The sequence below is a fragment of the Nocardia sp. NPDC058480 genome, from assembly GCF_042720495.1.
In the GTDB taxonomy this organism is placed as follows: Bacteria; Actinomycetota; Actinomycetes; order Mycobacteriales; family Mycobacteriaceae; genus Nocardia.
In genome coordinates, this window is the sequence record NZ_JBHXMN010000001.1 from 880,041 (window position 1) to 935,219 (window position 55,179).

The window sequence follows — 55,179 nt, forward strand, 5'->3', positions numbered from 1 at the left end:
CCGCAGCGCCCGCTGATTCGGGTGCTTGTCGTGCACGGCCAACTGCAGCATCAGACCGTCGATCGGCACGGTGCCCGCGTGATTGGCGACCAGCAGCGCGCCACCGACGGCGGGAATGTTCTCGATGCCGGCGACCTCGACGCGGAACCAGTAGTCCGACAGCGGCCGCAGCGCGGGCAGGATGACCGATTCCAGCAGGTGCCGGTCGTAGCCGAACTCGTCGACCTGGTAGTCCCCGGTGAGCCTGCGGCGCGCGAATTCCGCGGTCCGTTCGATCTGCTCGCCGACGGCGTCGCGCACGATGTCGGTCAGCGACTTCGGTGGCCGCGCGGGCATTCCCGGCCGACGCTCGCTGAGGGAGGTGACCGGCATCGCCTGCATCGGCTGATCCGGCCATCGCCGGGTCTGCGGTCGCTGTCGGGCCTCGACATTCACGTCGAGACGAATGACTTTCGCTCCCTCGTTCATGTATGCGCTCCTGAACCGGCCCCGATGAGGCCGAGCAGTTTGTGTTCCGCGGCGTCGATCCAAGCCGGATCGAAGACAGGCCGCAACGCTGCGCCCGCGATGAAGTCATCGAACGCCTGGACCGTGGTCCAGCGTGGGGTGAAACCGAGTTCGGTACGCATACGGGTGGTGTCGAGCCCGCAGCCGAAGTAGAAATATTCGGGTTGTTCGCCACTGAATCCGCGCATGATCGGGCCCATCAGCGAGCGACCGACTGTGCGGAAGACAAAAAAGGGAACCGGCGCGACGATGCGCCCGGCCCGGCGGATCGCCTGCGACATGGCCAGCGCACCGTCACCGGCGATATTGACCGTGCCACCGTGCGCACGCTGCGCCGCGTGCACGAGCACCGCGACCGCGTCTTCCTCGTGCAGCAATTGCAGTCGGGCTTCGCGACCGAGAACAGTCGGGGTGATCGGCGAACGCAGATATTGCACGCCCCGATCGGCCAGACGGGGACCGACGATCGGCGCGAAACGCAGAATCGACGCGGAGATATCGGGCCTGCGCCGCGCCATTCCACGCACCAGCGACTCGATATCGATCATGTCGCGCGCGAACCACCCCGCCGGCGGAGTGCGCGCATCCATTTCCTCGGTGAATTTCGCCGGATCCTTGGCGCTGCAGCCGTACACCGCCGACGACGACCGCACCACCACGCGCCGCACCGACGGCGCTTTTTGACACACGGCGAGCAATTGCATCGTGCCGAGGACATTGAGATCCTTCATCACCGCGCGACCGCCACCGGCGGGCGGACGGGTGAGGACGGCCGCGTGCACGACAGTGTCGACGTCGTTGCCCTCGACGACCTTGCGGATCAGCGGATTCCTGATATCGGCGCGCACGAACTCGGCACTACCCATTTTTCGGCGAAGCTCACGGCTGGGGGTGACCGTGTCCACCGCGATGACACGTTCGACGCCGGGTTCGGCAGCTAGCCGTGCCGCGACGTTGCCACCGAAGAAGCGGCTGGCTCCAGTCACCAGCACAACTTTCGGTGCGTGTCGTTCCCGTGTATCGGAACTCGTACCTGACCCCACTCAAAGCCCCCTGCTCATCGTGTTTCGCGTACCAGAGTAGCCGCATTCGCGCCACTCGCTGTCACGATCTACAAGCATTTAACGAGGATGATTCGTCCTCGCACAGTGAGATTCACAAACCCGGGCTTTTCACAGCGAGAGCCCGCCACCTTCGAAGGTGACGGGCTCGTCGCAGGCACGCTGGCTTACTTGCCGAGTTTGCGCCGCTGAACACGCGTGCGGCGAAGCAGCTTGCGGTGCTTCTTCTTCGACATACGCTTGCGGCGCTTCTTGATCACAGAACCCATAGGGTTTCCTCGCGTTCTCTCTACTCGGCATACACACGCGGTGTTCACGTGCGTCGTTTGGCGTCCGCGCCGCCGGGGCAACCGGACACCACGAACGGTGCCACCGGCAGGCGGACACGAACCAGTTGTCCATGCTACCGGGGCACCCGAGCAGCAACGAAACCGCAGTACCTCTGGCGGCTGGCGCCGCGGGTTTCGGCCCTGAACCCTGACTCTTCCCTCCCTACGGGCACTCCTTCGTCGCACCCTCCGGTCAGTCCATCGCCAGGGACGGGCCGAAACCACTCAGCTCATCCGGCGTCGAAGTACGACGTCTCCAGGTAGTCGTGCACCGCCTTCGCGTGCACTCGAAACGAGCGTCCGACACGCACCGCGGGCAGTTCACCCGAGTGCACGAGCCGGTACACCGTCATTTTCGACACCCGCATGAGTTCGGCGACCTCGGCGACGGTGAGAAACTGCGTGCCACCGCCGATCACCGTTTGCGGGGTGGCGCCGACCCGCGGGGCGGGCGAACCCGAACCACCGCCCGACGCCGATGGATTACTTGACATTCTGTTCGCAGACATCATGGCACCATTGACCTCCGGCACGCCCGCGCCGCCGGCTTCCCCACCAGCGGAACAGACACGCACGTGCTTCTACGAGCTTAGCGGGACCAGTGGGATTACTGCGACGGGTGTGAGAAATCGGTTTTCAAACCGAGTACCCGTTTGTCACTCGTTCGTTGCACCCTGTTCGGCAGAGCGCCGCTTCGCCGCGTGCAGGGCTTCGGTGAATGTCGAGCGCAGCGCACCACGCTCGAGTTCGCGCAGTGCCGCGGCGGTGGTGCCGCCGGGTGAGGTGACCGCGGCCCGCAGATCGGCCGGGCTCTGGCCGGTTTCGTCGAGCATGGCCGCCGATCCGATCATCGTCTGCACGACCAGTTCCCCCGCTACCTCCCGAGGGAGGCCGAGACCGACAGCGGCATCGGTCATCGCCTCGACGACGAGGAAGAAATACGCGGGCCCCGAACCCGACACCGCGGTGACCGCGTCCATCTGCGATTCGGACACCGTCACCACCTTGCCGACGGCTTCGAGCATCTCACCGACCTGCTCCAGCTGCTCGGCCTTGGCGTAGCGGCCGGGCGATTGCACGCACATACCCTGCCCGACCAGCATCGGAGTGTTCGACATGACGCGTACGACAGCGAATCCCGCGGGTAGCTTCGACTCGAGCCGCGCGGTGGAAACACCCGCGGCCAGCGAGACGAGTACCTGGTCGCTACCGCTGTCCAGGTCGGCCTTGGACAGATCGGTGAGCACCGAGTCGACCACACCGGGCTTGACCGCGATGACCACGATGTCGGCACCGACCACCGCGTCGCTGACGGATCCGCTCACCCGCACCTTGAAACGCTCGGCCAGCTGCGCGGCACGCGGGGCGAGCGGCTCGACGATGACCAGATCCTTTGTCGCCCGACCGGATTCCAACAATCCGGCCACCAGCGCCTCACCGATCCGACCGCCACCGACCACCGCAATTCTCGTCATGCGGACAAGGTTAGTTGGCCCGGTGGCCTCAGCGTGCAGCCGGGATCAGGGCCAGCTGGCGACTCTGGGCGACGACGGCACCGGTGGAGTCGATCACCAGGTGGTCCTCGTCGAACATCCGCTCACCGACCTCACGGGCGGTCGCGACGACGCGCAGCCAACCGGGCGCGGGGATACGGCGCAGGTAGGTGGTCATCTGGACCGTCGGCGACCAGCCGAAGTGGCCGAGGTTCATCGGGACGGGCGGGCTGATGTCGGCGGCCATCATCGCGAAGGCGGCGCGCGCCCGCGGATCGGATTCGTCGCCGTCGAACGGGCGGATCCACAGCCGTAACCGGGGCGGGCCGGTCTCGCCGCGCAGGAATTCACCCCAGCTGGGGTCGATCAGCAAGTGCGCGCCCTGGCTGACGTGCACGATCTTGCCCATCGGCGAATCGGCGGTGTAGCCGATGGCCTCGGCGCTCGGTTCCGCGGCCATGTCCGTGTCGGGGCCGGTCCACCGGGTTTCCGCGGAGTCGAGGTGGCCGAAGGTGAACGCGGTCCGGACGAGGGTGCGCCCGTTCTGGATCAGGTCGACATCGGCCAGGCAGATCTGGCGGCCCTTCTTGCGGATGTGCACCGCGTATTCGACCTCGCCGGGGTCGGGGGCGCCGAGGAAGTCGGTGCTGGCCGCGATGGGCGCCATCTGGGCGAGTGCTTCGTCGGCCTCGGTGAGCCAGCGGGTCGCCGCCGCGGCGGTGGCCGCGACCATGGTGCCGCCGTGCACCTTGGGACCGATGGTCCAGGTGGGCGCGATGACGCCGGCGTAGCGGCCGGTCCCGGCATCGGTGGTGGTGAGCTCGGTCAGGTCGAGAACCTGGCTGAACGGCGCGTCGGTCGCGAGTTCTCGCGTCATCGTCACTCCTGGTCGAGGGGCACAGCAATTCGTACAGCGTACAAGGTGGTTTTTTTGGAGCGCTGGCGCGCTCGAGCGGGCCCCTCGGGGGCCGTGCCGGTCATGGCAGGTCGGCGTGGTGCGGCTTCGGATCGGGGGTCGCGCCGGTGAGGTGACGGCGCGCGAATTCGAGGGTGCGCGCCAGTTGCGCCGAGCGTTCGGCGGTGGTTCGCGCGTTCTGGGTGTTGATCTCGGCGACCGCGTGGCCGCGGAAACCGGTGTGGATCAGGTGTTCACACAGTTGCGCGCACGGCTGGGTGCCGTCGCCGGGCACCAGGTGCTCGTCGTGCGCGGCGCCGCGCCCGTCGGCCAGGTGCAGGTGGACCAGGCCCTCGCCCATCCGCCGCGCCAGCTCGAGCGCGTCGGCGCCGGCGGTCGCGGTGTGCGAGAGGTCGAGGGTGTAGTGGTCGAAGCCGATATCGGTGGGATCGTAGGAGGGGCTGAACGCGCTCACCGCGCGTCCGGGGCCCGAGCGACGTTCCAGCCTGCGCACGGCACCGTCGCGGAACAGGGTGTCGGCCCGCATCGGGAACATGTTCTCCACGGCCACCTTGACCGGGTGATGCGTCTCGAGCTCACCGACCTGATCGGCGAATCCCCTGGCATAGCGGCGTTGCCAGCGAAACGGCGGGTGTACCACCACGGTGTCGGCGCCGAGCGCTTCCGCGGTGCGCACGCTGCGTTCCAGCTTGGCCACCGGGTCGGCACCCCACACTCGTTGGGAGATCAGCAGACACGGTGCGTGCACGGCCAGCACCGGAACGCCGTAGCGCTTCGCGTAGGACTGCACGGTCGCGATGTCCTGGCTGGCCGGTTCGGCCCAGACCATCAATTCCACACCGTCGTAACCCAATTCGGCGGCATAACGGAACGCCGCCTGCGTGTTCTCCGGATACACCGAGGCCGTCGAAAGCCCGATCGCGATGTCCGCCCGTGCGTTCCCCACAGCCCACTCCCTGTATTCAGCTGGTACTGAGGAGAAAGGCTAGCGGTCCCAGCGTCACGAAGACGCCTACGACGACGGCGATCACAGTGCTGAAGATGTCGTCGGTGCGGCGCAGGATGCGAACCAGGGCCACCAGACCGAGGATCACCACCATCGCCAGGGCCAGCGCCACCCACGGCAGCGTTTCCCACATCGTCTCGAAGCCCTTGAACAGCAACATGCCCGCGACCGCCGCACCCGCACTCTGCGCGCCCAGGATCATCCACTGGCGGCGGTTGTCGTTTTCGCCGCCGCCGCGCGCCATGCTCGAAACACGGGCGGCGCGGCTCGCTACCGACCCGCCCGCGCGATTGCCCGACAGCCGGCTCTCGGCCCGCGACTCGGCGCGGCCCGTGGTCTTCGCCTTGCCTCGGCCTGCCATCTTCGACTTGGCCCGGTCGGCCATCTTCGACTTGGCCCGGTCGGCCATCTTCGTCGCGGCCGCTTTGGTCGCGGCGCGCCTGCTCGCCCTGGTCGGCTTCGGTTCGTAGTCGTCGTCGTCGTCGTAGTCGTCGTCATCGTCGAAAGCCGCGTCGTCGTCGTAATCGGATTCGGCGTAGTCAGCGTCGGAGTAGTCGTTGTCGGCGTAGTCGCGGTCGACGTAATCGGACTCGGCGTAGTCGTCGGTGTCCTCGTCATCGGCCTGGTCCGCGCCGACGCGATAGACAATCTCGGTGTGCGCGTCGGCGTCGGGGCCACGATCGGCCCGCTGCCGCAGCAGATCGCCTGCCACCGACTGCCCGGACACCAGCGGCTGCTCCTGGCTGACCGGCGACCACGCGGCCGTCGGGAAACCACCGCTCTCCGGTGCGGGCGCGGTCTTGTCCGGGCGATGCCTGCGCGCCGACCACGACGGCAATCCACCGGACTTCGGCTCCCCCCGCCTGCGATCCAGCGACGGGCGTTGATCCGCTGCCGGTGGGGCATCGGCGCCCGGCGCCAGGTTGTAGGCCTGCGTGGCATCGGCATTCGGCGGATACCCGTTGAACCCCGGTGCCGGTGGCTGCCCGTTGAAACCGGGCGTCGACTCGGGGAGCCCGTTACGGCCCGACCCGTTGAAACCGCGCGCGGGCTCGGCTCCCGGCCGCCCGTTGGCGTCCGGCGCGGGCCTGCCGTCGAACGACTCGCCCGGTCGGCCGTTGAAACCCGGCGCGGGTCGACTGTCGAAGGCGCCCTGGCGCTCGTCGTAGCCCGATCCGGAGCGGCTGTCGAAACCCGGGCCGATATCGGGAAGATCGGCCAATCCGCGAGACGACTGCCCCGGACGACCCATGAATGCCTGTGGCGCGTCGATACCCGCCTCGTACAGCGGCGCGTCGAACGACGGACGGCCCGGTGCCGGGCTGGCCTCGATGGCCTCTTCCGCAGCTTCGGCGGCCCGCCTGCGCGCCGCCCGTCCACCGGTGACCGGCGGCGGCGGCTTCGGCGGCTCTGGATACGGGGCGACCTCGGGCTCTTCCGGCCGATGCCGTCGGCCGCCACCGACCGCGGGCAGCGCACCGGAGCCGAACATCTCGGCGATACCGGGATCGACCGGCTGCGCGGGGCCGCCCGGCACACCGAGCCGACCCGGACCGCGTCCCGCACGGGAGCTGGTATCGCGGGCCTCGGCCCGGAACGGCCCGAACGGATCGGCGGCCGGTCGCTGACCGAGTGGATCGGGCGCGGAGTACCCCGCGTCGGGGTCGAATCGGGTGATCGGGCCCGACATCGGCGAGAACGCCGGTTCAGCCGGACCGGGCGGCGGGTAGGGCGCGGGCTGGTAACTCGCGGGCGGTTCGTAACTCGGCGCCGGCTCCGGCTCGTAGGTCGGCGCGGGCAGATAGGCGGGCGATGGCTCCGGCGCGGGCGGGGCGGGCGCGGCATGCGAGTTCGGCTTCACCGCCGCGTTCTCACCGGTCAGATCGTTGACCGAGACCCCGCGCCCACTGCGTCGCCGTCGTCCGCCGCCGCCGGAGGCAGCGGGTGCGGCCCCCTGCGCGGCATTGCGAGCAAGCAGCTCGGCGACCGATAGCTGCTTCGAATCCTCACTGCTCATGCCGACTCCACTTCCGCGACGGGCGTGACCGGCGGTACCGCGGCCGGTCCACCTCCGTTGGGCTCGGAGTCCAGTTTGCGCAAAATAAGGCCTTCGCGCAGCGCCCATGGGCAGATTTCGATGCTGTCGAGCGATAACGCCCGCATACTCGCCTCCGCGACCAATGCTCCGGCCACCAATTGCTGGGACCGGTCCGAACTCACGCCTTCCAGTTCCGCGCGGTCGGAGGCGGTCATCCGGGAGATGAACGCGATCAGCTGGCGCAGACCGGAGCTGGTGAGTGTACGTCGCACCCGTGGGCCCGCGGCCGAGGGTGCCGCGCCGGTCAGCCGGGCCAGTGAACGGAATGTCTTCGAGGTGCCGACAGCCAGGTCGGGTTTTCCGGGCTCGATGAGGGTCTTGGACGGGACAACCAGCTCGGCGTCGAGCCAGTCGCGCAGGACCGCGATCTTGCGCTTGCCCGGCGGGTCGTCGCGCAGCCACTCCCTGGTGAGCCTGCCCGCACCGAGTTGCAGCGACAGCGCCACATCGGGCTCCTCGTCGCCGCCGTTGGACAGCTCCAGCGAGCCGCCGCCGATATCGAGATTCATGATCCGCCCCGCGCTCCAGCCGAACCAGCGGCGCACCGCGAGGAACGTCAGACGGGCCTCGTCCTCGCCGGTGAGCACCTGTAGATCGACCCCGGTCATGGACCGGACGCGAACGAGCACTTCCTCGGAATTGGTCGCCTCACGCAGCGCTGAGGTGGCAAACGGCATCAGCTCGACGCACCTGGAATTGCGTGCCAGATCAGCGAATTCGAGGATGGTCGCGATCAGTCGCGCCTCGCCCTCCTCGGTGATCCGGCCCATCGAGTCCATGCTCTCCGACAGGCGCAACGTCGACTTCGACGAGCTCATCGGCATCGGGTGGCCACCACGATGGGCGTCCACCACGAGCAGGTGGACGGTATTGCTTCCGACATCGAGAACACCAAGCCGCACACGAATACGGTACTTGGTGATCCGGTACAGCAGGCCAGGCGACTGAACTGTTAGCGTCAAGAGTTGTGACCGAAGGCGCAGCTGGCACCCCGGAGACCGGGCTCCGACCTGGGCGAAAGATCGATCCGACCCCGGAAGTCGAGCTCGATTTCCCACGGGAGTGGATCGAGTTCACCGACCCAGCAAACGACGAGCACCAGATCGTCGCCGATCTGACGTGGCTGCTGTCGCGCTGGACGTGTGTGTTCGGCACGCCCGCCTGCCAGGGCATCATCGCCGAACGCCCCGACGACGGCTGTTGCTCGCACGGCGCGTTCCTCGCCGACAAGGACGATCGCAAGCGCCTCAACGGTGCTGTGAAGATGCTCACACCCGATGACTGGCAGCTGATGGGCGAGGCCACCGAGAACGGCAAGGTCGTCAAGAAGGGTTACCTCGAACTCGACGAACTCGAGGACGAACCCGCCCTGCGCACCCGCCGCTTCGACGGTGCCTGCATCTTCCTCAACCGCCCCGGTTTCGCCGCGGGCCCCGGTTGCGCGCTGCACATCATGGCGGTGCGCAAGGGCATCGAACCCCTCGAGGTGAAGCCGGACGTGTGCTGGCAGCTGCCGATCCGGCGAACCCAGGATTGGGTGGATCGCCCCGATGGCGTGCAGATCCTGCGCACCGTGGTCACCGAATACGACCGGCGCGGCTGGGGCCCCGGCGGCCTGGATCTGGATTGGTACTGCACCGGCTCCCCCGACGCCCACGTGGGCGCGAAGCCGGTCTGGCAGTCCTACGGCCCGGAACTGCGTGAGCTGCTCGGTGCACCCGCCTACGACGAACTCGCCCGGCACTGCCGCCGGCGCGAGGGTCTCGGCCTGGTCGCGGTGCATCCGGCGACGGTCGAAGCCGAGCGGATGAACCCCGAATCTCACAGTCCGAATCACCCGGAGTGAAAGCCTCGTAACCTTTCGGTTCATCTGTAGGTCGTGCATCCGTCACCGAACTCGGGTTGGATAGCTGCTCATGTCCAAGAAAGCGATCTACGCCGCGACCCTCGCGATCGGCGCGACCCTCTCCATGACCGGCCTGGCCAATGCCGAACCGAACGGCGATCCGGCGAAGTACGCGGACTTCACGGCCGAATTCGTGACCTACACCGACCCCGCGGCGATCGACGCGGCCAAGAACGGCAAGTACATCATCGTCTCCACGATGGGCACCTCCTCCACCATCGCCTGCCGCGGCACCGGCACCGACGTGCCGATCTACGACTGCATGCAGGAAGACGCCTACGGCTGGGTCTCCCTCAAGAAGATCGAAACCCCCCTGGGCACCGCCTGGAGCGCAATTTAAGGACCCCCGCCCATGAACGAAAGGGTCCCGTCGGAATTCCGACGGGACCCTTTCGTTGGGAGAGGTAATCAGGCTTCGAGCTTGTAGCCGAGGCCTCGAACGGTGACCAGGTGTTCCGGCTTGGCTGGGTCGGCTTCGATCTTCGAGCGCAGGCGCTTGACGTGGACGTCGAGGGTTTTGGTGTCGCCTACGTAGTCGGCGCCCCACACCCGGTCGATCAGCTGTCCACGGGTGAGTACGCGGCCGGAGTTGCGCAGCAGGTACTCGAGCAGGTCGAACTCCTTGAGCGGCAGGGTGACCTGCCCGCCGTTGACGTGCACGGTGTGGCGGTCCACATCCATCCGCACCGGGCCGGCCTCCAGCACGCCGTTCTCGCTGCCGGAGTCCAGCTCGTCACCGGCGCCGCGGCGCAGCACGGCCCGGATCCGCGCGATCAGCTCGCGGGCCGAGTACGGCTTGGTGACGTAGTCGTCGGCGCCCAGTTCCAGCCCCACGACCTTGTCGATCTCGCTGTCGCGCGCGGTCACCATGATCACCGGCACACCGCTGCGCGTGCGCAGCTGCTTGCACACGTCGGTGCCGCTCATGCCGGGCAGCATCAGGTCGAGTAGCACGATATCGGCGCCCGAGCGGTCGAATTCGGCCAGCGCGGACGGGCCGTCGCCGACGACGGTGACGTCGAAGCCTTCCTTGCGAAGCAGGAACGCCAGCGGCTCGGCCAGCGAATCCTCGTCTTCGACGATCAACACACTCGTCATCTGCGTGCCTCCACACCGTTCGTTCGTCCCGCGAGAGTGCGCGGGACGGTGGTTTCTCTCGTGGTGGGCTCCGGCGTCTGTTCCGCGTCCTCGTCCCCATCGGTTTCCAGATGGGCGGGGATGCGCAGCGTGAACGTCGAGCCGGTGCCCAGTTTGCTCCACAGGGTGATTTCACCGTTGTGATTGGCCGCCACGTGTTTCACGATGGCCAGGCCGAGCCCGGTGCCGCCGGTCGATCGGGAGCGGGCCTTGTCGGAGCGGAAGAACCGCTCGAACACCCGTTCCTGGTCTTCCTTGGCGATCCCGATGCCACGATCGGTGACCGCCATCGCGACATGATCGCCGCGCAGCGACCGGCTCACCGACACATGCGAACCCTGTGGTGAATACGCGATCGCATTCTCCACCAGATTCGACAGCGCGGTAACCAGCAACGTTTCGTCGCCGAGCACTTCCAGCCCACTGGGCCGGTCGGTGCTGACGGTGATGCCCGCGGCCTCGGCGGCGGTGCGCGAGCGGTCGACCGCCTGCTGCACCACCGTGTCGACGTCGACCACGGCCAGATCGGGCAGTTTCTCGGCGCCCTGCAAGCGCGACAGCGCGATCAGCTCGGTCACCATCTTGCCGAGGCGCCGCGATTCGCCCAGCACGCGCGAGCCGAAGTGGCGCACGGCCTCGGGATCGTCGGCCGATTCCAGCATGGCCTCGGCCAGCAGGCTCATCGCGCCGACGGGGGTCTTGAGCTCATGGCTGACATTGGCGACGAAATCGCGCCGCGTCGCTTCCATGCGGGCCTGCTCGGAATCGTCGTCGGCGAACAGCACGACGAAGCTGGTTTCCTCGCGGGACAGTTTGCGGGCCACGCCACGCACAGCGATCCGGCCGCGACCGGGTAGCGGGTTCTTGGCGGTGAGGTCGTATTCGGTGGATTCGCCGGTCGCGAGGACCTTCTCCACGGCCGCCCACGCGCGTTCGTCGAGCAACCGGTTGCGGACCAGGCCGAGTTCCTCGGCGCGCGGATTCACGAGCACCACATCGCGGTATTCGTCGACCACGGCGATGCCGGACTCGGACGCGAGCACGATCAGGTCGAGCACCTGCGACATGGTCAGCCCGGTGTCTTCCTGGGTACGGGCGGCCTGCCTGGCATTGACGAACGGGATCAGCAGGCCCCCGACTGCCAGCCCGACGACAGCCGCGAGGACTGCCAACAGCACTGCCTGCGGAACACTCACAAGATTGATCGTACGAGTGCGGGCGGACATAACGTCGGCGGGTCGACGAAGTTTCGCGCAGGTCACAGGCACTTGGTATGGCGTTCTTTTGCCGTTCACCCGGCAGGCACCTGAACCTCCGCCGGGCGTGTCAGTCCGGCGGTTCGCCGTACATCGCGATGGTCACCGCGGGTCCGTGCCGGTGGACCCATGCGCCGAGCGCATAAATCGGAACGAGCAGATCGCGGCCCGCTTCGGTGAGTTCCTATTCGACTCGCGGCGGCGATTCGGGGTACCGGCGCCTGCGTACGAGCGCCATCCGCGCCATCCGCCGCAGCGTCTGCGTCAGCATCTTCTGGCTGATCCCGCCCGCACCCGCGAGAAGTTCGCTGTGACGTAGCGGACCATCGCGGGAGCAGGTACACCAGCACCGAATGGCGCTGCCGCTCTTGCGGCAGCGCCAGGGAAACCGACTACGCCGCGATCCCGAGTCCCAGCGCCACCGCGACCGGCACCAGGTACAGCACCGGGAACGCCACCGTCTTGTACGACCGCGCCCGCAGCACCGTCAGCACCGCACCGGCGAAGTACAGAATCAGCCCGATCGCGGCGATCACCCCGAGCACCGGCACGAACAATCCCACCAGCAGTCCCACCGACCCGAGGGCCTTGGCGATCCCCAGCGGCGTCCACCAGTTCTGCGGGACGCCGTATTCCACCAGCGGCTCCACCACGAACGGCGCGCGGCGCAGCAGCGAGAACGCCGAGAAGCCCACCCACAGTGCGGCGACGACAGTGACGATGACGTAGGCGGTGAACATGTGCGTAACTCCTTCGGCAGCCGCGCGTTTCGCGGTATCTACCGAGGTGACGACACAGCCGCCGCGAGTGTGACATCACCCGGACAGCACAGCGGCCCCACACCGTCGGACGGTGTGGGGCCGTGGGAAATCAGTTACTTGCCGCCCTGGCTGGCGACCGCGGCGGCACCGGCGGCAGCGGCAGCCGGGTCCAGGTATTCAGCGGCCTTCACCGGACGCAGGTTCTCGTCCAGCTCGTAGACCAGCGGAATGCCGGTGGGGATGTTCAGGCTGGAGATGTCGGAGTCGGAGATCCCGTCGAGGTGCTTGACCAGCGCGCGCAGCGAGTTGCCGTGCGCAGCGACCAGGACGGTCTTGCCGGTGAGCAGTTCCTTGGAGATGGTGTCTTCCCAGTACGGGACCATCCGCTTGACGACATCGAGCAGGCACTCGGTCTCGGGGACCTCGATGCCCGCGTAGCGCGGGTCGCCTTCCTGGCTGTACGGGTTCTCGGGCTGGATCGGCGGCGGCGGGGTGTCGTAGCTGCGACGCCACAGCATGAACTGCTCCTGGCCGTACTGCTCGCGGACCTGCTCCTTGTTCTTGCCCTGCAGGTCGCCGTAGTGGCGCTCGTTGAGGCGCCAGTCGCGCACGACCGGGATCCAGTGCCGGTCGGCGGTGCCGAGGGCGTTGTCGGCGGTGCTGATCGCGCGGCGCAGCAGCGAGGTGTAGACGATATCGGGCAGGATGCCCGCCTCTTTGAGCAGCTCTCCGGCCCGTTTACCCTCGGCGATGCCCTTGTCGGTGAGTTGCACGTCCACCCAGCCGGTGAACAGGTTGAGGGCGTTCCATTCGCTCTCGCCGTGGCGCAGCAGCACGAGGGTGTAGGTCATAGGGGCCATTCTGACATTTCGCCGATGTCAGGCCCACTCCACCTCGTCGAAGCCGATGACGATCTCGTACGGCCCGCCTTTGACCAGCGCGTCGACCTGTAATCGCGACGCCACCGAGTCGACTTCGCGCACTACGGCGCACACTCCTTGGAACGGACCCTCCGGAATATGGACGACATCGCCCGGCACGTAGTCGGCAGCCACCTCATCGAGGCTACGCCCGCCCACCGCAACCTTCCCTGAACGCGCCCGAGGACCCTTGAAGTCTCCGCTCTGGTTGCGGGCCGTCCCGCTTCTGGACTGAGTGGAGGGTGCGACGAAGGAGTGCCCGGAGGGAGGGAAGAAGTGGGACCAGGGGCCCGCAACCCGCGGCGCCAGCCGCAAATCTATTCAGCCGCGAGCACCGCCGCCCCGACCAGCGTGGCGCCCTCGCTCAGCGTCGACGGTTCCACCGCAAGATCCCGGACGAACTCGAGCCGCGCATGCCTGGCGACGGCCGCGCGCAACGGCCCCCACAGCGGCTCCCCCGAATGCGCGAACCCACCGCTGATCACCACCCGATCCACATCCAGCAGCGCGGCGGCCGACGAGATCGCCTGCCCCAAGGCGGTTCCCGCACGAGCCATGGCGGCGAGCGCGATCGGGTCGCCACGGTGCGCGGCCTCGGCGAGCTCCACCCCGCTCTCGCCCACCCAGCCACGCGCACGCGCCCACCGCACCGACGACATCCCGCTCGCTACCGCCTCCACGCACCCGACTCCCCCACAGGGACACGCGGTGTCGTCACCGGGCACCACGATGTGCCCGATGTGACCGGCATTTCCCGTGCGCCCCATCACAACTCGCCCATCGGCGACGATCCCCCCACCGACCCCCGACGACACCGTCATGGCCAGCCCGTTGTCCACCCCACGCAGCCCGCCGACCCGATGCTCGGCCAGCGCCAGACACGCACCGTCGATCGCCAACCGCACCACCGCGGCCGGGAACAGTGCCCGCACCTGTTCGACGATCGCGAACCCGTCACGCCACGCCGCCAGATTCAACGGCCTGATCACCCCCGCGGGCACATCGACCGGACCCGCCGATCCGATCCCGACCGCACTCACCTCGTTGTCACTTGCCACAGCGACCAGCAGGCCCCGGCACACCGCCCATGGATCGTCCGAAGCCGCGGCCGCCCGGCGCACCGCGTGCAACCCGTAGTGCGGGTCCACAAGTCCCGCGGCGAATTTCGTCGCCCCGATATCGAGCGCAAGTACCGCCATCACCACTCCCTACCTGCCGCGCCGGGCTACACCCGGTCCCCCTGCTGTGAATCATCACAGCATGTGGCACGCGACACTTTGACTACCGATCGGTACAAATCACAGGCTTTCGTTAGATACTTCGACACGGGTCGGGTCGTTCTCGTTGGGCAGCACTACTGTTGATGAAGGAAAGCTGTGTCGAAAATCGCTGTACTGGTGTTGAGTCTGCTATCGGTGGGCTTGTTCGCCGCACCCGCGGGCGCGAACCCGCTGTATCCGACGCCTGATCCGGATCCGTTCTTCCACGCACCGGCTGACATCGCCGCGCTGGCACCCGGCGACGTCGTGCGAACCCGCCACATCGACACCTGGATGTACCCGGGCACCGAAGGCCACCAGGTCGCGTTCCGCTCCACCAACTCGACCGGCAACGCGATCATGGGCGTCACCACGGTGCTGCTGCCGATCGGCGTGAAGAATCCGCCGCTGGTGTCCTACCAGGCGCTGATCAACTCCATCGGCACCCGCTGCAACCCCTCGCAGTCGCTGTTCAACGGCGAGCTGCAGGACGCGCCCGGCGCCATGCTGCCGTTGGCGCGTGGCTGGGCGATCTCGGTGCCCGATTACCTTGGCCCGACGGTGGCCTACGGTGCGGCCAAGCTCAGCGGCATGGTCACCCTCGACAGCGTGCGTGCCGTGCAGAAGGTCGCCGAGCTCGGTGTCGGCAACTCGCCGGTCGCGATCGCCGGCTACTCCGGCGGCGGCATGGCCACCGCATGGGCAGGCGCGCTGCAGCCCACCTACGCACCGGAGCTGAAGCTCGCGGCCGTGGTGTCCGGCGGTATCCCCGCTGACCTCGAATTGATGGCCGACGCACTCGGCTTCGCGCCGCACCCCGGTTTCGGCCTTGCCTTCGCCGCCGCGATGGGCATCGAGCGCGAGTACCCCAACAAGGTGCCGGTGTCGGATCAGCTCAATGAAAACGGCCTGTGGTTCCGTGAATTCACCAAGGACGCCTGCCGTCGCTTCCTGCTGTTCCACGGCATCACCCGCAACGCCGAACAGATGGCGGCGTCCAAGGAACTGATGAACAGCGAGGTCGCCCGTGGCGTCCTGCGCGAGAACAGCCTCGTGCACTTCCAGGGCGCGCCGACCGCACCCACCTATATCTGGCAGGGCAAGTACGACATCCTCACCCCGTACGCGCCGGTCGCCGAGACCATCGCCCGCTGGTGCGGTCAGGGTGCGCCGGTGCAGCTGAACACGGTCGAGATCTCCGAGCACATGACCGCCGCCGTGGCGGGCTTCCCCGATGCCTGGAACTACGTCGAGGCCCGCTTCCGCAACGAACCGGTACCGACCAACTGCTGAGCTGAAAAATGATGCCGGGCAGGAACTCTCCTGCCCGGCATCGTTGTTCTCAGACCTTGTCGGCGTCGTCGATGATGTGCTCGAAGGCGCGCAGGTTCTGCAGCGACTCACCGCGCGAGACCCGCCACTTCCATTCCTTGCGAATGGATTCGGCGAACCCGAGCTCGAGCAGGATGTTGAAGTCGGCGTCGACCGCTTCGAGGGTCTGGCCGAAGATCCGGTCGAGTTCGTCGGCGGTGACCGACTCGGTGGACATGCGGCCGACCAGGTAGATGTCGCCGACATTGTCGAGGGTGTAGGCCACCCCGTAGAGGCGGCGGTTGCGGCGCAGCAGGTATTTGTAGACGCCTTCGAAGTTCTCGTCGGGCTTGCGGCACACGAACGACTCGATGCGAACCCCGTGCTTGCCCACGGTCAGCATCACCGAGGTCTTCAGCTTGCGCTCACCCGGCAGCACCACGATGAACGTGTCGTCACCGTGGCGGGTGTATTCGATCTCGCGATCGCGCAGTGTGTCGTCGATAACCTGTGAAACGGCGCTCACCTGCGCACTCCCGTCCGGCGCCGCATCAGCGCCCGCGATCTGGCCTGCCTGGTCTCGCCCGCGTGCAGGGCGATCGGACCGCGTTCGGCGCGGAATCCGGCCATCGCGGCAGCGTAGCTGTCGAGCAGGCCGTCGGCGGTGTGCGCCCAGGAGAACCGGCTCGCGTGCTCGACGGCGGTGGTGCCCATGCGGGTCAGCCGGTCGGGGTCGTCGAGCAGGGCGGCCAGCGCGTCGGCCCAGTCGGGTGTGCGATGCCCCGGCACCAGCAGGCCGGATTCGTGGTTACGGACCGCGGTGCCGAGACCGCCGACGTCGGCGGCAAGCACCGGAGTGCCGCTGGCCTGCGCCTCGATGGCGACCAGGCCGAAGGATTCGTTGTAGCTGGGCACGGCCACCACATCGGCCGCGCGGTACACCTGCACGAGTTTGTCGGCGGGCTGCGGCGGCAGGAACGTGACCCGCTCGGCGATGCCGAGGTCGGCGGCCAGTTCGATCAGCGCGTCGGGCCTGGCCAGTCCGGTACCGGACGGTCCGCCCACGATCAGCACGCGCAGCTTGCGGCTCGGATCGCGGCTCAGGAGCTCGGCCGCGGCCCGGACGAGCACATCGGGGGCCTTGAGCGGCTGGATCCGGCCGATGAACGCGACGATCTGCTCGTCGGCGCGCAGACCGAGTTCGGTGCGCGCGGCGAGCTTGTCGCCGGGCCGGTAGCGGGTCAGGTCGGCACCGGGCGGCACCACGTCGATGCGGTCGGGCGAGGCGCCGTAGAGGTCGACGAGCTGACGGGCTTCGTCACCGGTGTTGGCGACGAGCCGGTCGGACTCGGCGATCACCTGCTTCTCGCCGATCACCCTGGTCTCGGGTTCGGGGGTGTCACCCTCGGCGAGCGCGGCGTTCTTCACCGCGGCGAGGGTGTGCGCGGTGTGCACCAGTGGCACCCGCCAGCGGTCGCGCGCGAGCCAGCCGACCTGGCCGGAGAGCCAGTAGTGCGAGTGCACGAGGTCGTAGTGGCCGGGCAGGTGCCGCGCTTCCTGCCGCAGCACCTCGGCGGTGAACGGACACAGCTGGGTGGGCAGCTCCTGCTTGTCGAGTCCCTCGAACGGCCCGGCAACCACGTGGCGCACGATCACGCCGGGTCCGGCCTCGGCGACCGGCGGCAGCTCCGACGAGGTCGCGCGGGTGAAGATCTCCACCTCGGTGCCCCGTTTGGCCAGCTCGAGCGCGGTGTGCAGCACGTAGACGTTCATCCCGCCCGCGTCACCGGTGCCGGGCTGCGCCAGCGGTGAGGTATGCACCGATAACACCGCGATGCGATGGGGCAAAAGATCGGGACGACGCTGGCTCACACCCTCCAGTGTGCACGCCGCGACGCCGCCACCGTTGCCCCTACCGGGTTCGGTGACGGCTGTCACAGCGCAAACGCGTGTGAGTTCACGTACTCGTCGCGGTCGAGCCTGCCCGATCCGGCGCCGGAGCGCGAGCGGATTTCGGCCGTCACTCTCGGTGCAGCGCTGCCTCGAACACGGGCCACGATTTGTGCATGTCCTGCTCCCAGTAGCCCCACGAATGGGTGCCGTTGGGACGCAGGTCCACCGTCGCGGGGATGCCGAGCGACTGCAGTCGGTCGCGCAGCTGCCGGGTGCACAGATTCGTGACGGCCTCGAGCCCGGCGCCGAACAGCAACTGCATCGGGTCCATCCGGGCGCCGATGTTGTCGTGCGGGCCGGGAATGCCGGTCCCGGAGGAGATGTAGACGTCGGTGCCGCGCAGCGCTTCCGCGTGCAGGTAGGGGTCGTTGGCCGACCACGCGGGATCGGTGGGCGGGCCCCACATATTGGCCGCGTTGCCGAGCCTGCTGCCCACCACGGTCCGCACAATCGCTTGTCCGCGTGGATCACTCGTGCGCACGCACCCGCTGTAGGAACCGATCGCCCGGTACAGCCCCGGTTCCGACAACGCGAGCTGGAACACCGAGGTCCCGGCCATCGACAGGCCCGCGATGGCGTTGGCGCCGGTGCCGTCGAACTCCTCGTCGATCACGGGCGGTAGCTCTTTGGTGAGGAAGGTGGTCCACCGCTGCTTGCCGAGCACCGGGTCGTCGGTCCGCCAGTCCGCGAAATAGCTTCCGGCCCCGCCGAACGGGATCACCACATTGACCTGTTTGCCCTTGAAGAACTCGACCACGTCGGTGCGATCCAGCCAGTTACCGTCGCTACCCCCGCCGACCCCGTTGAGCAGATACAGCGTCGGCGCCGGCTCGTTCGGATCCGCGGCCCGCAACACCCGCACCCGGGTGACGATGTCCATCGCCGGTGAGTACACGCCCACGTCGATGGTGCGATCGGGCTCGACCCGCTGATCCTCGATCCGCGCCGCGCCCGGCTCGGCACCCGCGGGCACCCCGACCACGACACCGGCCAACAAGCCCAGCACGGCCACCGCAACCCGTGCGCCCACTGCCCGACCAAACATCATCGAACTCCGTTCTCGACGCCGAATCCTCTTCTCCACATACGATCCAACGACATTCCAGAACGCTACACACGAATTCAGCGGAAGTATGTGACGATTCCCAGAAGATTTCCCGAATTCTGTACGCGCGGCCCAAGTAGTTCTCCGGAGCAATCACAGCACAATCACATCAGCGCCGCATACCAATCACGCCATGGCTCCTACCTGGGCAAATACACCAACGAGTCGAGCCATGCCAACGCGAACAACCGGCATACTCCGTCGGCACATGTAGACCAATTGGACCCCACTGTCGACGCGCCGAATTGCGAACAATGACGCAACCCGCCTGCGAATTTTTTCACAAAGGGAATCGCCACAATCGGCACGAAGCCATAGACGAGCGTCCGACACGGGGCCTCCCAGCGCGACCGCCTGCCCAAGACCTGAGGCAGCAAGCACGAGGAGACGCGCGTCACAGTCGGCGCGGCGATGAATCCCGGCGCGAGCCACCGTCTTCCCCAGTGAGCATGCCGAACGCGGCGACGTGACCGACCTGCGCTACCAACTCGCTTGTCCCCCAAGCACTTCGAGCATCGGAGAACCCCAGAATGTACACTCGCTCCCGGTCCGTGATCGCGTTGACAGCTGTGGCCATGTCCGCCCTACTGGTCAGCGGATGCGGAAACAACGAGACAACCTCCGGCGCTGCTACGTCGGAGGTCAGGTCGGCCGCGGCCGATCAGGCCTCCGCCGACGGCAAAGGCCGCTACGCCGAGGTCAACGGCGGCAAGACCTACTACGAGATCCACGGCACCGGACAGCCGCTGATCCTGTTGCACGGCGGCCTGTCGGGTGCCGAATCCACCTTCGGCGCACTGATTCCCGAGCTGTCCAAGACTCGTCAGGTGATCGCCGTCGAACTCCAGGCGCACGGCCACACCCCCGATAGAGACCGCGCGATGACCTACGAGGCCATGGCCGACGATGTCGCGGCGTTGATCACCCACCTGAGGCTCGGCCGAACCGATGTCCTCGGCTACTCCCTCGGCGGTGGGGTGGCGTTGCAACTCGCTACCCGCACACCGGATCTGGTCGACCAGCTGGTCATCTCGTCCGCCCCGTTCCGCTTCAACGGCTGGCTGCCCGAGACCCGTGCGGGCATGGCCGCCATGAACCCCGACGCCCTGCGCGAGAGCCCGATGTATCCGCTCTACACCAGCGCCGCACCCGACCCGGCAGGCTGGACCGGGCTGGTCACCAAGACCCGGCAGCTACTGACCCAGGACTACGACTGGACCGGGCAGCTGGCCCGGATCCAGGCGCCGACGCTGGTCCTCGCGGCCGAATCCGATGCGCTGTCCCGGGAGCACGCCGTCGAGATGGTCTCTTTGATCAATGCCGACAAAGCGGGGCAAGCTCGGCTCGAGATCGCCCCTGGCACTACTCATTACGACGTTGTGTACCGGGCCGATCTGCTGCTGCCCCCGCTCACCGGGTTCTTGGACTCGACCGTCCGCTGACCCGTTCCGACCAGGCTGTCAGCCCACGCCGAGAGCTCGGGCGAAGGGCGGCCAGGAGCGATGCAGGTCGTCGTTCCAGTAGCCCCAGGAGTGAGTTCCGTTGGGGCGCAGGTCGACCGTGGCGGGAATATCCAGGTCGCGCAAGCGGGTGCCGAGTTGCTGGGTACACAGGGCGGTAACCGCGTCAAGGGCGCCGCCGATGATCAGCTGGTCCAGCAGTTTCATCGAATCACCGTGCAGCCCAGGCCCGTTCACAGTGTCGAGCGAGCCGGGCAGTCCGGTGCCGGAGGAAACGTAAATGACCAGGCCGCGCAGGCGTTCCGCGTGCAGAAAGGGGTCGTTGGCGGCCCAGAGCGGGTCGCTGGGTTGTCCCCACATGTTCACCGGGTCACCGTTCTGGCCGGAGACGACGGTGTTGACGATGGCGTGGCCCTGCGGACCGCTGGTGGAGACGCAGCCACTGTAGGAACCGACAGCTTTGTAGAGCTGGGGTGCCGCGAGCGCCAGTTGAAAGGCCGCGGTGCCCGCCATCGACACGCCCGCAATGGCATTGGCGCCGCTGCCGTGGAATTCGGCGTCGATGACGCGGGGTAGCTCGCGGGTGAGGAAGGTGGTCCAGCGCTGGCGGCCGAGGACGGGGTCGTCGGCCCGCCAGTCGGCGTAGTAGCTACCCGCGCCGCCGATCGGCATCACGACGGTGACCTGCTTGCCGGCGAAGAAGGGGTCGGCATCGGTGCGGGTGAGCCAGTTGCCGCCGTCGCGCCAGTCACCGGTGGGGCCCGCGCCACCATCGACGCCGTTGAGCAGGTACAGAACTGGCGCGTTCGCCGAGCGATCGGGCGCGGGCAGCACCGCGACGGTCACCGATTTCGCCATGGCGGCCGAGTGCACCACCAGCTCGACGACCCGGCCGGGACCGGGCGCGACGGAAATGAGCCGCGCGGCGTCGGCGGCCGGGCTCGCTCCGGCAACCGGGGTGGCGCACGCCAAGCCCGCCACGAGAACCAGCACACATCGCGTCAAGACGCTCATGCGCCACCTCCATGCCCGGCCGCAGGACAAGGCCGTCGACTCAGAGTAGGTCGCACTCACCTGACCCGGACATGTTTCTGAAACATTACCGATTCAGAGCAAACGAGGGTGCGCCGACCTCACTCCAACGCGTCGATAAACGCGCTGACCTCGGCAAGGAAGCGCGGGCGGTCCTCGATGAACAGGCCGTGCTGAGCGCCTTCCCAGAACGAACCGCGGGCGTCAGGGGCATTGTCGAGGATGTATTGACCATTGGCCGCCGGGACCACCGGGTCATCGGTGCCGTGCAGCACGAGAACCGGAACATCCAGGGCACGAAGGGTTTCGGTGTTGTCGATCGTGCGGTAGAACAGCGCCTTGCGTACCGAGGGCGGGGTCGCCAGACTGCCGCCGAACAGCCGCTGCGCATCGACACCCTTGTCCTCACCGGGCCCGGTATTGGCATTGCCGAACACCGCGAACGCGCGCACCGCCCGCCCGGCAGCCTCGTCGAACACGCCCGGAATCGCTTTCTCCATCGCGGGCCCGGGCGCCGCACCGGGCACATCGCGGCCGATATGCGCGGGCGCACCGCAGTAGACGACGCCCGCGACCGCCGAGGTGCCGTAGGTGGCGAGGTAGTCGGTGGCGACGATCCCGCCATAGGACCACCCGAGCAGCACCGCCCCGGCGTCGACACCCTCGGCGGCCAGCACCGCGGCCACATCGCCCGCCCACGCCTTGGGGTCGTCATAACCGGCGCCGGGATCGTCGGAGTACCCGTGCCCGCGCAGGTCGACCGCGATCACCCGATACCGCTGCGCCAGATCATCCGCGGCCGCACCCCAGCACCGCAGATTCCCGGCCCACCCGTGCAGGAGCACCAGCGGCCTACCGGAACCGCTCACCCGGTAGACGATCCTCGTTCCATCGGCACTGACAGCATCGCGAATAGCCATACCGACAGGCTAATCGGCGCAGTCGCGAAGCGTTCCTCGGCTGCGCATGGCCCCCTAGCGTCACCGTGATCGGAGCCATGGCGACCGGAAATACCGGGCGAATAAGATCGACAAACATGAGCATTCGCACCGCCGTCGTTACCGGAGCCAGCTCGGGAATCGGTGAAGCCACCGCCCGGGAGCTGGCCAAGCAGGGCTATCACGTCTATGTGGGTGCCCGCCGGTTCGACCGGGTGCAGCGCCTCGCCGCCGAGATCGGCGGCACCGCGATCGAACTCGACGTTACCTCCGAGGAATCGGTGCGCGCCTTCACCGACGCGATCGACCACGTCGACGTGCTGGTCAACAACGCGGGCGGCGCGAAGGGCCTGGCCCCGGTCATCGACGCCGACCTGGACGACTGGCGCTGGATGTGGGAGACCAATGTCATCGGCACCCTGCGCGTCACCAAGGCACTGCTGCCGAAACTGATCGCGTCCGGCGACGGCCTGATCGTCACCATCACCTCCATCGCCGCCCTGCACACCTACGACAACGGCTCCGGCTACACCTCCGCCAAGCACGCCCAGGCTGTCGCCCACCGCACCCTGCGCGGCGAACTCCTCGGCCAGCCGGTCCGCCTCACCGAGCTCGCCCCCGGCGCCGTGGAAACCGAGTTCTCCCTGGTCCGCTTCGACGGCGACGCCGACCGCGCCGCCAAGGTCTACGAAGGCATCGACCCCCTCTTCGCCCAGGACATCGCCGAGATCGTCGGCTTCGTAGCCAGCCGCCCACCCCACGTCAACCTCGACACCATCGTCGTCAAACCCCGCGACCAGGCAGGCCCCGGCTCCTTCGCCCGCCGCTCCTGACTCCGTCGGCAGTTGGCTCCACTCGAGCCGTTTCCCCAGTTCTGGACCGCTACCGCCCCCTAAACGTGAACCTCGTCACTATGTTCGTTCGAGCTATCCAGGCGCGTCGATCACCCACGAAGCCGAGCCGGGGGCCAATTCGCGGGCGCCGTAGGCAGATCCAGGATCGATCGCCGTTCGGGTGGCGGGGTCGGTAGCGGGTATTGATACTGGGAGCGAGTCGCTCGGGCGTTGCCGTGAATTCGCCGTGCCGAGCGACCGGCCGTTAACATCGCCGTTTGCCGTTAGCCAGTCATAGGAGTAGAAGTTCGATGCTCGGTATCAAGTCCGTTTTCAGTGGGTTCAAAGATTTCCTGATGCGCGGGAACGTCATCGACCTCGCGGTCGCGGTCGTGATGGGTACCGCGTTCACCGCGGTGGTCACCGCGTTCAGCAAGGGGCTCATCAACCCGCTGCTCGCGGTGTTCGGCTCGACCAATGAGCTCGGCCTCGGTGTCCAGCTGATCGCAGGCAAGCCGGCGACGTTCATCGCGTTCGGCCCGATCATCACCGCGTTCATCGACTTCTTCATGGTCGCCGCGGTCCTGTACTTCGTGCTGATGCTGCCGATGAAGTCGCTGAAGAACAAGTTCGGCACCACCAAGGACGCCGAGCCCACCGAGACCGAGCTGCTCATCGAGATCCGCGATCTGCTGGCCAAGCAGCAGGGTCTGACCACCGACGAGACCGTCGAGCTGAGCAAGGAACGCGCGAGCCAGTCCGTCGAGGCGTAGTCGCCCGATCCGGCTGATCGACGTCACGACGAACCCCCGACCGGCATGGTCGGGGGTTCGTCGTTATCCGGAGCGGTTCACGCGAATGCCGGGGTCTTGGCCGGCCAGCGGGGATGGTCGGCGTCGATGACGTAGGAGTGGGTGTGCTGGAAGTGGCGGGGGCCGATCTGGATCGCGTCGACCAGGATCGCCGGGTCGACCGAGCCGAGTTCGTGGACGTGGGTGATCTCGGCCGGGTCGTGGCGGGGCCACAGCCGGATCGCCGCGGTGGCGCCGAGGGCGGCGATCACGGCGAGGGTTGCCCAGGTGGCGGTGAAGCCCGCGGTGGTGGCCAGCCAGCCGGTGATCGGGTAGGTGATCAGCCAGGCGAGGTGAGACAGGGAGAACTGTGCCGCGAACAGGGCGGGGCGGTCCTGGGCGCGGGCGGAGCGGCGCAGGACACGGCCGGTGGGGGTGAGGATCAGGGCAGTGCCCGCGCCGATGGTGGCCCAGGTGGTGAGGGCGGCGGGCCAGTGCCACTCGCCGGTCGGCATGGTCGACAGGACGAGTGCGGCGGTGAGGCCGGCGAGGAGCACAGCGGCGCCGGTGAGCATGACCGGGCGCTCGCCGCGGCGGTCCAGGATCCGGGGCAGGGTGAGGGCGATGAACATGGTGCCGAGGCCGTTCGCCGCCAGCAGTAGCGCGACGCCGGACTGATTGCCGCCCAGCACATCCCGCGCGTAGTTCACGGTGTTGACCATCACCACCGAGCCCGCGGCGGCGACCACCAGGTTCAATCCGAGCAGTCCACGCAGCCGCGGAGTCGCCGCGAACAGTCGCAGCCCGGCAACGAGCCGTTCCTTGATCGCGCCATCGCCGACGACCGCGTTCGGAATGCGCGCGGCCAGCACCAGGGCGACCGACACCGCGAAGCCGACGCCGGTGCCGACGAACAGCCAGTGGAAACTGATCAAGCTCAGGGCCAGCGCCGCCAGCATCGGGCTGAGCAGCGTTTCCATCGTCGCCGCGAGCTGAGCGGCCGACAGCGCCTTCGTGTAGTCGCGTTCGTCGGGCAGGATGTCGGGCAGCACCGCCTGGTAGGTGGGGGTATAGGCGGCCGAGGCGATCTGCAGCAGGGTGATGAGCACGTAGATCTGCCAGATCTGGTCGACGAAGGGCAGAGCCAGCACGATCGCGCCACGAATACCGTTGAGCGCCATCAGGAATTGCCTGCGCGGCAGTCGGCCCGCGTAGGCGCCCGCGATCGGCGCGACGGTCACGTAGGCGACCATCTTCAGCGTCAACGCGGTACTGAGCACGATGGCCGCGTTCCCGCCCGCCAGTTCGTAGGCGAGCAGACCGAGGGCCACGGTGGTGAGTCCGGTGCCGAACAGAGCCGCGACCTGGGCGGTGAACAGCAGTCGATAGTCGCGGTGGGCGAACAGTGAGGTGGTCATGGAACTGCCCTTTCAAGACTGCTTATCTGCGTATGAATGCAATAACCAGCATAAGGCGGAGAGTATTCCCGCACCACCGAAATTTCCTTCGGCTTGACCTCGAGGACAGTTGAGGTAGGACGGTAGAGCGCAGCGGCGGCCGAGGGGCCGTCACCGACGAACAGGAACGTCATGAGCGCCACGGTTGACCACGTCCGAACCGCAGACAACGCAGACGCGCAGCGGTCCTCCGCGCACGGCCGGAGCGAAGGCTCGGGTACGCCCAACAGCCCGCTGCGGCTCGCGGTCGTCATCGGCAGCACCAGGGAAGGGCGCTTCGGTCCGACGATCGCGCACTGGTTCGTCCGGCAGGCGGCACTGCGCGACGCGATCTTCGTCGATGTCGTCGACACCGCGAGCATCGAACTGCCGCGCGCGTTCGGCGCCGCGAGCGACCACCCCTCCCTCACCGAGGCCACCGACAAGCTCGCGCGCGCCGACGCGTTCGTCGTGGTGACACCCGAGTACAACCACAGCTACCCCGGCTCGCTGAAGAACCTGATCGACACCCACCACGCCGAATGGCAGGCCAAGCCGGTCGGCTTCGTCTCCTACGGCGGCATCTCCGGCGGGCTGCGCGCCGTGGAACACCTGCGCCCGGTCTTCGCCGAACTCCACGCCGTCACCGTGCGCGACTCGATCTGCTTCCCGAACGCGTGGGGCCGATTCGACGAGGCGGGCGAGCTCACCGCCCCGAACGATGCCGACGCCGCCGCCGCGACCATGCTCGATCAGCTCACCTGGTGGGGCGAGGCCCTGCGCGCCGCCCGCGTTGCCAACCCGTACGGGAAGTGACCGCGATGATCACTACCGCTGCCCCGGTCACCACCCGCAACCCGATGCGCATCGCCCTGGTCCTGGTGGCAGGCATGATCATGGCGACGCTCGATCAGACCATCGTGAACGTGGCGATCAACAAGCTGGCGATGGAGTTCCACGCGGGCTTGAGCACCATCCAATGGGTCGCCACCGGCTACTCGCTCGCCCTAGGCGCGGTGGTCCCGACCTCGGCGTGGCTGGTCGGCCGGTTCGGCGCCAAGCGGCTGTATCTGATCGCGATCAGCGCGTTCGTGGCAGGTTCGGTGCTGGCCGGATTGTCATGGAACATCGAGTCGCTCATCGCTTTTCGATTGATTCAGGGCGCGAGCGGCGGGCTGTTGATGCCGGTCGCCATGACGATCCTGCTGCGCGCGGCCGGACCCGACCGGCTGGGGCAGTTGATGAGCACCCTCGGGTTGGCCATCCTGGTCGGCCCGCTGCTCGGCCCGGTGGTCGGTGGCTACCTGATCGACGAGGTGTCGTGGCGGTGGATGTTCTTCATCAATCTGCCGCTCGGCGCGCTGGTGCTGATGCTGGCGGCCCGGGTGGTGCCCGATGACGCGCCGGAACCGCCACGTGCGCTGGATGTGCGTGGGCTGCTGCTGATGTCGCCCGGCTTGGCGCTGGTGATCTACGGCGTCACCGCCGCGGGTGAGAGCGCCGGGTTCGCCACACCCGCGGTGCTGGTGCCGCTGCTGGTTGGAGCCGGTCTGATCGCCGCGTTCGTGCGTCGTTCGCTGACCACCTCGGTGCCGCTGCTGGATCTGCGCGTGCTCGGCAACCGGACGACCGGCACCTCCGCGGTGCTGCTCGCGGTCTTCGCGGGCGGATATTTCGGGTCGATGTTGTTGCTGCCGTTGTATTTCCAGGTCGTGCGCGGTGAGTCAGCGCTGGTGGCAGGCGCTTTGGGGATTCCGTTCGCCCTGGCCTCGGGTGCGACGATGCAGGTGGCGGGCAGATTGATCGACCGGATTCCGCCCGGCCGCTACCTGCCCGCGTCGATCACGGTGGCGCTCACCGGGTTTGTGCTGTTCGCGATCCAACTCGACGCGGACGCGCCGTACTGGGCGCTGTGCCTCACGATGGTGCTGATGGGAGCGGGTGGCGGCGGAACCTTGATGCCGGTGATGACCACGGCGACCCGGCCACTGAGCCGCGAGCAGCAGCCCGTCGGGTCGACGGTGCTGAACATGATCAGCACCACGTCGATGGCGATCGGCACCGCGGTGGCCTCGGTGACACTGGGTGCGCTGCTCCCGGTGACGGGTGGACTCCAGGCGCTGCACGCCATGACGGCGGATCAGCGGGCCGAACTCGCCCCCGCCCTGGCCGACGCGTTCCAGCACACCTACCTGATCGCGCCCGTCATGATCGCGTTGGCACTCGTTCCGGCGCTGCTGCTACCCCGGCGCTAGCGGTAGCCGAGCCGTCGTGCCGTGGAACTATCGCGGCACGACGGCAGCGTCCGGCGTAGATCCGGTGGGCAACGCGGACATGGACTGCCACGTCGCCCAGTCGATGGCCCAGTCGTAGATGTCGCCATCGGCCTGGGAGAGCTCGATCGACGTGCCGGTCACTTCGACCGGGTCGCCGTAGAGCGCCGTCGGGAAGTAGGCCTGGGCGTCGCCCGGTGAGAGGTTGATGCAGCCGTTGGTGACGTTCGAAGAACCCTGGGCCGAGAGGGATTCGGGGTTGGCGTGGATGAATTCGCCGTTGTTGGAGATGCGGACGGCCCAACGTTCGCGAACATTGGTGTAGTACGGCGGATTCGACATCATGAAATCCTCGTACTTCTCGGTGACGACGTGCACGCCCGAGCGGGTGACATTGCGCGGTTCGTTGCCTTCGCCGTAGGAGACCGCGAAGTCGAAGATCGTGGCGCCGTCGCGGACCACCTGCATGCGATGGCTCGGGGCGTTGGCGATGACGATCTGGCTGCGGCCGATGGTGAAATCGGAGGTGATATCGGAGTCGCCGTAGGCGCCGCCGCCGAGGTCGACGCCGTAGAGCTTCGCGCCGACATGCACGGTGGTGCCTGGGGTCCAGTAGTTCTTCGGACGCCAGTGCACCCGCGAGCCACCGTCGTCGGGCAGCCAAGCCCAGGATCCTTCGGTGCTCTGGTCGGTGGTGACAGTGAGCGCCTTCTCCACGGCCGCCTTGTTCGTGACCGGCCCGGCGAACTTCAGGATGATCGGCGCCCCGATCCCGACCTCCTGGCCGTCGCCGATATTGATCGTGGCCGGGATGGTCGACTGCGGGCTGATCGTGGTGAAGGTGCCGTCGATCGGGATCGGTTTCGCGTCGGCACCGATGGCCGTCCCGGCCCAGGTGTACGACGCGCCGTAGCCGAGCGGTTCGGCGACCTTGTAGTTCGTGCGGTCGGGGCTGAGCTGACCGGTGATCTGTTTGCCGTTGGCGTTGGTGAGGGCGATCTGGTCGATCGTGCCCTGCGCGACCGTCACCGAAACGGGCGCGACCGGGTCGACATCGGTAGCGCCGGGCGCGGGCGCGATGGTGACCTGCGCGACCGGCACCGCCGCCTCGCCGTCCTTGCCCGGCCGGTCGATCGTGCACCCGGTCAGCACAACGAGCACGGCCAGCAAGATCACCGCAACCACGGACCGCCCGCCCCGAACGCCCATTTCACGCCCTTGCGCCGACGAACCACGGCGCGCGGCTGCCCGTGCGCGCAACAGACCGGTTACCGAATGTTTGCTCACGCATCGAATGTACGCCGAGCTACCGAACTACACCCCGTGAGCGCGGTCACCAACCATGCCGATACCGGACCCGAGCGACTACCCGATCGCTCATCGACGCGGCCGCGTATACGGCTTGTCAGGCGGATCGCGCCAGGCCGACTCGAGTCCGGCGAAATCGTGCCATCGACCTCGTTCGAATCAGAATTCTGACTGGAACTAGCCGCTTTGCACGATGACGCCAGTGGCTCGCCGAGGCTACCGGCGGTTGAGCCACTCCTCGGTGAAGGTGGCCTCGTTGCCGAGCAGTTCGATCAGGCGCTCGGAGATGGCCGCCTCGATCTTGCCGCCGAAGAGCGGGATCTTCACCTCGATGGTGCCGTTGATGGCGGTGGTGGAGCCGGTGCCGTCGTCGGGAGCCATCGTGACCGTGCCGCGGACCACCGCGGGGGCGCCGTCCACGTGGGCTTCGAAGATGCCGCCGGTGCCGGTGTAGGTCTCGGTGCGCGGAATGACCAGGTCACCGGGGCGCACGGCGGTGATGGCCGGCGGGAGCTGATCGGCGGGGATGGACTGCACCATCTGGACGCGGACCTGGTCGCCGTCGACGGCGAAGGCGTCGAGCCGGGCCCCGGGGCCCCCGACCTCGGCGATTCGGGCCTTCCAGTACTGCTCGTCGGAGTACGCGGCGCGCACCGCATCGACGGAATGCGTGTAGCCGGCAGTGAACGCCAGAGGTGTAGCCATATTCGACACGGTACCGTCTGCGAACGTGCGTACAACACGGGTGGTGTCCTCCGATCAGCTGCGTGACCTGCTTGCCGATACCGGCGCGACGGTCCGGGATTCGGTGCTTTTGTCCGAATTGACGACCCTGCGGGTCGGCGGGCTCGCGCTGCTCGCCGAATGCGCGACCACCGAGGACCTGGTGGCCACGGTGAAGGCCCTGGACGCGGCCGATATCGCGGTCCTGCTGGTGGCGGGCGGGTCGAACCTGCTCATCGACGACGCGGGCTTCGACGGAGTGGCCGTCCGGGTCGGCACGACCGGTGTCGAGCTGGGGCCCGACGGAGTGGTGGCCGAGGCGGGTGCGAACTGGGACGAGGTCGTCGCGGCGACCGTCGCGGCCGGACTGGGCGGGCTGGAATGCCTGTCCGGGATTCCCGGTTCGGCCGGTGCGACGCCGGTGCAGAACGTCGGCGCCTACGGGGTCGAGGTCGCGTCGCTGTTGCGCCGGGTGCGTCTGCTCGATCGCAAGGCCGGGGACGTGCGCTGGGCCGAGCCCGCCGAACTCGGCTTCGGTTACCGGACCAGTGTGCTCAAGCACAGCGATGACGCCGTGGTCCTCGCCGTCGAATTCGCGCTGGATCCGAGCGGGATGAGCGCGCCGTTGCGCTACGGCGAACTCGCGAAGGCGCTCGGCGCGGGCGACGGCGAGACCAGGCCCGTGGAGCAGGTGCGCGCGCAAGTACTCCGTCTGCGCGCGGGCAAGGGCATGGTCCTCGACCCGGCCGATCACGACACTTGGAGCGCCGGTTCGTTCTTCACCAACCCGGTCGTCACCGAGGAGCAGCTGCCCCGGGTACTGGCCGCGATCGCCGCGCACGTCGGCGACGACATCAAGGTGCCCACCTATCCCGCACCCGATGGCACCAAACTCTCGGCGGGCTGGCTCATCGAACGAGCCGGTTTCGCGAAGGGCTTCCCCGGCGAAGCCGCCGCCGCGCGCCTGTCGACCAAGCACACCCTGGCCCTGACCAATCGCGGCACCGCGACCGCATCCGACATCGTCGCCCTGGCCCGCACGGTCCGCGCGGGCGTGCAGGAGCGCTTCGGCGTGACCTTGGAACCCGAACCGGTCACGGTCGGTCTCACCCTGTAGAACGCGCTTACTGCGAGCGCGGGCCTGGACGACCGCTCGCCATGGCGCGGTAACCGTCAGCCATTGACGGTCGGCACAGGCTGGTCGCCGACAGCCGCACGTCGAAGTCGGGCGCATCGCGTTGGGATCCCGAACAACATCTCCACCTCTTACGCCTGCCCGCACCTCAACCACGTAACGTGTCCTGCCATGGCACGCAGACTGGACTACTCCGCTCGCTACCCCCTGCACACCACCGAAGAGCTGTACGCAGCCCTCCAGAGCAGGGACTACTGGGAAGCCCGCGTCGCCGAAATGCGCAAGTACGCCCCCAGCAACGAAGTGGTCAGCCTCGACGTCACCGACGACGGCATCGACGTGGTCCTGCACCACACCCTGCCCCGCGAGATGCTCCCCGATATCGCCCAGACCGTCATGCGCAAAGACATGGTGATCACCCGCAAGGAGAGCTGGGGCCCCTTCGCCCACGACGAGACCGAGGGCAAGTTCTCCGCCTCGATCCCCGCAGGCCCCGGCAGCCTCACCGGCACCATCCGCCTGTTCCCCACCGAAACCGGCGCCACCATGCGCTTCTCCCCCACCGCCAAGGTCTTCATCCCCATGGTCGGCCCGCGCCTGGAGCAGTTGATGCTGGTGAACCTGGTCGATCTGTTCCGCGCCGAGCAGGAAGAAACCCTGCGCTACCTGGACAACCAGACCGCCGACAAGTCGGTCTGACAACCCCGGTGAGCCGCAAAGCCCTCCCTCCGGTCGGCACCATCACCCGCGGCACCACCGGCGTCAACCGTCTACGCCGCAGCGATCGCTGGCTCGTCAACGACGAACTCGTCAGCAAGACCCTGCGGGAATCCCCCACCCCCTTGGTTGTCGACCTCGGCTACGGCGCCGCCCCGTGGACCACCTTCGAGCTGGCCGCCCGCTTGCGGACAGTCCGTCCCGACCTCGATGTGGTCGGCCTCGAGATCGACCCGGCCCGCGTCGTCGAACCCCGCGACGGCGTCCGCTTCGCCCGTGGCGGCTTCGAACTGGCGGGCCTGCGACCGACCCTCGTCCGCGCGTTCAACGTCTTGCGCCAATACCCCGAGGGCGCGGTCCCCGACGCGTGGGCGCGAATCCAGTCCAATCTGGCCCCCGACGGCCTCCTCGTCGACGGCACCTGCGACGAGCTCGGCCGCCGCTGCGCCTGGGTGCTCCTCGACCGCCACCGCCCCCTCTCCCTGACCCTGGCCTGGGATCCCTTCACCGTAGACCGCCCCTCCGACATCGCCGAGCGCCTGCCGAAAGCGTTGATCCACCGCAACATTCCCGGTGAACGTATCCACGCTCTCCTCATCGCGGCAGACCAAGCCTGGGAGCGTTGCGCGGCCATGGCACCGTACGGCCCGCGCATCCGCTGGCGAGCAGCCGCGCAGATGTTGCGCGCCAACGGCTTCCCGCTACAGACCTATCGCCGACGAATGCGCGACTGCGTGCTGTCGGTCCCCTGGGACGTAGTCGCCCCGTCAGACCCGGCTTAACGCCCGCCGCACCCGCGCCGACGCTCGCGGCGCCAATTGCTGCCCACCCCACCAGATCTCGTCGGTATCGCACCGGTGGATCGCCACCGCGTCAGCCACCACCTCGTCCAATGCCGACTGCGAGATCTCGGTCTCGGCCAGGTCGAGGACCGTCCGCACCGGCGTCGTCACCAGAAACGGCCCAGCCGACTCCACATCCGCCGCGCGGAGCTTGCGCCTGGTCAGCACCAGTCGCGGCGTCACGGGCGGGCGACCCGCCGACACCGAAAGATGCAGAAACCGCGGCTGCAATCGGCCGAGCCCGTGCAGTTCCGCCGCACTCTGATACGACGCCGCCGCGGCACCGTCGAACCACGCCGCCCACATCGCGTACTCGTCCAGCGGCCCCACCCGCCACTGCCCCAGCCGCATCATCCCGACCCCGGCCCTGGTCACCGACCCGTCTCCCAGGGCCGCCCTGACCTGCGATTCGCAGCCGGTGCGCAGCACCTGACGCGTGGTGAAGAAGCCCGCATGCCGCCCGGCGAGGCGCCGCAGCACCCGCCACCGATGATCCGCTGTCCCCGCCACCCGGCGCACGCCCTCGCCAGTCATGCATCCCAGGCTACGCCCGGTCGCGTGTGCCAGGTCACATTTTGCTGTGAAGGCTTTCACCACGTCCTCAGAGCAGACACAGAAAGATCGGGAAGAATCCGATGCCATGACCACGCAAAAGCCCCCACGCCCCAGAATCGGTCGGCGCCCGCTGGTGATCGCGTTGGCCGTGGTCGCCGTCCTTCTCGTCGCGGCCATCGGCGGCACCGAAGCCTATGCCCGGCACAAGGTCTCACGCTGCATCAGCAGCGCGTTCGAGCAGCAGATGGGCTCGGGCATCGACGTGGGCTTCGGTCTGCGACCGATCCTGCTGTCCTATGTGGACGGCAAGGTCGGCTCGGTCACCGTCGACAGCGAGGACAACAAGTTCGGCCCCGCTGTCGGGATGGTGGTGCACGCGAAATTCAACGACATCGAACTCGTCGACCGCGGTCGCGGCGGCGGCACCATCGACAGCTCGACCGCCGACGTGACCTGGAACAACGACGGCATCCGCGAGACGCTCGGCACCATGGTGAGCGGCGTGAGCTCCTCGGCGAGCACCGGCGTGCTGACTCTCGATGTGCTCGGCGGCCTCGCCCAGCTGGAGGTGCAGCCGCTGGTCCGCGACGGCAACGTCACGGTGGACACCAAGTCGGCGCAGTTTCTCGGCATCGGCCTGCCCACCGACCTCGTGCAGGGCATCGTCGAAACCTTCACCCAGAGCCTGCAGAGCTACCCGCTCGGCCTGCGCGCCCAGGAGGTGAAGGTCACCGATGACGGTGTGACAGTGCACCTTTCCGGCGGCAAGACCTCGCTGGACGCCGCCCCCTCCGGCCAGCAGACCGAGTTCACCTGCTGATCGTCTACTCAGGAAAGCCGTCGAGCACCGCGGCGGATTTCGACAACCCGAGCCGGGTAGCACCGGCCTCGATCATCGCGGCGGCGTCCTCGGCGGTGCGGATCCCCCCACTGGCCTTCACCCCGAGTCGCCCGCCGACGGTCTCGGCCATCAACCGCACCGCGTGCACGCTCGCACCGCCCGCCGGATGAAAGCCGGTGGAGGTCTTCACGAAATCGGCACCGGCCTGCTCGGCCGCCCGGCACGCGCCGACGATCGCCTCGTCGGTGAGTGCGGCCGATTCGATGATCACCTTGAGCACGGCCCGATCCAGGGTCGCCTCGCGTGCGGTGATGATGTCGGCGAGCACGGCATTGAAATCACCGGCCAGCGCCGCTCCCACGTCGATCACCATGTCGACCTCGGCGGCGCCCTGCTCCACGGCCAGCCGCGCCTCGGCACCCTTCACCAGCGAGTGGTGCTTGCCGGACGGGAAGCCCGCGACAGTGGCCACCACCAGCCCCGGCGCGCGCACCGGCAGCATCGACGGGGAGATGCAGATCGCGTAGACCCCGAGCTTGCGGGCATCCGCGATCAGCGCGTCGACCTCGGCCGGGGTGGCTTCCGGGGCGAGCAGGGTGTGGTCGATCATGTCGGCCACGGCGGCCCGGGTCAGCGGCGCGGAAGTCATTTCCCGAGCATGGCACATCCGCGGCCGCCTCCGGCAGAGAGGGCGTCGACGTATCCGCCGCACATCATTGCGCTCTTCTACCCAAATCCTGGAGACTTAAGCCTGTGCTGATCCGTCGCGAGACCCCAGCGGACGCCGCGGCGATCGCCGCGATCCACCGCGCCGCTTTCGCCCCGCACTACGCGGACGATCCGGCCGTCACCGAACCACCCGAACCCGCCCTCGTCGAGACGCTACGCACCGACGAGTCGTGGATGCCGACCCTGTCGCTGGTCGCGCTCGAATACGACACGGTCGTGGGGCATATCTGTCTCACCAGAGCAGGTATCGGCCCGTTCCCCGTGCTCGCGCTCGGCCCGCTCGGCGTAGACCCGGAGCATCAGAAGTCCGGCGTCGGCTCGGCGCTGGTCCATGCCGCTCTCGGTGCCGCCGACGCCCTCGACGAATCGGTCGTCGGCCTGGTCGGCGACCCCGACTACTACGCCCGCTTCGGTTTCGTCCCCGGCCCGCGCCTGGGCATCGTGCCCGACGAAGCCGAATGGGCGGCGTACTTCCAGGTCCGCCCGCTCACGGCCTACGACTCCGCCGTCACCGGCGAATTCCGTTATCCCGCACCGTTTTACGACCTGTAGATCACTCGAAGACGACCGTGCGCCGACCGTGCACGAGCACCCGGCCTTCGAGGTGCCAGCGCAGCCCGCGCGCGAGCACGACCCGCTCGATGTCACGTCCTTGGCGCACCATGTCGCGCACATCATCGGCGTGATCGACCCGGATCACGTCCTGCTCGATGATGGGCCCCGCGTCCAGCTCGGCGGTGACGTAGTGACAGGTCGCCCCGATCAGCTTCACCCCGCGCGCGTAGGCCTGGTGATAGGGCCGCGCGCCGACGAACGAGGGCAGGAAGCTGTGGTGGATATTGATCGCGCGCCCAGCCCAGTGCTCGCACAGGTCCGCCGGGAGCACCTGCATGAAGCGGGCCAGCACCACCGCGTGTGGATCGTGGGAGTCGACGAGTTCGCGCACCTGCTCGAAGGCCGGACCGCGCTCGGCCGGATCCTTCGGGAACGGCACGTAGTGGAACTTCACCCCGTGCGCCTCGGTCATGCCCGCGAGGTCGGGATGGTTGCCGATCACGGCCTCGATGGTCGCGGGCAGCTCACCGGCCTGCGCGCGGCCGAGCAGGTCGTGCAAGCAGTGCCCGTCCTTACTGACCAGCAGCACCGCCCGCCGCGGCGCACCGGAATCGTGTAGCTGCCAGTCGGTCTCGGGACCGAACTCGGCGGCCACCTCGGCGAAGCGCTCCCGCAGCTCGTCGATCGAGAACGGCACCGTCGAGGCCTTCACGGCCTGCCGGGTGAAGAACCAGCCGATGTCACCGTCGGAGTGGTACCCGGCCTCCACGATCGAGCCGCCGAATTCGGCGATGAACGAGGAGATCCGGGCGATGATGCCCGGCCGGTCCGGGCACCCGAGGCTCAGCACGAACCGGCGGTCGTCCGAGGTCACAGCGGTAGAACTCATCCGCCGATTCTCGCAGGCGGTCAGGCCGAGGCGCGCACGGGCTCACGGACGGCGGCGAGTACCTCGGCCACTTCGGCATTGAACAGGTCATAGCGTTCGACATTGCCGAGGTGCCCGGTCGGCAGCACCTTGAACCCGGCGAGCGTGCCCGCTTCCCGCAGCAGCGCGGCCAGGCGCTCGGCGTGCAGCGCCGGGGTCATGTCGTCGCGGTCGCCCGCGAGCACGGTGGTCGGCACCGAGAAGTTCTTCGCGTCATCGCCGAGGTGCAGCGCCGCGAGCAAGTTCCCGTAGCGCGCACGCGTCATCATCGGGCAGCCACGGACCACCGACAGCCCGTAGTCCAGCTTCTCGCGCGAGGTGTCGAGGGTCATCACCTGACGGGCGAAGATCCAGCGCACCGGCTTGATCGGCGGGAAGACCACCGGGGTGCCCAGGATCATCTTGCCGAGCCAGTCCGGCGTCGGCATCGCGCGCCCACGCAGCAGCCGCAGCGGCTTGTTCAGGCCGGGGACCATGGTCGACACCTCGACCAGCGAGTGCGCGCCGGTATTGGTGAGGATCACCGCGGCGGCCTGTTCGGCGACGCGCTCGGGGTAGCGGCCCGCCCAGGCGATGAGCGTCATCCCGCCCATGCTGTGTCCGGCCAGTACCGCGCGCTGACCCGGCAGCAGGACGGCGTCGAGCACGTCGCACAGGTCGTCGGCGAGCAGATTCGTGCTCGGGCGGGCGTAGCCGTTGGTGCTCTCGCCGTGGCCGCGCTGGTCGTAGGCGACCACGCGGTACTCGCCGGCGAAGGCGTTGATCTGGGCGTTCCAGTATTCGAGCGAGCAGGTCCAGCCGTGGGCGAACACGATGACGGGCGCGTCGACCGGGCCGTAGGCGTGCACTCGCAGGCGTGCTCCGTCGGCGGTGATCACCGGGATCACGTCATGCGGCATCCGCGGCGGATCGAAGGCCGCGATTCCGTGCGACCGGGTCCGCAGGTCGGCCCGGTGGGCCGCGAGGGTGGTCTTGACCACGGTGGACGCCTGATCGACCAGGTTCACCAGAGCCGTCGGCAACTTTGCGCGCATCAGCACACTCCTTTGTGTTACTGATAGATACAGTAACACCGTGTACCACTCACCCGCGAGCCCTCCGGATGGCCGTTACCAGCGCGGGCCGCGCTGCACCTCGTCGACCTTCGGGCGCACGTCGGCCAGGTACACACCGGTCGCGATGATCGCGATGAACGACAGCATCCCCAGCCCACCGATGCCGATCAGCAAGAACACCAGCGCACCGCCGAGAATCGCCAGCCAGATCGGCTTGGTCATCTTGTCGACGGCGGTGAACGCATCCGAACGCTGGCGCACAGCGTGAATGAGCGCGAACACCGTCGCGCCGAAGGCGCCGATCCACAGGACCAGCAGAATCAGCGAGGTCATCCCATTCACCATGTTCACATCCCCATCATACGAACAGCGGCCCCGTACACGCTCGGTGTACGGGGCCGCTGTCAGCGGTGATGCCCGAAGGGGCTTAGACCTTCTTGGGCGCGACCTTCTTGGCCGGAGCGGCCTTCTTGGCGGCCGGAGCCTTCTTCGCGACGGGAGCCTTGGCCGGAGCCGGCTCCTCGGTGGTGACGGCGACGACCTCGGCCTCGACAACAGCCTCGACCTTGTCGGCCACAGCCTCAGCCTCGGCCTTGCTGCGGTTGCCCAGCAGGTCGTTGACCTTGGTCAGGGCGTCCTCGGCGCGAGCGGAGGCATCCTTGTACAGGGTCTCGACGCGACCGATCTGCTCGTCGACGGCCTGGTTGGCACGCAGCCGGTCGACGGTCTCCTCACCGCGAACGGCGAGATCGGCGTAGATGTCGAGCGCCTGGCGGTAGTACTGCTCGGCCAGCTTGCGCAGCTCTTCGGGGGTGAACTTCTCGCGCAGCTCGGCGAGATCCTCCGGCAGCTCCGAGGGCAGGCCGGAGATGCGGTCACGCAGGGTGTCGAACTGAGCAGCCACGTCGGCGGGCACGTTCGCGATGCGCTCGCGGGCCTCTTCGACGCGGGCCTTGGCATCGGTGGCGACAACGCGGCCACGGACGTCGGCGACAACGTCGTTCACGGCGGCGTAGATGGCGTCACCGGCACCGACGGTGGCGAACAGCGGCTTGGTCACAGTGGCGGTCTTCTCGGTCATCAGTCTTCATTCTCCTGGTGTGGCGGAGTGTCAGTTGTCGTGAACGAAACGTCACTGTCTCGTTCGATCCCCCCTGAGCCGGCTTCTTCCCCGTTTTCCCGGCGAAACGACTCATAGATTTCCAGCAACACCTGTTTCTGCCGCTCGGACACCGAAGTGTCGGCCAGCAGGGCGTCACGGACCGGGCTGTGCGGACGCTGTTCCAGAAAACCTGCCCGCACATACAACACCTCCGAGGAAACCCGCAGTGCCTTGGCGATCTGCGCGAGTACTTCGGCGGAGGGATTACGTAATCCGCGTTCGATTTGGCTCAGGTACGGATTACTTACCCCCGCCAGAGCGGCGAGCTGACGCAGGGACACCTGCGCACCTTCGCGCTGTGCCCTGATGAAACCTCCGATATCTTGAGCCGCGTGCGCTACACGACTCTCGGGTTGGTCTGTCATCGCTCACCTTCTGGCGTTGTAAGGCCAATACTAGAACAGGGTGCTAACTATTGCAAGCACTACAGTTAGCACTCGGTCGGCTAACCATCACTCAGTGGAACAGCAGCTGCGAGATCGTGTAGATGGCCAGGCCGGCGAGCGAGCCGACGACCGTGCCGTTGATCCTGATGAACTGCAAATCCCGGCCGACCTGCAACTCGATCTTCCGGCTCGCCTCGTCAGCATCCCAGCGCGCGACCGTGTCGGTCACCAGTGTCGTGATCTCCGCGGAGTAGTTACCGACCAGATAGCGAGCACCGCGGTCGATCCACCCGTCCACTTTGCCACGCATCGCCGGATCGTCACGCAGACGCTCGCCGAGCTGCTGCACATTCTCGGCCACCTTCCGGCGCAACGTGGAATCGGGATCGTCGGCCGACTCCAAGATCAACCGCTTCGCCGCGCGCCAGGTGGCCTCGGCCATTCCGGTAATCTGCTCGCGGCCCATGATCTCGGCCTTTACCTTCTCCGCCTTGGCGATCATCGCGTCGTCGTGTTGCAGGTCCTCGGCGAAATCCTGCAGAAAGCGATCGGCGGCCCGGCGCAATTCATGATCGGGATCGGAGCGCACCTTCCAGGTGAACTCTACGAGTTCCCGATAGATTCGCTCGGAAAGCAAGGTATTGACGAATTTCGGCGCCCATTGCGGCGCATCGCGCACCACGATCCGGTCGATCGTGTCCTGGGAGCCCAGCGCCCACTGATGCGCGCGCTCGGCCAGCAGATCGATCAGCGGCCGCTGCCGGTTGTCGGCGATCATCTCCGAGAGCACCCGGCCCAGCGGCGGCCCCCACAGCGGTTCGGCGATCCGCTTGACGATGGTGTTGTCGATGATCTGCTCGACGTCCTCGTCGCGCAGGGTGTTGACCACCGCGGTCAGGATCGTCGCACTCTCCTGCGCCACCCGGGCCGCGTGCGCCGGATCGGCCATCCACCGACCCACGCGCAGCGAGATCTGCGCCGAGTCCAGGCGCGCCGAGACCACGTCGGGAGCGAGGAAGTTGGTGCCGACGAAGGCGCCGAGGCTCTCGCCGAGCTGGTCCTTCTTCTTACGGATGATCGCGGTGTGCGGGATCGGCAGACCCAACGGGTGCTTGAACAGCGCGGTGACCGCGAACCAATCGGCCAGTGCGCCGACCATGCCCGCCTCCGAGGCCGCGCGAACATAGCCAACCCACTCGCCACCGCCGCCACGCGATTCGAGCCAGCGGCACAGCAGGTAGATCACGCTGGCCGCCACCAGGAAACTGGTCGCCAGGGCCTTCATCTTGAACAGGTCGCGTTTTTTGCCCGCCTCGTCGGTCATCACCGCGAAGCCGGCGGGCTGTGCGGCGGGCTCGGTGCGCGGCGTGAGAACCGCCGTGTTGCCGGGAGATTTCTCCATAGCCACCATTCTGCTGTGCGCGCGGCGAGTGCGCCGCCGTCAACCCCGCGTGGCGTCTCCCACGACACGGCGAACCGCACGGTTTGTCGTACGCGCGCGTAAGCACCGGAGTGTGGTAAATGCCGCAACGTGGGCCAAAGGAGCGCCGCCCCACACCGGCGCGCCTAAGCTGTTGGCTAGAGACGCCAACATCGACCACAAGGGGGCTGTCCTGTCCACCGAAGACCTTGTCGAGATCGGCGAGCAGTCGAGCCGAGCCAGTGTGCGCGGTGGCGGCCAAGCCGACGGCCGCAAACGTCGGTGGCGCCAGCACAAGATCGACCGCCGCGAGGAACTGGTCGACGGCACCCTCAACGCCATCCGCGCACGGGGCAGCCAGGCTGGCATGGACGAGATCGCCACCGAGATCGGCGTGTCCAAGACCGTGCTGTACCGCTACTTCGCGGACAAGAGCGACCTGGTCCACGCCACTATGCAGCGCTTCATCGAAACCACCCTGCTGCCCCGGGTGTACGGCGCGATCAGCCTCGACGCCGACGAATACCAACTCGTGCGCGCCGCGATGACCGAATACGTGGGCACCGTCGACGACGACCCCGAGGTCTACCAGTTCATCATGGGAAATTCCGCGGGCGACAAGTCCTCCCTCGCGGAATTCGAGCGCTTGTTCGCCGAGGTGGTCACCACGGTGCTGGTCGACCGGGCGGGCAGCAAGGGCATGCGCACCGACGGCGCGCTGCTGTGGTCGTACATGCTGGTCGGCGGCATCCAGCTGGCCACGCACTGGTGGACAACCACCGACAAGGCCATGCCACGCCAGGACGTCATCGACTACCTCACGATGATGGCCTGGAGCGCGATCGAGGGCATCGCCAGGGCGGGCGGCTCCACCCAGATCTTCACCACACAGCCACATCCCCTTCCCGATATCCCGACACAGGATCTCTGACCAGCTTTTTCTCGCGTTCGAGGGAGCCGGGCTCGACAATGCCGCGCGGTTGGCTACGCTGAACCGAGTGGGGCGCTGTGGCTTGCGTCACCAGGGGTGGTCGTGTGACGCTGCGCGTCTGCGCCGCTGCGCACGTCGGCACCAACGGAGGTACCTCGATGGCGAAAAACGTGCCGACTTCCCGGCTTGCCCGTGGAACAAAACTGGGGGCGGTCGCGGCGGGTTCGGTCATCCGCTCGAAGAAGACCAGGCTATCGATGCGCGGCCGCTCGGAGGCGGTGCGCGCGCGGATGGCCGAGGAGTCGATGATCCGCACCACCGAACAGGTGGTCATGGTGCTGGGCACCATGAAGGGCGTCGCTATGAAACTGGGCCAGATGATGTCGGTGCTGGATCTGGATCTGGTGCCCGAGAACCATCGTGAGCGGTTCCAGCAGCGCCTCGCCGTGCTGCGCAACGCGGCACCGACGGTGTCGTTCGAGTCCATGCGCGCGGTGATCGAGCAGGATTTCGGCGCCCCGCTGGCGGAGATCTTCGCCGAGTTCGATCCTGAGCCGATCGCCGCCGCCTCGATCGGCCAGGTGTACCGCGCCACCCTGCACGACGGCCGTGCCGTCGCGGTGAAGGTCCAGTACCCCGGTGTCGACGCCGCGGTGCGCGCGGATCTGAAGAACCTCACCATGTTTCGCCGGGTGCTGGCCTCGGCGATGCCGTGGATCACCCCCGCGGTGCTCGACGAGCTGAAACTGAACATGGAGAGCGAGCTCGACTACCAGGCCGAAGCCGCCACGCAGTCCGAGATCGCGCACCTGTATCGCGAGCACCCGTTCATCGTGGTGCCGGCCTCGGTGCCCGAGCTGTCGACCACCCGTGTGTTGGTCAGCGAGTTCATCGACGGCGACGGCTTCGACGAGATCCGGAAAATGCCCGCTGCGCTTCGCGATCGGGTCGGCGAGATCATCTACCGGTTCTATGTCGGCTCGCTGTTCAGCTTCAACGAGTTCTGTGGCGACCCGCATCCGGGCAATGTGCTGCTCGCTCGTGACGGCCGGGTCGCCTTCCTCGACTTCGGGCTGTTCAACCGGATGGACCCCAAGCTGGTCGGCTTCGAAATCGAGTGCCTGCGCGCGGCCGCCGAGGATCGCGCCGAAGACCTGCGGCAGTTGATGATCGATCGCGGCGTGATCGATTCGCCGGAGGAGATCGGCGCCGAGGAATGCCTCGAATACGTGCTCGCCGCCTCGGAATGGTGTCTGGTCGACGAGGAACTCACCATCACCCCCGAACTGGCCAGCGGCGCTTTCCTGCTCGCCGTCGACCCGAGGGCCAGCGAGTTCACCGGCATGAAGCAGCAGAACCTGCCGCCCGAACACCTGTTCTCCCGCCGCGCCGACTTCCTCACCTTCGGCATGCTCGGCCAGCTCGACAGCACCAACAACTGGCATTCGATCGCCAGGGAATGGCTCTACGGCGACCAGCCGGTCACCGAACTCGGTCTGGCCCACCGCGATTGGCTCAGCACCCACCCACCCAAACCGGTGAAGAAGACCCGCGCCCGCAAGGCGAGCGCAGCAGCCACCAAGCCCTGATCATCTCTTCTCGAAAGGCGCGCAATGCCGCAGCACCGTGAGTTCGACCTGATCCTGTTCGGCGCAACGGGTTTCGTCGGCAAACTCACCGCCGAATACCTGCTCACCGCGGCCCCGGCCGACGCCAAGATCGCCCTGGCCGGTCGCTCGGCGGGCAAGCTCGCCGCCACCCGCGCCGAGCTGGGCCCGGCTGCCGTGAATTGGGAACTCGTCGTCGCCGATTCCAGTGATCCGGCATCGCTGGCGGCCATGGCCGAGCGCACCAAAGTCGTGGTCACCACGGTCGGCCCGTACCTGCGCTACGGCATGCCGCTGCTGGGCGCGTGCGCCGCGGCGGGCACCCACTACGCCGATCTCACGGGCGAGCCGCTGTTCATCCACGACGCCATCGAGAAGTTCGAGCAGACCGCGGTCGACTCGGGCGCCAAGATCGTGAATTCCTGTGGCTACGACTCGATTCCGTCGGATCTGAGCGTGTACGAGATCTACCGCGCCACCATCGCCGACGACACCGGCGAGCTCGAGGACACCACCCTGGTCGCCTATCTCAAGGGCGGCATGAGCGGCGGCACCATCGATTCCGGGCGCGCCATGATGGAAGACATCGCGGCCGATTCCACGCGCGGCAAGATCCTGGCCCACCCGTATTCGCTGAGCCCGGATCGCAGCATGGAACCCGATGTCGGCCGCCAGTCCGATCAGGCGCTGGCCCGCGCCGACAGCATCGACGCCAGCCTGGACGGCTGGGTCACCACGTTCGTGATGGCCTCGCACAACACCAAGGTCGTGCGCCGCACCAACGGCCTGCTCGGCTGGGCCTACGGCAAGCAGTTCCGCTACCGCGAGGTGATGAACGCGGGCACCTCGGCCGCCGCGCCGCTGGTCGCCGCGGGTATCGCGGGCGGCATCGTGGCCGGCATGGCCTCGGGCGCAGTGCTTTCGAGGGTTTCGCTCGGCCGCAAGCTGCTCGACCGGATCCTGCCCAAGCCCGGCACCGGCCCCGACGAGAAGGCCCGCCGCAGTGGCTGGTTCACCATGAAAACCTTCGCCCGCACCAGCTCGGGCGCCAAGTACCAGGCCACCTTCTCCGGCACCGGCGATCCCGGCTACCAGGCCACCGCGGTACTGCTCGGCCAGAGCGGACTGAGCCTGGCCTTCGACACGCTGCCCGAGCGCGCCGGCGTGCTCACCCCCGCTTCCGCGATGGGCGAGGCGCTCACCGCGCGGCTGCGCGAGGCGGGCATGACCATCGAGGTAGCACGGCAGTGAATCTCGCCCGCAAGACGATGAACGCCCCGGCGCTGGCGGCGGTATACGAGCACGCGTGGCGACCCACGCTGTTCTACCTCGCCAGCGGCCGGACCACCGGCACCGACCGCCGCGACGCGGTCGACACCCTGCGCCTGAGCGGCCCCATGAAGGTGCTCGATGTGGCATGCGGCCCAGGGAATTTCACCCGCTACCTCAGCGAGTACCTGACCAAGGGCGGCTTCGTCACGGGCCTGGACTACTCGGCGCCGATGCTGGCCAAAGCCGCCACCGACAACGCGAGCGCGCGGGTCGGCTACGTCCGCGGCGACGCCCGCACGCTTCCGTTCCCCGACGGAACCTTCGACGCCGTCTGCTGTTTCGGCGCCCTCTACCTGATCCCCGACCCGCTGGTCGCTACCCGCGAGATGATCCGCGTCCTCGCCCCCGGCGGCCGCATCGCGATCAGCACCAGCTACGTCGAGGACAACCTCTTCGGCTCGGCGACCAGCCTGGCCGCCAGCGCGGGCGGCCTACGCCTGTTCGACCGCGACACCTTCCCGAAGCTGTTCGCCCGGGCGGGCCTGACAGAAATAGACCAGCGCGTCCGCCGTTTCATGCAATACGTGGACGCCACTCGCCCACTCTAAGCGGTGTAGCAAATTTGCTACACTCGTAGCATGGCCGCCGTTCCTGCACGTGACCTGCGCAATCACACTGCCGAGGTGCTGCGGCGCGTCGAGGCGGGGGAGGAAATCGAGATCTTGCGGGACAACCGACCCGTGGCGAAACTGATTCCCTTCCCCTCTCGCCGACAGTGGATCCCCGCGACAGAGATTATCGGCGAACTGGTCCACCTCGGCCCGGACACCACAGGGTTGCGTGCCGAACTCCGTGAAACCCTGTCCGACACGACAGATGACCTCCGTTGGTGAGCGAATCGCAGCGGGCGCTGGCCGACACCTCGATCTTCATCGGGCTGGAGGCGCAGCGGTTCGACCGAGCTGCGGTCGCGAACTATGAGTGGGGTGTCTCCGTGGTGACCTTGGGAGAACTGCGGCTAGGTGTGCTGCACGCCAAAGAGCCCGAGTCTGCCTCACGGCGACTGTCGACCTACCAACTCGCACAACGATTCACCCCGATCGGCATCGACGAAAGGGTCGCGGAGTCGTGGGCCTTGCTGGTTTCGAGGCTGCGGGCCGCGGGCCGGAAGGTTCCGATCAACAACAGCTGGATAGCGGCCACCGCGATCACCCATGGCATCCCGATCGTGACCCAGGGCGGCGACTACGACTCGATGCCAGGTTTGCAGGTCATCAAGCTCTGACCCCGTATCGCGCCCACCGTCAGCGCCGCCCTGACCGTTCGCCGGGCAGACCGGCGACGAACGCCTGCCTTGCGGCTGACGACGCCACCGGGGCTCACAAGGGGGAATGCTGTGCGCCGACGGCGGCGGCGGACAAGGGGGCCCGCCCGGTCTGAGCCTGGTACCCGGCTAGACCAGGCTCAGCCAGTAGTCCTGGAACTTCAGGAACACCAGCAGCAGCACCACCGCGTAGAACACCACGACCAGGGTCCAGCGCCATTCGGCGAGGATCCCCATCGCACCACGCGAGCGACCCCACAACTCCTGGGTGATCACCGCGAACAGCACCGGCACCGCCGCCCACACCACCATGCAGTACGGGCACAGCGCGTTGATCCGGTACAGGCTCTGGAAGATCAGCCAGCACAACCCGGCGACACCGAGGACGGTTCCGAGCCACAGCCCGCCCCAGATCCAGCGCGGGAACCCGACGCCGACCACCGACAGGACGCCGAGGGTCACCACCACCGAGAACCCGACGACGCCGATCAGCGGGTTGGGAAAGCCGAAGACCGCGGCCTGGTCGGTCTTCATGATCGACCCACACGACAGCACCGAGTTGATGCTGCACGAGGTGACGTAATTCGGGTCGACGAACAGCTTGAACCGTTCGACGGTGAGCGTGAACGACGCCAGCCAGCCCGCCAGCCCGGCGATCAGCAGCAGCCAGGCCGAGCGGGCGGGGGCGGTGATCACTTGGCCGCGTCAGCGATCACGGAGGCCAGGCCGTTCTCGGTGAAGATCGCGTCGGACTGGTTCAGCTGGCCGTTGATGTACACCGACGGCGTCGACTTCACGCCACTCTGCAGCGTGGTCTGGGTGACCTGCTGGATGTAGTCGTTGTACGGCTTGTCGGTGATGCACGTCGCCACGGCCGGATCGGTGTACCCGGCGCCGACGGCGATCTCGATGAGCTCGTCGTTGCTCAGGCCGGCGCCACCCTCGGCGGGCTGCTTGTCGAACATGGTCTGCAGCCAGCTCTGGTACTTGGTCGTATCGGACTTCGCCACGCAGAACGACGCGTTCGCCGCGCGCGAGGAGTACTGGTTGGTCGAGGCCTTGTCGAGGAAGGAGATGATCTGGTACTCGACGGAGGCGGTGCCGTCGGCGGCGGCCTTGGCCAGCGCCTCACCGTTGGCGGTCTCGAACTGCTTGCAGGCCGGGCACTGCAGGTCAGCGACCACGCGCACCTTGACCTTCGCATCGGGGTTGCCGATCACGACTGTGCCGGTCTCGGTGACCGCCCCGCCCGTCGCGGGCAGCTGCGCCGCCGAAATCGTCGTCGACTCCTCGTCGGAATCGGACTTGTTCACCGCGATACCGATGCCGATGGCCGCCACCAGCGCGACCAGCACCGCAGCGACACCGACCTGGATCGCGATCTTGCGCTTCTTGTCGGCCGCCTCAGCCGCTGCCAGCGGATTCTTGCCCGAGGGCCTCTTGCCCGTGCTCACCGTCGTCACACGCCTTTCGCTCGTTGGCTCCCCACCTCCGAATATCATGCGGGCCGAACCTGAGAGTTTCCGCAAAGCTGGGATTCAGGACTCGTCGAGTCGTTTCAACTGCTCGGCGATATCGAAGTCGGCGGGCGGCCAGTCGAGTTCCAACCTGGCCAGCGCGGCGATCAGCAACTCGGTGACCGCGAGGCGCGCGTACCACTTGTGGTCCGACGGCAGCACGTGCCATGGCGCGTAATCGGTGTTGGTGCGTTCGAGAACGGCCTGGTAGGCCTTCTGATACTCGGGCCAGTAAGCGCGTTCGGTGATGTCGGAGGGGTTGAATTTCCAGTATTTGTCCGGCCGCTCGAGACGTTCGCGCAGCCGCCGCTTCTGCTCGTCGAGTGAGACGAACATGGCGACCTTCACGATGGTGGTGCCCGCGTCGGCGACCTCCTTCTCGAAGGCGTTGATCTGGTCGTAGCGCTGCTCCCACTCCGCCTGCGGCACGAGATCGTGCACCCGCACCACCAGCACGTCCTCGTAGTGGGAGCGGTCGAAGACACCGATCTGACCGTGCGCGGGCAGCTTGTTGCGGATGCGCCACAGGAAGTCGTGCTGCTTCTCCAGTTCGGTCGGCACGCCGAAGGACGCGTGATCGACGCCCTGCGGGTCGACCGAACCGATGACGTGGCGCACGATGCCGCCCTTACCCGCGGTATCCATGCCCTGCAAGATCAGCAGCACGCTGTGCTGTCCGCCGGTGCGACCGTGCGCGAACAGCTTCTCCTGCAAAACCGACAGCACCGTGGCCCGTTCGGCGAGCAGTTCCTTGCCCAGACGCTTGTCGCCGGTGAAACCCGGTGTGCTCGAGGTGTCGAGATCGGCGACGCGCTGACCGTCGGCGCGCAGTGCGATATCGGCCGTTTCGGTCCAGTGTTTCGCCATTTCCCATGCCTACCACTAGTGGGTGGGTTTACCGGGCAAGCTCGACGCAATCGTTGCCTGCCAGCACTGCACGCCCGCCGGGTCGGCGATGTCGGCGCTGTGGACATACACGGGATCTCGGCCCGCGCCGCGCTGGGCGCGGTAGTCGGCGAGCAGGCGGAACGCGATGGCGCCGAGCGGGATGATCGCGGCCAGATTGACCAGCGCCATCACGCCCATGAACACATCGGCCAGGTTCCAGATCAGGCTCACCGAGCCGAGCGCGCCACCGAAGACGGCCACCAGCACCAGGATTCGGAACGCGGTGAGTACCTGTGGACGACTGGTGATGAATTCGATATTGGCGCGACCGTAGTAGAAGTTGCCGATCATCGAGCTGAACGCGAGCAGGAACACCACCGCGGTGAGCACGTGCCCGGCCCAGGTGCCCAGCGAGGCCTGCAGCGCGCTCTGGGTGAGGTCGGCGCTGCGCCGCTCGGACAGGTCCGGGTCGGAGGTGAGAATGATGAACGCGGTGATCGAGCAGATCAGCAGGGTATCGAAGTAGACGCCGAGCGACTGGACCAAACCCTGCTTCACCGGATGCGAGACATCCGCTGCCGCAGCGGCATTGGGCGAGGACCCGAGTCCGGCCTCATTGGAGAACATGCCGCGCCGGATACCTTGCGCGAGCGCGGTACCGATCCCGCCCCCGACCACCTCGCGCAGCCCGAACGCCCCGCCGACGATATCGGCGAGCACCCGCGGCAGGTCGGTGAGGTTGAGCGCCACCACGGCGATGCCGAGCAGCAGATACACGATCGCCATCACCGGAACCAGCACCTCGGTGATATGGCTGATCCGGCGCACCCCGCCGAAGATCACCACCCCGAGCAGCGTGATCAGGCACAGTCCGATCAGCGGGGCGAACCAGTCACCATCGAGCGCCGACAGCGACGCCCGCCCGGTCGCCACGATGGTGTTGGACTGCACCGCGTTGAACACGAACCCGAAGGTCACCGTGATGATCACCGCGAAGGCCATCCCCTGCCATCGCCGGCGCAAGCCGTACTCCATGTAGTAGGCCGGGCCGCCGCGAAAAGTCCCCGGTTCCGTCTCCCGCCGCTTGTAGAGCTGGGCTAGCGTCGATTCCACGAACGCCGACGCGGCTCCGACCGTGGCCATCGCCCACATCCAGAACACCGCCCCCGGCCCACCGACACTGATCGCGGTCGCGACCCCCGCGATATTGCCGGTCCCCACCCGCGCCGCCGCGGAGATACTGAAGGCCCCGAACGCCGACACCGACTTCTTCCCGTCGGCCGCCGTCGGCCCCTTCTCCGCGACCACCCGGAACATCTCGGGCAACATCCGCAGCTGCACCACCCCACTGCGCACGGTGAAGTACAGCCCAGCCACGATGACCAGCGGAATCAGCAGCCAGTTCCAGAACACATCATTGACATCGACGATCACCGAGTTCAAGGTGTCCATCCGGCGAACGCTACCGCCGCCGCACGCCACGACCGGTCAGGCGGCGACCGATGTTGCCGGTTCGATCACCGATCTTTCGAATGCTCTTGCCGGAGCATCCGGATCAGCTTGTGGAGGTGCGCAGGTTCTTGGATGCAACCCCGGACACCGCCGAAGTGACCATCCTGCGTTCAGCAGCGGGCGAGGTGGTGGCTTTACCTGCTGAGGTTTTCGAGGGGCTCCGCTTGGTCGCGCTCGCATTGTCCGAAGGGAAGGCGGTCACGGTCGCGCCGCTGCACACCACGCTGACAACCCAGGAAGCCGCCGAGCTCCTCGGGATGAGCAGACCCACATTCGTCAAGCTCTTGAACTCGGGCAGCATTCCGTTCACCCGACCAGGCCGACACCGTCGCGTCCGCCTCGCGGACGTGCTGTCCTTTCGCGAGCACCGGCGTACCGAACGTGCCGCTGGATTATCAGAACTGACCAGGATCTCCGAGGATCTGGATCTCTACAACGACACCCCTGCGGAGCCGTTGAAACGAGAGGACTGATGCAGCGAGTCTTACTCGATACCTGCGTTTTGTACTGGTAGATCGGATGGAGAACCACCCCAAAGATCGGCACGTGCTGGCGGCGGCGCTGCAAGGCAACGCAGATGTGCTGCTGACATTCAACCTCGAGGACTTCGAGGTCAGACCTATCGGCGACGGGTTCCCGGAGCTACTGCACCCGGACGCCTTTCTGCTGGATGTCTTGGATCTGGCACCCGGCCGAGTGATCAGGTTGCTCGACAGACAGGTTGCCGAGCACAAACGTCCACCGAAGCACATTCAAGGTCTACTCGACGTGCTCGACCGCTCCGGAGTTCCGGGCTTCGATGCCGAGGTGCGGCGCCACCTCGACTAACACCCTGGCGACTCAGTGGCTGAGGGCCGCCACGGCGAACATTGCGGCTACGCCGAAGGTCGAACGCGACCACGCCGAACATCACCCCCGCGGCCAACCGAAAACCAGGTGTTTGCGGTCGCCGATCCGCATGGCGACGAAACCGCCGAACAGCGTCGACAACACCGACACCAGGGACAACAGGATCGCCACGAGGTGCCTATTCGTCGGTGGATGCGGCTTCGGACTCGGCTTTCTTGCGCTTCTTTTTCTTCGGTGCCGACGAGTCGGCCTCTTCGGTGACTTCGTAGCGCCGCACATACGCGCCCGCGAATCCTTGCAGCGTGGCGGTGACAGGAATCGCGAGTAGGGCGCCGGTTGGCCCGAGTAACGCGGCGCCCGCGATCACCGCTCCGAAGGCCACCGCCGGATGCATGTCCAGGGTGGTCGCGGTGATGCGTGGTTGCAGAACGTAGTTCTCGAACTGCTGATAGGCGACGATGAACAGCAGGATCCACAGGGCGGTGATCGGGTCGTGCACCAGCGCGACCAGCACCGGCAGCGCACCGGCCATATACGTGCCGACGGTCGGGATGAACTGGGAGACAACGCCGACCCACAGCGCCAAGGCGACCGCCGACGGCACATCGAGCAACCGCAGCGCGACATAGTGCGCGATCGCCGAGCACAGCGCGAGCAGGGCCCGCGAATAGATGTAGCCGCCGGTCTTCTCGACCGCGATGTCCCAGGCCCGCAACACATGCTTCTGCTGTTTCGGCGGCAGCAGCGAACACACCCAGGTGCGGAAGCGCGGTCCGTCGGCCGCGAAGTAGAAGGTGAAAAGCAGTACACCGAGCAGCTGGAACAGCGCGCCGATCGCGACTGTGCCGATGCCCCAGACGTTTCCAGCCAGACCGACCAGATACTTCTCGATCGTGGAACTCCACTCCGAGGCGTACTTGGTCAGGTCGTCGCCCGAAATATCTTGGTGGAAGGTCGAATTGACCCAGTCGACCAGGTCCTGGACGTAATCGGGGGCATTCGTCACCAGCATGGTCACCTGGTTGACCAGCAGCGCGCCCAGCGTCCATACGAACGCGACGATCACCACCAGCACCACCAGGAACACCGCACCGGTGCCCGCCCCGCGCCGAACACCGCGCGCGGCAAGCCAATTCACGGCGGGTTCGATCGCGAACGCCAGGAATATCGACACCAGCAGCACGGTCAGCAAGCCCTGCATCTTGGCGAGCACCCAGAACGCCGCGATCAACCCGGCTACCGCGAGCACGACGTACAGCAACGCCCGCGGCAGCCAGCGCGGCGGTGTTCGCACCGACCAGAAGCCAGGCAGGGCACTCACGGCGGCGGGTTCAGCGGATTCGTCCTCGGCAACCACGAATCTCACGGTACCGAGGACGAGCGCCCGCGGCCCGTCGGCGCGCGTGCCGCGGACCCGCCTCGACTACACCGTGGCGGTGTCGATCACGAAGCGGTACTGGACATCGCTGGCGACCACGCGGTCGTACGCGGAGTCGATCTCATCGGCGGAGATCAGTTCGATCTCGGCGCCGATCCCGTGCGAGGCACAGAAGTTCAGCATCTCCTGGGTCTGCGCGACACCGCCGATCATCGAACCGGCCAGTGACCGGCGGAAGCCGGCGAGGTGGCGCCCGGTGACGCTCATCGGGTTCTCCGGCAGGCCGAGGATGACGAGTGTGCCGTCGAGGGCGAGCAGGCGCAGGTAGCTGTCGATGGGCAGGTCGGCCGACACCGTGTTGATGATCAGGTCGAACTGACCGCGCAGCTGACGGAAGGTTTCCTTGTCGCTGGTGGCGTAGTAGTGGTCGGCTCCCATGCGCAGGCCGTCGTCGCGCTTGCGCAGCGACTGGCTCAGCACCGTGACCTCCGCGCCGAGCGCCGCGGCGATCTTCACCCCGACATGCCCGAGCCCGCCCATCCCGATGATCGCGACCTTCTTGCCCGGTCCCGCGTTCCAGTGCTTCAGCGGCGAATACAGCGTGATGCCCGCGCACAGCAGCGGCGCGGCGACATCGAGGCCGATACCTTCGGGAATCGCGACGACGAAGCTCTCGTCCACCACGATCTGCGTGGAGTAGCCACCCATCGTGTACCCGCCCGGCTGCGCGGTTTCGGGGACGGGCGAGTTATAGGTCCAGGTGGAGCCGTTGGTGCAGTACTGCTCCTCGCCCGCCAGACACGGCACGCACTTGCCACACGAGTTCACCAGGCAGCCGACGCCGACCCGGTCACCGATCTGGTACTTGCGCACCGACGAGCCGACCGCGGCCACGATGCCCGCGATCTCGTGGCCGGGCACGCACGGATACTGCGCACCGCCCCACTCGTCGCGCGCGGTGTGGATATCGGAGTGGCAGATACCGGCGTACTTGATGTCGATCAGGACATCGTCGGGACCGACTTCGCGACGTTCGATCGTGACCTTTTCGAAGGCCCCGTCGGGAGAGGGCTTGGCGTAGGCGGCAGCGGTGCTCATGGCTACATGCCTACAGCCGCATGCGTGCTTTGCCAAGTAGACCGTACCGACGGCGGTGTCTCGAGCCCGATCCGACGAGTCGAGCCTCGTACCGCGTCCTTATCGAGACCGGCGGACCCGGAAAACGGGTCACAATGGACTGGTCGGCTCGCGAGAGAGGACATGTGCTGTGAAGCGTGTCGGACGAGTGCTGGTGACGATGCTGGTTGCGCTGCTCGGGGTCTGCGCCTTTCTCGGGTATCGCGGGGAGTTCGCCCTGGTCGAGCCGGAGTTCGTGGCGCAAGCGCAGGCGCCGGTGCTGGTGCCGCTCGACCCCGTGCTGGTCGCCGGGCAGGTGGAATCGGTACTGGTCAATATCGACGTCGACGCGGCCGGTTTCGGCGTCGGAGCGGCCGGGTCGGGGATCGTGCTCACCGCCGACGGGCAGATTCTGACCAGCCATCACGTGATCAAAGGGGCCGAGGCGCTGAGCGTCACCGATATCGCCAACGGGTTCGTCTACGAGGCGACCGTGCTCGGCTACGACTCCGGCGCCGACATCGCGCTGTTGTCGTTGGGTGGGGCAACGGGACTGCCGACCGCGCGGCTCGGCACCTCCGCTGACCTGCGGATCAGCCAGGATGTGCTGGCCATCGGCGACGCGGGCGGCGACGGCGGTCCGCCCACCTCGGTCGCCGGCCCGATCACCGATCTGGACGCGACGATCGTCGCCATGAACTCCGCCGACCTGACCCGCAAAGCGCTCAACGGGATGGTGGAGATCGCCGCGCCGGTGATGGGCGGGCAGTCCGGCGGCGCGCTGGCCGACGCGTCGGGGGCGGTAGTCGGGGTGATCACCGCGGCGTCGGGCGAGGCCGCCAGGGCCGAGGGCAAACCGGCCAACGGGTACGCGGTCCCGATCGACACCGCCATGCGGATCGTGGCCCAGATCCGTTCGGGGACGCCGACCGAAACCGTCCATATCGGCCCGACAGCCACCCTCGGCGTGCAGGTCATCGACGCCAGACCGGCCGGTGCGCAGGTGAGTTGGGCCTTCTACGGCCAGCCCGCGCGCGAGGCCGGGATCAGCATCGGGGATGTGATCACCGCGGTCGACGGCGTCTCGATCACCACCGCCAAGGCCCTCAGCGCGGCCATCAACGTCCGCAAGCCCACCGATCCGGTCCGGCTCGATGTCACTTCGCCGGACGGCGCGACCCGGACCGTCGAGGTGGCGCTGGCCAAGGGAACACCCAACTAGCCGATCCGACGCGCTCGACCATCGAACCAGCACGCAGCGATCTCACCCGCTCCGGGCGATGTGCGCCGATCGTGCATCGGCGGATGCTGGTGTCGCGCGGTCCGACAACGGTCGCGCGCGATGCGGACGCCAGGACGAGGAGCGCACATGCCGGATCAGACCGTCCCCGAATTGACCGCCCATGCCTATCTGTACGGATTCCCCCTGGTCTTCAACCTCGATTCGATCGAGCGATTGCACCGCGAAGGCATCGGTGAGATCCCCGCGACGCCGTTCAACTACTTCGCCCATGCCCGCACTCTCGCCGACGCCACGGCGACCTTCGTCTCGATCAACAATGACACCCTGTACTCGGTCGCCCTGATCGACCTTTCAGTCGGTCCAGTGACCTTCCACGTGCCGGACGCCGGCGATCGGTACTACGTCATGCAGTTCGTCGACGCCTGGACCGACAACTTCGCCTACGTCGGCACCAGGGCCACCGGAAACCGCGCGGGCGACTACCTCCTCGTACCGCCGGGCTGGACCGGTACCGCCCCCGACGACACAACGGTTATCCATTTCCCCACCGCTGTCGGCGTGATCGCCGGCCGATGGGCCTGCGCCGGCGAGGACGACCTCCCCGCCGTGCACGCCTTGCAGGACGCGCTGACCTTGACAGCCGCCGACCGAGCCGCACAGCCGACGGGACTTCCGTCGCCGGATCCGACGGTCGCCCCGGACCTGATGTTCCTCGAGAAGGTCCGTGTCTGGTCGCAGGCCTTTCCGCCCGCGAAGCGCGATCTCGCGCTCCAGGAATCGTTAGCGCGGATCGGCCTGACGACAGCGGGCGCCTCGCCCTACCTCACCCTCGACCCGGATCGAGCATCCGCGCTGCGCGCCGGACTGGGCGAGGGCCAGGAAGAACTGGGCAACGTGATAAAGAGCGGGGCGGGCGCCGGGGACAACGGCTGGCAGCTCACACTGCACCTGTTCGACTACAACATCGACTTCTTCGAGGTCGGCACGCGCGACGACGAGAACTTCAAGATCACCGACCCGACCAAGCGGATCATCGCTCGCGCCGTAGCCGCCAAGGCCGGACTCTGGGGCAACCACGCCTACGAGGCCGCCTACGCGATGATCTACACCGACAGCACCGGCCGGCAGTTGACCGGCGCGAACACCTACACCCTGCGCCTTGACCCCACCCCGCCGGTCAACGCCTTCTGGTCGGTCACCATGTACACGACCCCCGACTTCTACCTGTGTGCCAACCCGATCGACCGCTACTCGATCGGCGACCGCACCCCCGGCCTCGTCTACGACGACAACGGCGCCCTCACGATCACCATCAGCCACACCGAGCCCGCCGACCCCAAGGCCCGCGCGAACTGGCTCCCCGCCCCGGCCGGGGACTTCCGCCCCTGCCTGCGTATGTACGAGC

General features: G+C 67.4%; 62 protein-coding genes (2 of these 62 running past the window's edge). 23 read left to right on the forward strand and 39 right to left on the reverse strand.

What is annotated here, in order from left to right; genetic code table 11:
• From ACFWO8_RS04010 to ACFWO8_RS04050, 9 genes are all read right to left on the reverse strand, one after another.
• On the reverse strand, nt 1-468 hold the beginning of the coding sequence (locus tag ACFWO8_RS04010; RefSeq protein ID WP_378941286.1) for a lysophospholipid acyltransferase family protein. It extends 549 nt beyond the left edge of the window; 468 of the gene's 1,017 nt are visible here — the first part of the coding sequence; its start codon is at nt 466-468; its stop codon lies beyond the left edge, outside the window.
• Nucleotides 465-1,499, reverse strand: a complete 1,035-nt coding sequence (locus tag ACFWO8_RS04015) for an NAD-dependent epimerase/dehydratase family protein (protein ID WP_378941290.1) — start codon at nt 1,497-1,499, stop codon at nt 465-467. The genes ACFWO8_RS04010 and ACFWO8_RS04015 overlap by 4 nt, the downstream gene beginning before the upstream one ends.
• Nucleotides 1,500-1,735: 236 nt before the next feature.
• Complete coding sequence (locus ACFWO8_RS04020) at nt 1,736-1,837, reverse strand: 30S ribosomal protein bS22 (RefSeq protein ID WP_003402602.1); 102 nt, start codon at nt 1,835-1,837, stop codon at nt 1,736-1,738.
• Between the two features lie 290 nt (nt 1,838-2,127).
• Nucleotides 2,128-2,409 (reverse strand): helix-turn-helix domain-containing protein, encoded by a 282-nt coding sequence (locus ACFWO8_RS04025; protein WP_378941302.1) that lies wholly within the window; start codon nt 2,407-2,409, stop codon nt 2,128-2,130.
• 144 nt (nt 2,410-2,553) lie between these two features.
• Nucleotides 2,554-3,372 carry a pyrroline-5-carboxylate reductase gene (gene proC, locus ACFWO8_RS04030; RefSeq protein ID WP_378941313.1) on the reverse strand — a complete coding sequence of 273 codons (819 nt, stop codon included), beginning with the start codon at nt 3,370-3,372 and terminating at the stop codon, nt 2,554-2,556.
• A 28-nt stretch (nt 3,373-3,400) separates the two neighbouring features.
• Entirely contained in the window at nt 3,401-4,267 is an 867-nt protein-coding gene (locus tag ACFWO8_RS04035) for a thioesterase family protein (RefSeq protein ID WP_378941321.1), read from the reverse strand.
• Between the two features lie 100 nt (nt 4,268-4,367).
• Nucleotides 4,368-5,252, reverse strand: coding sequence for a sugar phosphate isomerase/epimerase family protein (locus ACFWO8_RS04040; protein WP_378941325.1), 885 nt, complete (start codon nt 5,250-5,252; stop codon nt 4,368-4,370).
• A gap of 16 nt (nt 5,253-5,268) precedes the next feature.
• Nucleotides 5,269-7,329 (reverse strand): hypothetical protein, encoded by a 2,061-nt coding sequence (locus tag ACFWO8_RS04045; protein ID WP_378941328.1) that lies wholly within the window; start codon nt 7,327-7,329, stop codon nt 5,269-5,271.
• Nucleotides 7,326-8,312: a hypothetical protein gene (locus tag ACFWO8_RS04050; RefSeq protein WP_378941331.1), complete on the reverse strand. Its 987-nt coding sequence runs from the start codon at nt 8,310-8,312 to the stop codon at nt 7,326-7,328. The genes ACFWO8_RS04045 and ACFWO8_RS04050 overlap by 4 nt, the downstream gene beginning before the upstream one ends.
• Nucleotides 8,313-8,377: 65 nt before the next feature.
• On the opposite strand from ACFWO8_RS04050, the gene ACFWO8_RS04055 reads away from it, so the two are divergent.
• The gene (locus tag ACFWO8_RS04055) at nt 8,378-9,256 is read left to right on the forward strand and encodes a hypothetical protein (RefSeq protein ID WP_378941336.1); all 879 of its coding nucleotides are present in this window, start codon (nt 8,378-8,380) and stop codon (nt 9,254-9,256) included.
• Nucleotides 9,257-9,326: 70 nt separating this feature from the next.
• Nucleotides 9,327-9,656 carry a hypothetical protein gene (locus tag ACFWO8_RS04060; protein WP_378941341.1) on the forward strand — a complete coding sequence of 110 codons (330 nt, stop codon included), beginning with the start codon at nt 9,327-9,329 and terminating at the stop codon, nt 9,654-9,656.
• 68 nt (nt 9,657-9,724) lie between these two features.
• On the opposite strand, the gene ACFWO8_RS04065 is transcribed toward ACFWO8_RS04060, so the two are convergent.
• From ACFWO8_RS04065 to ACFWO8_RS04095, 7 genes are all read right to left on the reverse strand, one after another.
• The gene (locus tag ACFWO8_RS04065) at nt 9,725-10,414 is read right to left on the reverse strand and encodes a response regulator transcription factor (protein WP_056814516.1); all 690 of its coding nucleotides are present in this window, start codon (nt 10,412-10,414) and stop codon (nt 9,725-9,727) included.
• Entirely contained in the window at nt 10,411-11,649 is a 1,239-nt protein-coding gene (locus tag ACFWO8_RS04070; RefSeq protein ID WP_378941346.1) for a sensor histidine kinase, read from the reverse strand. The genes ACFWO8_RS04065 and ACFWO8_RS04070 overlap by 4 nt, the downstream gene beginning before the upstream one ends.
• A 244-nt stretch (nt 11,650-11,893) precedes the next feature.
• Complete coding sequence (locus ACFWO8_RS04075) at nt 11,894-11,980, reverse strand: winged helix-turn-helix transcriptional regulator (protein ID WP_378943165.1); 87 nt, start codon at nt 11,978-11,980, stop codon at nt 11,894-11,896.
• Nucleotides 11,981-12,101: 121 nt separating this feature from the next.
• The gene (locus ACFWO8_RS04080; protein WP_378941350.1) at nt 12,102-12,449 is read right to left on the reverse strand and encodes a DoxX family protein; all 348 of its coding nucleotides are present in this window, start codon (nt 12,447-12,449) and stop codon (nt 12,102-12,104) included.
• A 134-nt stretch (nt 12,450-12,583) separates the two neighbouring features.
• Nucleotides 12,584-13,321, reverse strand: a complete 738-nt coding sequence (locus ACFWO8_RS04085) for a phosphoglyceromutase (protein ID WP_378941359.1) — start codon at nt 13,319-13,321, stop codon at nt 12,584-12,586.
• Nucleotides 13,322-13,348: 27 nt separating this feature from the next.
• The gene (locus tag ACFWO8_RS04090; protein WP_170112119.1) at nt 13,349-13,525 is read right to left on the reverse strand and encodes a hypothetical protein; all 177 of its coding nucleotides are present in this window, start codon (nt 13,523-13,525) and stop codon (nt 13,349-13,351) included.
• Between the two features lie 182 nt (nt 13,526-13,707).
• Nucleotides 13,708-14,589 (reverse strand): ROK family protein, encoded by an 882-nt coding sequence (locus ACFWO8_RS04095; protein ID WP_378941375.1) that lies wholly within the window; start codon nt 14,587-14,589, stop codon nt 13,708-13,710.
• Between the two features lie 177 nt (nt 14,590-14,766).
• Between ACFWO8_RS04095 and ACFWO8_RS04100 the strand changes: the two genes are divergently transcribed.
• Nucleotides 14,767-15,942: a lipase family protein gene (locus tag ACFWO8_RS04100; protein ID WP_378941384.1), complete on the forward strand. Its 1,176-nt coding sequence runs from the start codon at nt 14,767-14,769 to the stop codon at nt 15,940-15,942.
• 49 nt (nt 15,943-15,991) lie between these two features.
• Here the strand turns inward: ACFWO8_RS04100 and ACFWO8_RS04105 are convergent, their stop codons facing one another.
• The 3 genes from ACFWO8_RS04105 to ACFWO8_RS04115 form a co-directional block, all read right to left on the reverse strand.
• Nucleotides 15,992-16,486 carry a YbjN domain-containing protein gene (locus tag ACFWO8_RS04105; protein WP_378941389.1) on the reverse strand — a complete coding sequence of 165 codons (495 nt, stop codon included), beginning with the start codon at nt 16,484-16,486 and terminating at the stop codon, nt 15,992-15,994.
• Nucleotides 16,483-17,841: a D-inositol-3-phosphate glycosyltransferase gene (gene mshA / locus ACFWO8_RS04110; protein ID WP_378943170.1), complete on the reverse strand. Its 1,359-nt coding sequence runs from the start codon at nt 17,839-17,841 to the stop codon at nt 16,483-16,485. Before mshA ends, ACFWO8_RS04105 begins: the two co-directional genes overlap by 4 nt.
• Nucleotides 17,842-17,980: 139 nt before the next feature.
• A complete protein-coding gene (locus ACFWO8_RS04115; protein ID WP_378943175.1) occupies nt 17,981-18,958 on the reverse strand; it encodes an alpha/beta hydrolase in 978 nt (325 codons plus the stop codon).
• Nucleotides 18,959-19,569: 611 nt separating this feature from the next.
• On the opposite strand from ACFWO8_RS04115, the gene ACFWO8_RS04120 reads away from it, so the two are divergent.
• Nucleotides 19,570-20,460 (forward strand): alpha/beta fold hydrolase, encoded by an 891-nt coding sequence (locus ACFWO8_RS04120; protein WP_378941396.1) that lies wholly within the window; start codon nt 19,570-19,572, stop codon nt 20,458-20,460.
• Nucleotides 20,461-20,478: 18 nt separating this feature from the next.
• On the opposite strand, the gene ACFWO8_RS04125 is transcribed toward ACFWO8_RS04120, so the two are convergent.
• Nucleotides 20,479-21,492: an alpha/beta hydrolase gene (locus ACFWO8_RS04125; RefSeq protein WP_378941404.1), complete on the reverse strand. Its 1,014-nt coding sequence runs from the start codon at nt 21,490-21,492 to the stop codon at nt 20,479-20,481.
• A gap of 119 nt (nt 21,493-21,611) precedes the next feature.
• The gene (locus ACFWO8_RS04130; protein ID WP_378941412.1) at nt 21,612-22,430 is read right to left on the reverse strand and encodes an alpha/beta fold hydrolase; all 819 of its coding nucleotides are present in this window, start codon (nt 22,428-22,430) and stop codon (nt 21,612-21,614) included.
• Between the two features lie 116 nt (nt 22,431-22,546).
• Between ACFWO8_RS04130 and ACFWO8_RS04135 the strand changes: the two genes are divergently transcribed.
• Both ACFWO8_RS04135 and mscL read left to right on the forward strand, forming a co-directional pair.
• Complete coding sequence (locus ACFWO8_RS04135; RefSeq protein WP_378941421.1) at nt 22,547-23,281, forward strand: SDR family NAD(P)-dependent oxidoreductase; 735 nt, start codon at nt 22,547-22,549, stop codon at nt 23,279-23,281.
• A gap of 311 nt (nt 23,282-23,592) precedes the next feature.
• The gene (mscL, locus tag ACFWO8_RS04140) at nt 23,593-24,054 is read left to right on the forward strand and encodes a large conductance mechanosensitive channel protein MscL (protein ID WP_378941428.1); all 462 of its coding nucleotides are present in this window, start codon (nt 23,593-23,595) and stop codon (nt 24,052-24,054) included.
• A 77-nt stretch (nt 24,055-24,131) separates the two neighbouring features.
• On the opposite strand, the gene ACFWO8_RS04145 is transcribed toward mscL, so the two are convergent.
• Together ACFWO8_RS04145 and ACFWO8_RS04150 are read right to left on the reverse strand one after the other, a co-directional pair.
• On the reverse strand, nt 24,132-25,490 hold the full coding sequence (locus ACFWO8_RS04145; RefSeq protein WP_378941433.1) for an MFS transporter: 1,359 nt from the start codon (nt 25,488-25,490) through the stop codon (nt 24,132-24,134).
• On the reverse strand, nt 25,487-25,663 hold the full coding sequence (locus ACFWO8_RS04150; RefSeq protein WP_378941436.1) for a hypothetical protein: 177 nt from the start codon (nt 25,661-25,663) through the stop codon (nt 25,487-25,489). Before ACFWO8_RS04150 ends, ACFWO8_RS04145 begins: the two co-directional genes overlap by 4 nt.
• On the opposite strand from ACFWO8_RS04150, the gene ACFWO8_RS04155 reads away from it, so the two are divergent.
• Nucleotides 25,662-26,324, forward strand: coding sequence for an NADPH-dependent FMN reductase (locus ACFWO8_RS04155; RefSeq protein ID WP_378941440.1), 663 nt, complete (start codon nt 25,662-25,664; stop codon nt 26,322-26,324). The genes ACFWO8_RS04150 and ACFWO8_RS04155 overlap by 2 nt on opposite strands.
• Nucleotides 26,325-26,329: 5 nt before the next feature.
• Nucleotides 26,330-27,763 (forward strand): DHA2 family efflux MFS transporter permease subunit, encoded by a 1,434-nt coding sequence (locus ACFWO8_RS04160; protein WP_378941447.1) that lies wholly within the window; start codon nt 26,330-26,332, stop codon nt 27,761-27,763.
• Nucleotides 27,764-27,790: 27 nt separating this feature from the next.
• Here the strand turns inward: ACFWO8_RS04160 and ACFWO8_RS04165 are convergent, their stop codons facing one another.
• Together ACFWO8_RS04165 and ACFWO8_RS04170 are read right to left on the reverse strand one after the other, a co-directional pair.
• Complete coding sequence (locus tag ACFWO8_RS04165; protein ID WP_378943179.1) at nt 27,791-28,990, reverse strand: Ig-like domain-containing protein; 1,200 nt, start codon at nt 28,988-28,990, stop codon at nt 27,791-27,793.
• Nucleotides 28,991-29,305: 315 nt separating this feature from the next.
• Nucleotides 29,306-29,794, reverse strand: coding sequence for a DUF2505 domain-containing protein (locus ACFWO8_RS04170; RefSeq protein ID WP_378941451.1), 489 nt, complete (start codon nt 29,792-29,794; stop codon nt 29,306-29,308).
• Between the two features lie 40 nt (nt 29,795-29,834).
• Here ACFWO8_RS04170 and ACFWO8_RS04175 point away from each other — a divergent pair, with 40 nt between their 5' ends.
• From ACFWO8_RS04175 to ACFWO8_RS04185, 3 genes are all read left to right on the forward strand, one after another.
• Nucleotides 29,835-30,929, forward strand: coding sequence for a UDP-N-acetylmuramate dehydrogenase (locus tag ACFWO8_RS04175; protein WP_378943184.1), 1,095 nt, complete (start codon nt 29,835-29,837; stop codon nt 30,927-30,929).
• Nucleotides 30,930-31,118: 189 nt separating this feature from the next.
• Nucleotides 31,119-31,646: a DUF2505 domain-containing protein gene (locus ACFWO8_RS04180; protein WP_378941456.1), complete on the forward strand. Its 528-nt coding sequence runs from the start codon at nt 31,119-31,121 to the stop codon at nt 31,644-31,646.
• An 8-nt stretch (nt 31,647-31,654) separates the two neighbouring features.
• The gene (locus ACFWO8_RS04185; RefSeq protein ID WP_378941461.1) at nt 31,655-32,446 is read left to right on the forward strand and encodes a class I SAM-dependent methyltransferase; all 792 of its coding nucleotides are present in this window, start codon (nt 31,655-31,657) and stop codon (nt 32,444-32,446) included.
• Here the strand turns inward: ACFWO8_RS04185 and ACFWO8_RS04190 are convergent.
• Complete coding sequence (locus ACFWO8_RS04190) at nt 32,432-33,040, reverse strand: hypothetical protein (RefSeq protein ID WP_378941465.1); 609 nt, start codon at nt 33,038-33,040, stop codon at nt 32,432-32,434. The two genes, ACFWO8_RS04185 and ACFWO8_RS04190, sit on opposite strands and share 15 nt — an antisense overlap.
• Nucleotides 33,041-33,146: 106 nt before the next feature.
• Here ACFWO8_RS04190 and ACFWO8_RS04195 point away from each other — a divergent pair, with 106 nt between their 5' ends.
• Nucleotides 33,147-33,881, forward strand: coding sequence for a DUF2993 domain-containing protein (locus tag ACFWO8_RS04195; RefSeq protein ID WP_378941469.1), 735 nt, complete (start codon nt 33,147-33,149; stop codon nt 33,879-33,881).
• A gap of 4 nt (nt 33,882-33,885) precedes the next feature.
• Here the strand turns inward: ACFWO8_RS04195 and deoC are convergent, their stop codons facing one another.
• Nucleotides 33,886-34,551 carry a deoxyribose-phosphate aldolase gene (gene deoC, locus ACFWO8_RS04200; protein ID WP_378941474.1) on the reverse strand — a complete coding sequence of 222 codons (666 nt, stop codon included), beginning with the start codon at nt 34,549-34,551 and terminating at the stop codon, nt 33,886-33,888.
• A 104-nt stretch (nt 34,552-34,655) separates the two neighbouring features.
• On the opposite strand from deoC, the gene ACFWO8_RS04205 reads away from it, so the two are divergent.
• Entirely contained in the window at nt 34,656-35,183 is a 528-nt protein-coding gene (locus tag ACFWO8_RS04205; protein ID WP_378941483.1) for a GNAT family N-acetyltransferase, read from the forward strand.
• A 1-nt stretch (nt 35,184) separates the two neighbouring features.
• Here the strand turns inward: ACFWO8_RS04205 and purU are convergent, their stop codons facing one another.
• From purU to ACFWO8_RS04235, 6 genes are all read right to left on the reverse strand, one after another.
• Nucleotides 35,185-36,075, reverse strand: coding sequence for a formyltetrahydrofolate deformylase (gene purU, locus ACFWO8_RS04210; RefSeq protein ID WP_378941492.1), 891 nt, complete (start codon nt 36,073-36,075; stop codon nt 35,185-35,187).
• 20 nt (nt 36,076-36,095) lie between these two features.
• Nucleotides 36,096-37,148 carry an alpha/beta fold hydrolase gene (locus ACFWO8_RS04215; protein ID WP_378941499.1) on the reverse strand — a complete coding sequence of 351 codons (1,053 nt, stop codon included), beginning with the start codon at nt 37,146-37,148 and terminating at the stop codon, nt 36,096-36,098.
• Between the two features lie 75 nt (nt 37,149-37,223).
• Nucleotides 37,224-37,514: a DUF2516 family protein gene (locus tag ACFWO8_RS04220; protein ID WP_378943187.1), complete on the reverse strand. Its 291-nt coding sequence runs from the start codon at nt 37,512-37,514 to the stop codon at nt 37,224-37,226.
• An 82-nt stretch (nt 37,515-37,596) separates the two neighbouring features.
• Nucleotides 37,597-38,250, reverse strand: a complete 654-nt coding sequence (locus ACFWO8_RS04225) for a heparin-binding hemagglutinin (protein ID WP_378941506.1) — start codon at nt 38,248-38,250, stop codon at nt 37,597-37,599.
• Nucleotides 38,250-38,696 (reverse strand): helix-turn-helix domain-containing protein, encoded by a 447-nt coding sequence (locus tag ACFWO8_RS04230; protein WP_378916325.1) that lies wholly within the window; start codon nt 38,694-38,696, stop codon nt 38,250-38,252. Before ACFWO8_RS04230 ends, ACFWO8_RS04225 begins: the two co-directional genes overlap by 1 nt.
• A gap of 91 nt (nt 38,697-38,787) precedes the next feature.
• Nucleotides 38,788-40,119 carry a DUF445 domain-containing protein gene (locus ACFWO8_RS04235; protein ID WP_378941515.1) on the reverse strand — a complete coding sequence of 444 codons (1,332 nt, stop codon included), beginning with the start codon at nt 40,117-40,119 and terminating at the stop codon, nt 38,788-38,790.
• Nucleotides 40,120-40,381: 262 nt separating this feature from the next.
• Here ACFWO8_RS04235 and ACFWO8_RS04240 point away from each other — a divergent pair, with 262 nt between their 5' ends.
• The 6 genes from ACFWO8_RS04240 (at nt 40,382) to ACFWO8_RS04265 (ending at nt 45,232) form a co-directional block, all read left to right on the forward strand.
• The gene (locus ACFWO8_RS04240) at nt 40,382-41,068 is read left to right on the forward strand and encodes a TetR/AcrR family transcriptional regulator (RefSeq protein WP_378943190.1); all 687 of its coding nucleotides are present in this window, start codon (nt 40,382-40,384) and stop codon (nt 41,066-41,068) included.
• 158 nt (nt 41,069-41,226) lie between these two features.
• Nucleotides 41,227-42,657 carry an ABC1 kinase family protein gene (locus tag ACFWO8_RS04245; RefSeq protein ID WP_378941518.1) on the forward strand — a complete coding sequence of 477 codons (1,431 nt, stop codon included), beginning with the start codon at nt 41,227-41,229 and terminating at the stop codon, nt 42,655-42,657.
• A 24-nt stretch (nt 42,658-42,681) separates the two neighbouring features.
• A complete protein-coding gene (locus ACFWO8_RS04250; protein WP_378941523.1) occupies nt 42,682-43,926 on the forward strand; it encodes a saccharopine dehydrogenase family protein in 1,245 nt (414 codons plus the stop codon).
• Complete coding sequence (locus ACFWO8_RS04255; protein WP_378941527.1) at nt 43,923-44,555, forward strand: class I SAM-dependent methyltransferase; 633 nt, start codon at nt 43,923-43,925, stop codon at nt 44,553-44,555. The genes ACFWO8_RS04250 and ACFWO8_RS04255 overlap by 4 nt, the downstream gene beginning before the upstream one ends.
• A gap of 30 nt (nt 44,556-44,585) precedes the next feature.
• Nucleotides 44,586-44,840 carry a type II toxin-antitoxin system Phd/YefM family antitoxin gene (locus ACFWO8_RS04260; protein WP_378941534.1) on the forward strand — a complete coding sequence of 85 codons (255 nt, stop codon included), beginning with the start codon at nt 44,586-44,588 and terminating at the stop codon, nt 44,838-44,840.
• Nucleotides 44,837-45,232 (forward strand): type II toxin-antitoxin system VapC family toxin, encoded by a 396-nt coding sequence (locus tag ACFWO8_RS04265; protein WP_378941538.1) that lies wholly within the window; start codon nt 44,837-44,839, stop codon nt 45,230-45,232. Before ACFWO8_RS04260 ends, ACFWO8_RS04265 begins: the two co-directional genes overlap by 4 nt.
• A gap of 168 nt (nt 45,233-45,400) precedes the next feature.
• Here the strand turns inward: ACFWO8_RS04265 and ACFWO8_RS04270 are convergent, their stop codons facing one another.
• The 4 genes from ACFWO8_RS04270 to ACFWO8_RS04285 all read right to left on the reverse strand — a co-directional run bounded on the left by ACFWO8_RS04270 (nt 45,401) and on the right by ACFWO8_RS04285 (nt 49,128).
• Nucleotides 45,401-45,967 carry a vitamin K epoxide reductase family protein gene (locus ACFWO8_RS04270; protein ID WP_378941542.1) on the reverse strand — a complete coding sequence of 189 codons (567 nt, stop codon included), beginning with the start codon at nt 45,965-45,967 and terminating at the stop codon, nt 45,401-45,403.
• A complete protein-coding gene (locus ACFWO8_RS04275) occupies nt 45,964-46,725 on the reverse strand; it encodes a DsbA family protein (protein ID WP_378941548.1) in 762 nt (253 codons plus the stop codon). The genes ACFWO8_RS04270 and ACFWO8_RS04275 overlap by 4 nt, the downstream gene beginning before the upstream one ends.
• A gap of 84 nt (nt 46,726-46,809) precedes the next feature.
• Complete coding sequence (locus ACFWO8_RS04280; protein ID WP_378941555.1) at nt 46,810-47,655, reverse strand: PPK2 family polyphosphate kinase; 846 nt, start codon at nt 47,653-47,655, stop codon at nt 46,810-46,812.
• A 15-nt stretch (nt 47,656-47,670) separates the two neighbouring features.
• Nucleotides 47,671-49,128: an alanine/glycine:cation symporter family protein gene (locus tag ACFWO8_RS04285; protein ID WP_378941563.1), complete on the reverse strand. Its 1,458-nt coding sequence runs from the start codon at nt 49,126-49,128 to the stop codon at nt 47,671-47,673.
• 128 nt (nt 49,129-49,256) lie between these two features.
• On the opposite strand from ACFWO8_RS04285, the gene ACFWO8_RS04290 reads away from it, so the two are divergent.
• A complete protein-coding gene (locus tag ACFWO8_RS04290; RefSeq protein ID WP_378941569.1) occupies nt 49,257-49,661 on the forward strand; it encodes an excisionase family DNA-binding protein in 405 nt (134 codons plus the stop codon).
• 46 nt (nt 49,662-49,707) lie between these two features.
• Nucleotides 49,708-50,016, forward strand: a complete 309-nt coding sequence (locus ACFWO8_RS04295; RefSeq protein ID WP_378941574.1) for a hypothetical protein — start codon at nt 49,708-49,710, stop codon at nt 50,014-50,016.
• 199 nt (nt 50,017-50,215) lie between these two features.
• Here the strand turns inward: ACFWO8_RS04295 and ACFWO8_RS04300 are convergent, their stop codons facing one another.
• Together ACFWO8_RS04300 and ACFWO8_RS04305 are read right to left on the reverse strand one after the other, a co-directional pair.
• Nucleotides 50,216-51,394: an AI-2E family transporter gene (locus ACFWO8_RS04300; protein WP_378941580.1), complete on the reverse strand. Its 1,179-nt coding sequence runs from the start codon at nt 51,392-51,394 to the stop codon at nt 50,216-50,218.
• Between the two features lie 66 nt (nt 51,395-51,460).
• A complete protein-coding gene (locus ACFWO8_RS04305; RefSeq protein WP_378941584.1) occupies nt 51,461-52,513 on the reverse strand; it encodes an NAD(P)-dependent alcohol dehydrogenase in 1,053 nt (350 codons plus the stop codon).
• 169 nt (nt 52,514-52,682) lie between these two features.
• Between ACFWO8_RS04305 and ACFWO8_RS04310 the strand changes: the two genes are divergently transcribed.
• Nucleotides 52,683-53,753: a S1C family serine protease gene (locus ACFWO8_RS04310; protein ID WP_378941593.1), complete on the forward strand. Its 1,071-nt coding sequence runs from the start codon at nt 52,683-52,685 to the stop codon at nt 53,751-53,753.
• A 147-nt stretch (nt 53,754-53,900) separates the two neighbouring features.
• A protein-coding gene (locus tag ACFWO8_RS04315) for a DUF1254 domain-containing protein (RefSeq protein WP_378941600.1) crosses the window boundary here: on the forward strand, nt 53,901-55,179 show its 5' portion. It continues 56 nt past the right edge of the window; the window shows 1,279 of its 1,335 coding nt (coding positions 1-1,279); the start codon lies at nt 53,901-53,903; its stop codon lies beyond the right edge, outside the window.

Coding starts and splice junctions, on each gene's coding strand:
- ACFWO8_RS04020 (WP_003402602.1), bottom strand. CDS start 1,837: ATGGGTTCTGTGATCAAGAAGCGCCGCAAGCGTATGTCGAAGAAGAAG.
- ACFWO8_RS04025 (WP_378941302.1), bottom strand. CDS start 2,409: ATGATGTCTGCGAACAGAATGTCAAGTAATCCATCGGCGTCGGGCGGT.
- proC (WP_378941313.1), bottom strand. CDS start 3,372: ATGACGAGAATTGCGGTGGTCGGTGGCGGTCGGATCGGTGAGGCGCTG.
- ACFWO8_RS04035 (WP_378941321.1), bottom strand. CDS start 4,267: ATGACGCGAGAACTCGCGACCGACGCGCCGTTCAGCCAGGTTCTCGAC.
- ACFWO8_RS04045 (WP_378941328.1), bottom strand. CDS start 7,329: ATGAGCAGTGAGGATTCGAAGCAGCTATCGGTCGCCGAGCTGCTTGCT.
- ACFWO8_RS04060 (WP_378941341.1), top strand. CDS start 9,327: ATGTCCAAGAAAGCGATCTACGCCGCGACCCTCGCGATCGGCGCGACC.
- ACFWO8_RS04065 (WP_056814516.1), bottom strand. CDS start 10,414: ATGACGAGTGTGTTGATCGTCGAAGACGAGGATTCGCTGGCCGAGCCG.
- ACFWO8_RS04075 (WP_378943165.1), bottom strand. CDS start 11,980: ATGCTGACGCAGACGCTGCGGCGGATGGCGCGGATGGCGCTCGTACGC.
- ACFWO8_RS04080 (WP_378941350.1), bottom strand. CDS start 12,449: ATGTTCACCGCCTACGTCATCGTCACTGTCGTCGCCGCACTGTGGGTG.
- ACFWO8_RS04085 (WP_378941359.1), bottom strand. CDS start 13,321: ATGACCTACACCCTCGTGCTGCTGCGCCACGGCGAGAGCGAATGGAAC.
- ACFWO8_RS04095 (WP_378941375.1), bottom strand. CDS start 14,589: ATGGCGGTACTTGCGCTCGATATCGGGGCGACGAAATTCGCCGCGGGA.
- ACFWO8_RS04115 (WP_378943175.1), bottom strand. CDS start 18,958: ATGTTTGGTCGGGCAGTGGGCGCACGGGTTGCGGTGGCCGTGCTGGGC.
- ACFWO8_RS04125 (WP_378941404.1), bottom strand. CDS start 21,492: ATGAGCGTCTTGACGCGATGTGTGCTGGTTCTCGTGGCGGGCTTGGCG.
- ACFWO8_RS04130 (WP_378941412.1), bottom strand. CDS start 22,430: ATGGCTATTCGCGATGCTGTCAGTGCCGATGGAACGAGGATCGTCTAC.
- ACFWO8_RS04135 (WP_378941421.1), top strand. CDS start 22,547: ATGAGCATTCGCACCGCCGTCGTTACCGGAGCCAGCTCGGGAATCGGT.
- mscL (WP_378941428.1), top strand. CDS start 23,593: ATGCTCGGTATCAAGTCCGTTTTCAGTGGGTTCAAAGATTTCCTGATG.
- ACFWO8_RS04145 (WP_378941433.1), bottom strand. CDS start 25,490: ATGACCACCTCACTGTTCGCCCACCGCGACTATCGACTGCTGTTCACC.
- ACFWO8_RS04155 (WP_378941440.1), top strand. CDS start 25,662: ATGAGCGCCACGGTTGACCACGTCCGAACCGCAGACAACGCAGACGCG.
- ACFWO8_RS04150 (WP_378941436.1), bottom strand. CDS start 25,663: ATGACGTTCCTGTTCGTCGGTGACGGCCCCTCGGCCGCCGCTGCGCTC.
- ACFWO8_RS04160 (WP_378941447.1), top strand. CDS start 26,330: ATGATCACTACCGCTGCCCCGGTCACCACCCGCAACCCGATGCGCATC.
- ACFWO8_RS04165 (WP_378943179.1), bottom strand. CDS start 28,990: ATGGGCGTTCGGGGCGGGCGGTCCGTGGTTGCGGTGATCTTGCTGGCC.
- ACFWO8_RS04170 (WP_378941451.1), bottom strand. CDS start 29,794: ATGGCTACACCTCTGGCGTTCACTGCCGGCTACACGCATTCCGTCGAT.
- ACFWO8_RS04180 (WP_378941456.1), top strand. CDS start 31,119: ATGGCACGCAGACTGGACTACTCCGCTCGCTACCCCCTGCACACCACC.
- ACFWO8_RS04190 (WP_378941465.1), bottom strand. CDS start 33,040: ATGACTGGCGAGGGCGTGCGCCGGGTGGCGGGGACAGCGGATCATCGG.
- ACFWO8_RS04195 (WP_378941469.1), top strand. CDS start 33,147: ATGACCACGCAAAAGCCCCCACGCCCCAGAATCGGTCGGCGCCCGCTG.
- deoC (WP_378941474.1), bottom strand. CDS start 34,551: ATGACTTCCGCGCCGCTGACCCGGGCCGCCGTGGCCGACATGATCGAC.
- purU (WP_378941492.1), bottom strand. CDS start 36,075: ATGAGTTCTACCGCTGTGACCTCGGACGACCGCCGGTTCGTGCTGAGC.
- ACFWO8_RS04215 (WP_378941499.1), bottom strand. CDS start 37,148: ATGCGCGCAAAGTTGCCGACGGCTCTGGTGAACCTGGTCGATCAGGCG.
- ACFWO8_RS04220 (WP_378943187.1), bottom strand. CDS start 37,514: ATGGTGAATGGGATGACCTCGCTGATTCTGCTGGTCCTGTGGATCGGC.
- ACFWO8_RS04225 (WP_378941506.1), bottom strand. CDS start 38,250: ATGACCGAGAAGACCGCCACTGTGACCAAGCCGCTGTTCGCCACCGTC.
- ACFWO8_RS04230 (WP_378916325.1), bottom strand. CDS start 38,696: ATGACAGACCAACCCGAGAGTCGTGTAGCGCACGCGGCTCAAGATATC.
- ACFWO8_RS04235 (WP_378941515.1), bottom strand. CDS start 40,119: ATGGAGAAATCTCCCGGCAACACGGCGGTTCTCACGCCGCGCACCGAG.
- ACFWO8_RS04245 (WP_378941518.1), top strand. CDS start 41,227: ATGGCGAAAAACGTGCCGACTTCCCGGCTTGCCCGTGGAACAAAACTG.
- ACFWO8_RS04250 (WP_378941523.1), top strand. CDS start 42,682: ATGCCGCAGCACCGTGAGTTCGACCTGATCCTGTTCGGCGCAACGGGT.
- ACFWO8_RS04260 (WP_378941534.1), top strand. CDS start 44,586: ATGGCCGCCGTTCCTGCACGTGACCTGCGCAATCACACTGCCGAGGTG.
- ACFWO8_RS04280 (WP_378941555.1), bottom strand. CDS start 47,655: ATGGCGAAACACTGGACCGAAACGGCCGATATCGCACTGCGCGCCGAC.
- ACFWO8_RS04285 (WP_378941563.1), bottom strand. CDS start 49,128: ATGGACACCTTGAACTCGGTGATCGTCGATGTCAATGATGTGTTCTGG.
- ACFWO8_RS04295 (WP_378941574.1), top strand. CDS start 49,708: ATGGAGAACCACCCCAAAGATCGGCACGTGCTGGCGGCGGCGCTGCAA.
- ACFWO8_RS04305 (WP_378941584.1), bottom strand. CDS start 52,513: ATGAGCACCGCTGCCGCCTACGCCAAGCCCTCTCCCGACGGGGCCTTC.